54 protein-coding genes (1 of these 54 running past the window's edge) are annotated in these 57,671 nt (G+C 47.9%); 16 read left to right on the top strand and 38 right to left on the bottom strand.

The genetic code is table 11. The annotated features are described in order from the left end of the window. Positions 1–11: 11 nt before the first annotated feature. The 4 genes from D9T21_RS06745 to D9T21_RS06760 form a co-directional block, all read right to left on the bottom strand. Positions 12–485, bottom strand: coding sequence for a hypothetical protein (locus tag D9T21_RS06745; RefSeq protein ID WP_123324283.1), 474 nt, complete (start codon positions 483–485; stop codon positions 12–14). A 124-nt stretch (positions 486–609) separates the two neighbouring features. Next, the gene (locus D9T21_RS06750; RefSeq protein WP_123324284.1) at positions 610–1,272 is read right to left on the bottom strand and encodes a phytanoyl-CoA dioxygenase family protein; all 663 of its coding nucleotides are present in this window, start codon (positions 1,270–1,272) and stop codon (positions 610–612) included. A gap of 536 nt (positions 1,273–1,808) precedes the next feature. Next, positions 1,809–2,210 carry a hypothetical protein gene (locus tag D9T21_RS06755; protein WP_123324285.1) on the bottom strand — a complete coding sequence of 134 codons (402 nt, stop codon included), beginning with the start codon at positions 2,208–2,210 and terminating at the stop codon, positions 1,809–1,811. Positions 2,211–2,467: 257 nt separating this feature from the next. Further along, positions 2,468–3,652, bottom strand: a complete 1,185-nt coding sequence (locus tag D9T21_RS06760; RefSeq protein ID WP_123324286.1) for a tyrosine-type recombinase/integrase — start codon at positions 3,650–3,652, stop codon at positions 2,468–2,470. A gap of 210 nt (positions 3,653–3,862) precedes the next feature. Here D9T21_RS06760 and smrA point away from each other — a divergent pair, with 210 nt between their 5' ends. After that, the gene (smrA, locus tag D9T21_RS06765; protein ID WP_123324287.1) at positions 3,863–4,459 is read left to right on the top strand and encodes a DNA endonuclease SmrA; all 597 of its coding nucleotides are present in this window, start codon (positions 3,863–3,865) and stop codon (positions 4,457–4,459) included. Between the two features lie 46 nt (positions 4,460–4,505). Here the strand turns inward: smrA and D9T21_RS22690 are convergent, their stop codons facing one another. Together D9T21_RS22690 and purL are read right to left on the bottom strand one after the other, a co-directional pair. Continuing rightward, entirely contained in the window at positions 4,506–4,643 is a 138-nt protein-coding gene (locus tag D9T21_RS22690; RefSeq protein WP_164464596.1) for a hypothetical protein, read from the bottom strand. Positions 4,644–4,822: 179 nt separating this feature from the next. After that, positions 4,823–8,710: a phosphoribosylformylglycinamidine synthase gene (purL, locus tag D9T21_RS06770; protein ID WP_123324288.1), complete on the bottom strand. Its 3,888-nt coding sequence runs from the start codon at positions 8,708–8,710 to the stop codon at positions 4,823–4,825. A gap of 199 nt (positions 8,711–8,909) precedes the next feature. On the opposite strand from purL, the gene D9T21_RS06775 reads away from it, so the two are divergent. Continuing rightward, on the top strand, positions 8,910–10,184 hold the full coding sequence (locus D9T21_RS06775) for a membrane-bound lytic murein transglycosylase MltF (RefSeq protein WP_164464597.1): 1,275 nt from the start codon (positions 8,910–8,912) through the stop codon (positions 10,182–10,184). 215 nt (positions 10,185–10,399) lie between these two features. Here the strand turns inward: D9T21_RS06775 and tadA are convergent, their stop codons facing one another. Next, positions 10,400–10,891, bottom strand: coding sequence for a tRNA adenosine(34) deaminase TadA (gene tadA, locus D9T21_RS06780; RefSeq protein ID WP_123324290.1), 492 nt, complete (start codon positions 10,889–10,891; stop codon positions 10,400–10,402). 230 nt (positions 10,892–11,121) lie between these two features. Here tadA and D9T21_RS06785 point away from each other — a divergent pair, with 230 nt between their 5' ends. Further along, entirely contained in the window at positions 11,122–11,355 is a 234-nt protein-coding gene (locus D9T21_RS06785) for a hypothetical protein (protein WP_123324291.1), read from the top strand. 223 nt (positions 11,356–11,578) lie between these two features. Beyond that, positions 11,579–12,079 carry a type II secretion system protein gene (locus D9T21_RS06790; protein WP_123324292.1) on the top strand — a complete coding sequence of 167 codons (501 nt, stop codon included), beginning with the start codon at positions 11,579–11,581 and terminating at the stop codon, positions 12,077–12,079. A gap of 14 nt (positions 12,080–12,093) precedes the next feature. On the opposite strand, the gene D9T21_RS06795 is transcribed toward D9T21_RS06790, so the two are convergent. Beyond that, positions 12,094–14,034, bottom strand: a complete 1,941-nt coding sequence (locus D9T21_RS06795; protein ID WP_123324455.1) for a cation:proton antiporter domain-containing protein — start codon at positions 14,032–14,034, stop codon at positions 12,094–12,096. Between the two features lie 193 nt (positions 14,035–14,227). On the opposite strand from D9T21_RS06795, the gene D9T21_RS06800 reads away from it, so the two are divergent. Further along, complete coding sequence (locus D9T21_RS06800) at positions 14,228–15,127, top strand: GGDEF domain-containing protein (protein ID WP_164464598.1); 900 nt, start codon at positions 14,228–14,230, stop codon at positions 15,125–15,127. Positions 15,128–15,171: 44 nt separating this feature from the next. On the opposite strand, the gene tilS is transcribed toward D9T21_RS06800, so the two are convergent. The 17 genes from tilS to rpsB form a co-directional block, all read right to left on the bottom strand. Beyond that, positions 15,172–16,518, bottom strand: coding sequence for a tRNA lysidine(34) synthetase TilS (tilS, locus tag D9T21_RS06805; protein ID WP_123324294.1), 1,347 nt, complete (start codon positions 16,516–16,518; stop codon positions 15,172–15,174). 84 nt (positions 16,519–16,602) lie between these two features. Beyond that, entirely contained in the window at positions 16,603–17,559 is a 957-nt protein-coding gene (accA, locus tag D9T21_RS06810; protein WP_123324295.1) for an acetyl-CoA carboxylase carboxyl transferase subunit alpha, read from the bottom strand. Between the two features lie 44 nt (positions 17,560–17,603). Next, positions 17,604–21,068 carry a DNA polymerase III subunit alpha gene (gene dnaE / locus D9T21_RS06815; RefSeq protein WP_123324296.1) on the bottom strand — a complete coding sequence of 1,155 codons (3,465 nt, stop codon included), beginning with the start codon at positions 21,066–21,068 and terminating at the stop codon, positions 17,604–17,606. A gap of 6 nt (positions 21,069–21,074) precedes the next feature. Continuing rightward, complete coding sequence (rnhB, locus tag D9T21_RS06820; protein ID WP_123324297.1) at positions 21,075–21,671, bottom strand: ribonuclease HII; 597 nt, start codon at positions 21,669–21,671, stop codon at positions 21,075–21,077. Continuing rightward, on the bottom strand, positions 21,664–22,818 hold the full coding sequence (gene lpxB, locus D9T21_RS06825) for a lipid-A-disaccharide synthase (RefSeq protein ID WP_123324298.1): 1,155 nt from the start codon (positions 22,816–22,818) through the stop codon (positions 21,664–21,666). Before lpxB ends, rnhB begins: the two co-directional genes overlap by 8 nt. A 3-nt stretch (positions 22,819–22,821) precedes the next feature. Next, the gene (gene lpxA / locus D9T21_RS06830) at positions 22,822–23,592 is read right to left on the bottom strand and encodes an acyl-ACP--UDP-N-acetylglucosamine O-acyltransferase (RefSeq protein ID WP_123324299.1); all 771 of its coding nucleotides are present in this window, start codon (positions 23,590–23,592) and stop codon (positions 22,822–22,824) included. Position 23,593: 1 nt separating this feature from the next. Further along, complete coding sequence (gene fabZ, locus D9T21_RS06835) at positions 23,594–24,043, bottom strand: 3-hydroxyacyl-ACP dehydratase FabZ (protein WP_123324300.1); 450 nt, start codon at positions 24,041–24,043, stop codon at positions 23,594–23,596. A gap of 228 nt (positions 24,044–24,271) precedes the next feature. Next, the gene (locus tag D9T21_RS06840; RefSeq protein ID WP_123324301.1) at positions 24,272–24,787 is read right to left on the bottom strand and encodes an OmpH family outer membrane protein; all 516 of its coding nucleotides are present in this window, start codon (positions 24,785–24,787) and stop codon (positions 24,272–24,274) included. Between the two features lie 39 nt (positions 24,788–24,826). Then, positions 24,827–27,301 (bottom strand): outer membrane protein assembly factor BamA, encoded by a 2,475-nt coding sequence (bamA, locus tag D9T21_RS06845; protein WP_123324302.1) that lies wholly within the window; start codon positions 27,299–27,301, stop codon positions 24,827–24,829. A 52-nt stretch (positions 27,302–27,353) separates the two neighbouring features. After that, positions 27,354–28,706 (bottom strand): sigma E protease regulator RseP, encoded by a 1,353-nt coding sequence (gene rseP, locus D9T21_RS06850; RefSeq protein ID WP_123324303.1) that lies wholly within the window; start codon positions 28,704–28,706, stop codon positions 27,354–27,356. A gap of 3 nt (positions 28,707–28,709) precedes the next feature. Further along, positions 28,710–29,888 carry a 1-deoxy-D-xylulose-5-phosphate reductoisomerase gene (gene ispC / locus D9T21_RS06855; RefSeq protein ID WP_123324304.1) on the bottom strand — a complete coding sequence of 393 codons (1,179 nt, stop codon included), beginning with the start codon at positions 29,886–29,888 and terminating at the stop codon, positions 28,710–28,712. Next, entirely contained in the window at positions 29,888–30,751 is an 864-nt protein-coding gene (locus D9T21_RS06860; RefSeq protein ID WP_123324305.1) for a phosphatidate cytidylyltransferase, read from the bottom strand. The genes ispC and D9T21_RS06860 overlap by 1 nt, the downstream gene beginning before the upstream one ends. Before the next feature lie 43 nt (positions 30,752–30,794). Continuing rightward, the gene (uppS, locus tag D9T21_RS06865; protein ID WP_123324306.1) at positions 30,795–31,580 is read right to left on the bottom strand and encodes a polyprenyl diphosphate synthase; all 786 of its coding nucleotides are present in this window, start codon (positions 31,578–31,580) and stop codon (positions 30,795–30,797) included. 8 nt (positions 31,581–31,588) lie between these two features. After that, on the bottom strand, positions 31,589–32,146 hold the full coding sequence (gene frr, locus D9T21_RS06870; protein ID WP_123324307.1) for a ribosome recycling factor: 558 nt from the start codon (positions 32,144–32,146) through the stop codon (positions 31,589–31,591). 20 nt (positions 32,147–32,166) lie between these two features. After that, positions 32,167–32,910 (bottom strand): UMP kinase, encoded by a 744-nt coding sequence (gene pyrH / locus D9T21_RS06875; RefSeq protein WP_105935046.1) that lies wholly within the window; start codon positions 32,908–32,910, stop codon positions 32,167–32,169. A gap of 184 nt (positions 32,911–33,094) precedes the next feature. Then, positions 33,095–33,967 carry a translation elongation factor Ts gene (tsf, locus tag D9T21_RS06880; protein WP_123324308.1) on the bottom strand — a complete coding sequence of 291 codons (873 nt, stop codon included), beginning with the start codon at positions 33,965–33,967 and terminating at the stop codon, positions 33,095–33,097. A 135-nt stretch (positions 33,968–34,102) separates the two neighbouring features. Next, entirely contained in the window at positions 34,103–34,831 is a 729-nt protein-coding gene (gene rpsB / locus D9T21_RS06885) for a 30S ribosomal protein S2 (protein ID WP_105935044.1), read from the bottom strand. Between the two features lie 403 nt (positions 34,832–35,234). Here rpsB and map point away from each other — a divergent pair, with 403 nt between their 5' ends. The 3 genes from map (at position 35,235) to dapD (ending at position 39,608) form a co-directional block, all read left to right on the top strand. After that, positions 35,235–36,029 carry a type I methionyl aminopeptidase gene (gene map, locus D9T21_RS06890; protein ID WP_123324309.1) on the top strand — a complete coding sequence of 265 codons (795 nt, stop codon included), beginning with the start codon at positions 35,235–35,237 and terminating at the stop codon, positions 36,027–36,029. Positions 36,030–36,141: 112 nt separating this feature from the next. Further along, on the top strand, positions 36,142–38,787 hold the full coding sequence (glnD, locus tag D9T21_RS06895) for a [protein-PII] uridylyltransferase (protein WP_123324310.1): 2,646 nt from the start codon (positions 36,142–36,144) through the stop codon (positions 38,785–38,787). Beyond that, the gene (gene dapD / locus D9T21_RS06900; RefSeq protein WP_123324311.1) at positions 38,784–39,608 is read left to right on the top strand and encodes a 2,3,4,5-tetrahydropyridine-2,6-dicarboxylate N-succinyltransferase; all 825 of its coding nucleotides are present in this window, start codon (positions 38,784–38,786) and stop codon (positions 39,606–39,608) included. Before glnD ends, dapD begins: the two co-directional genes overlap by 4 nt. Positions 39,609–39,661: 53 nt before the next feature. Here the strand turns inward: dapD and D9T21_RS06905 are convergent, their stop codons facing one another. Continuing rightward, on the bottom strand, positions 39,662–40,702 hold the full coding sequence (locus D9T21_RS06905) for an acyltransferase family protein (protein WP_123324312.1): 1,041 nt from the start codon (positions 40,700–40,702) through the stop codon (positions 39,662–39,664). 365 nt (positions 40,703–41,067) lie between these two features. Here D9T21_RS06905 and D9T21_RS06910 point away from each other — a divergent pair, with 365 nt between their 5' ends. Then, a complete protein-coding gene (locus D9T21_RS06910) occupies positions 41,068–41,991 on the top strand; it encodes a tetratricopeptide repeat protein (protein WP_123324313.1) in 924 nt (307 codons plus the stop codon). Positions 41,992–42,044: 53 nt separating this feature from the next. Here the strand turns inward: D9T21_RS06910 and D9T21_RS06915 are convergent, their stop codons facing one another. The 4 genes from D9T21_RS06915 to D9T21_RS06930 form a co-directional block, all read right to left on the bottom strand. Next, positions 42,045–42,653 (bottom strand): mechanosensitive ion channel domain-containing protein, encoded by a 609-nt coding sequence (locus D9T21_RS06915; protein ID WP_123324314.1) that lies wholly within the window; start codon positions 42,651–42,653, stop codon positions 42,045–42,047. 85 nt (positions 42,654–42,738) lie between these two features. Further along, positions 42,739–43,188, bottom strand: a complete 450-nt coding sequence (locus tag D9T21_RS06920; RefSeq protein WP_123324315.1) for a flavodoxin domain-containing protein — start codon at positions 43,186–43,188, stop codon at positions 42,739–42,741. A 15-nt stretch (positions 43,189–43,203) separates the two neighbouring features. Continuing rightward, positions 43,204–43,944 (bottom strand): pseudouridine synthase, encoded by a 741-nt coding sequence (locus tag D9T21_RS06925; protein ID WP_123324316.1) that lies wholly within the window; start codon positions 43,942–43,944, stop codon positions 43,204–43,206. Further along, complete coding sequence (locus D9T21_RS06930) at positions 43,937–44,266, bottom strand: YqcC family protein (RefSeq protein WP_123324317.1); 330 nt, start codon at positions 44,264–44,266, stop codon at positions 43,937–43,939. The genes D9T21_RS06925 and D9T21_RS06930 overlap by 8 nt, the downstream gene beginning before the upstream one ends. Positions 44,267–44,326: 60 nt before the next feature. Here D9T21_RS06930 and D9T21_RS06935 point away from each other — a divergent pair, with 60 nt between their 5' ends. The 4 genes from D9T21_RS06935 (at position 44,327) to D9T21_RS06950 (ending at position 48,765) form a co-directional block, all read left to right on the top strand. Next, positions 44,327–45,373, top strand: coding sequence for a DUF3549 family protein (locus D9T21_RS06935; RefSeq protein ID WP_164464599.1), 1,047 nt, complete (start codon positions 44,327–44,329; stop codon positions 45,371–45,373). Positions 45,374–45,379: 6 nt separating this feature from the next. Further along, positions 45,380–45,691, top strand: a complete 312-nt coding sequence (locus D9T21_RS06940; protein WP_123324319.1) for a DUF3301 domain-containing protein — start codon at positions 45,380–45,382, stop codon at positions 45,689–45,691. 855 nt (positions 45,692–46,546) lie between these two features. After that, positions 46,547–46,840: a sulfatase-like hydrolase/transferase gene (locus D9T21_RS23100; protein ID WP_123324320.1), complete on the top strand. Its 294-nt coding sequence runs from the start codon at positions 46,547–46,549 to the stop codon at positions 46,838–46,840. An 11-nt stretch (positions 46,841–46,851) separates the two neighbouring features. Beyond that, positions 46,852–48,765: a sulfatase-like hydrolase/transferase gene (locus D9T21_RS06950; protein WP_277423852.1), complete on the top strand. Its 1,914-nt coding sequence runs from the start codon at positions 46,852–46,854 to the stop codon at positions 48,763–48,765. 307 nt (positions 48,766–49,072) lie between these two features. Here the strand turns inward: D9T21_RS06950 and D9T21_RS22695 are convergent, their stop codons facing one another. The 3 genes from D9T21_RS22695 to D9T21_RS06960 form a co-directional block, all read right to left on the bottom strand. Next, entirely contained in the window at positions 49,073–49,216 is a 144-nt protein-coding gene (locus D9T21_RS22695; RefSeq protein ID WP_164464600.1) for a hypothetical protein, read from the bottom strand. Positions 49,217–49,440: 224 nt separating this feature from the next. Beyond that, entirely contained in the window at positions 49,441–50,142 is a 702-nt protein-coding gene (locus tag D9T21_RS06955; protein ID WP_123324322.1) for an SDR family oxidoreductase, read from the bottom strand. 25 nt (positions 50,143–50,167) lie between these two features. Continuing rightward, positions 50,168–50,719 carry a type 1 glutamine amidotransferase domain-containing protein gene (locus tag D9T21_RS06960; RefSeq protein WP_123324323.1) on the bottom strand — a complete coding sequence of 184 codons (552 nt, stop codon included), beginning with the start codon at positions 50,717–50,719 and terminating at the stop codon, positions 50,168–50,170. A 311-nt stretch (positions 50,720–51,030) separates the two neighbouring features. Between D9T21_RS06960 and D9T21_RS06965 the strand changes: the two genes are divergently transcribed. Continuing rightward, positions 51,031–51,570: a cytochrome b gene (locus tag D9T21_RS06965; protein ID WP_164464601.1), complete on the top strand. Its 540-nt coding sequence runs from the start codon at positions 51,031–51,033 to the stop codon at positions 51,568–51,570. A 61-nt stretch (positions 51,571–51,631) separates the two neighbouring features. On the opposite strand, the gene D9T21_RS06970 is transcribed toward D9T21_RS06965, so the two are convergent. Together D9T21_RS06970 and D9T21_RS06975 are read right to left on the bottom strand one after the other, a co-directional pair. Then, positions 51,632–52,375 (bottom strand): SDR family NAD(P)-dependent oxidoreductase, encoded by a 744-nt coding sequence (locus tag D9T21_RS06970; protein WP_123324325.1) that lies wholly within the window; start codon positions 52,373–52,375, stop codon positions 51,632–51,634. Positions 52,376–52,511: 136 nt separating this feature from the next. Continuing rightward, the gene (locus D9T21_RS06975) at positions 52,512–53,348 is read right to left on the bottom strand and encodes a PhzF family phenazine biosynthesis protein (RefSeq protein WP_123324326.1); all 837 of its coding nucleotides are present in this window, start codon (positions 53,346–53,348) and stop codon (positions 52,512–52,514) included. Positions 53,349–53,503: 155 nt separating this feature from the next. Between D9T21_RS06975 and D9T21_RS06980 the strand changes: the two genes are divergently transcribed. Further along, a complete protein-coding gene (locus D9T21_RS06980; RefSeq protein ID WP_123324327.1) occupies positions 53,504–53,968 on the top strand; it encodes an Lrp/AsnC family transcriptional regulator in 465 nt (154 codons plus the stop codon). Here the strand turns inward: D9T21_RS06980 and D9T21_RS06985 are convergent. The 3 genes from D9T21_RS06985 to D9T21_RS06995 all read right to left on the bottom strand — a co-directional run bounded on the left by D9T21_RS06985 (position 53,965) and on the right by D9T21_RS06995 (position 55,907). Continuing rightward, complete coding sequence (locus D9T21_RS06985; protein ID WP_123324328.1) at positions 53,965–54,369, bottom strand: ribbon-helix-helix domain-containing protein; 405 nt, start codon at positions 54,367–54,369, stop codon at positions 53,965–53,967. The genes D9T21_RS06980 and D9T21_RS06985 overlap by 4 nt on opposite strands. A gap of 21 nt (positions 54,370–54,390) precedes the next feature. After that, positions 54,391–54,948 (bottom strand): DJ-1/PfpI family protein, encoded by a 558-nt coding sequence (locus D9T21_RS06990; RefSeq protein WP_123324329.1) that lies wholly within the window; start codon positions 54,946–54,948, stop codon positions 54,391–54,393. A 149-nt stretch (positions 54,949–55,097) separates the two neighbouring features. Beyond that, entirely contained in the window at positions 55,098–55,907 is an 810-nt protein-coding gene (locus D9T21_RS06995; RefSeq protein WP_123324330.1) for an oxalate:formate antiporter, read from the bottom strand. Positions 55,908–56,167: 260 nt separating this feature from the next. Here D9T21_RS06995 and D9T21_RS07000 point away from each other — a divergent pair, with 260 nt between their 5' ends. Further along, positions 56,168–57,671, top strand: the 5' portion of a protein-coding gene (locus tag D9T21_RS07000; protein ID WP_123324331.1) for a hypothetical protein. The gene runs 401 nt beyond the window's last position; 1,504 of the gene's 1,905 nt are visible here — the first part of the coding sequence; it begins with the start codon at positions 56,168–56,170; the stop codon falls past the right edge of the window.

Below are 57,671 nucleotides of genomic sequence, written 5' to 3' on the forward strand. Positions count from 1 at the left end.
TAACGAGCGACTTAGATAAAATGGGGTGATCCGGGTCTATATTGATCGCTTACATTGTAGTTTAAATAACCAACACGATATGAAGTTACCATCGCAGTTTCTATTGCATGTGGCAAAAAGATTTTTAGAGTAGCACCGTTTTTTATTAACACCGAGTCCTGCTGGTTCTCTGGAACTCTATCCAGTTCAAGCGTATCGGGCATGGGGTTATTTGATTGAATTAAAACCAATCCATAATCATTTAAATTTGGGCTGACTTTAATAAATTCTGATGTGCTCATTTGTAGGTCGTAGATGACGTTCCTAACCTTTCCAAAAAACGAAGAATCTTTATTAATAGGAACGGATGTGTCCCACCATAGAACTGCTGGATTAGGCATATGACCTAAAAGCCAAACATATGGAACGCTTTTATCCAGAAACTGAATCAAATCTGTAACAACAGCGCCGTGGATATAGATTGATTCGTGATGTTGATTAGGCATCTAATGCTCCAAGGCTGCTAACGCTTAGCTTTGGGGCACAAATACGTGGGCGATAATCGCGAAGCGCCCACGTATTTGTGTCCCAGTGACCGAAGGGAACGCCAACAGCGTTTTGTTATGCGCACTATGCCCATTTAGCGCTTTCTGGTAGTTCATGGCTACTGTACTCCATGTGAATTATGCGGCGAGCGGTTGGCATTGTTGCCTTGCTTGAGGCATGTATGAGAAGAGGATGCATTAAGAGTGCATCGCCCGCATTAGCCTTGCAATAGCAACTTTGTTCCGGCCCACTATGAGCAAGGATTTCTGCTTGCGGTAAAACACCCAGTAGGTGGCTTCCAGGAATGACTTTCAAACACCCATTAGTTTGATCTGTACTATCCAGATGAAGCCTCACAGTTAACATTTTAGTGAATACTTCCATCGGTGGTTGAGCGTGGTTTACTCCGTCCTTAATAGTCCAGTTTTGCCAACTTGTGCATGTGATCTTTTTTGATACAGCTGTAGTTTTGTCTTGATGCCATGCAACTAACCAATTTTGATCAGGTGTTTTATTAAAGTAGATTGCTCTAGCCAATATTGGTTTACCGCCAATATGTGAAGCGACAAGTTTTAAAACTCTTTCTGAGTTGGCAAAAGAGTTGATGAATCTTGATTTTCTTTCAATGTTTCTGACACCACCAGAGCGGCTTGGTTGGGATAATTTGGATACAGCTTCCCTGAGGCTTAATACTTCCTCTGTGGTCGCAAAGTTATTTACTGATTCAAATCCATTTTCAGTGAACAAATGTCTGATACCTCATGGCGCATAACAACTTATTATAAAGAATTCACAGTAACACGCAGCCTTACTCATCCCTGAATTCCCCATATAGTTTATTGATAACAATACCTTACACCTGATTATGAGCTAGTTTCCAATGATTTATTTGAGTGTTACTAAGAATTCTCAGTAATAACGGTACTAATATTTAATAAAGTAATTTAAAAACAATGATATAACTAATAATTACTCTAGATGTATGTTTTTTACTGAGAATTCTCAGTAATTCCGGAACTGAATTAGCGTAGTTTCAAGTAATGTGATGGGGTTTGAGTACGAATTGAGAATGTCGGCTAAGAGCAATTAGAACTCAGCAATTTCGCCATCGCTTATGTCTGCTATTCGCTCTTTTCGGACATTAGTTTTTTATGGACTGTCTGGTTTGGTTGAACTCAAAATCCTAAACTGTCAGATCGTGTATGAGTCAGTACAACTTATACTGTACAACTTATACCCTCCTACCCAGAAGTAGTCTATTAAAAAGGGCTGCAAAGCAGCCCTCAGAGTAATTCAATCTGCTCAGTCCAGTCATCAATAGATTCAACTGAAAAGTAGCGGCGTTTGGATAGCCCGAACACATTCTCAAACTCATCATCATTCACTTCTTCAGAATTGATAAATTCAGTTATCTGAAGCTCAAAGAGTAAAAAAATAAAACAACGTTCATGAGGGAGAAAATACTTCTTCTGTAACTCCTCAGGAAGCTGCTGTACAAGCCCATCAGACAGTACAAAGCCATTAGTCTTAAATTTCTCATCTTTATGCTCATAGATGTAGTCAAGTGTTGCTGGGTTAAAGTACCAGGTAATCCTGAACTTATCCGGCCACTCTGTTCTTGTTGAACGTTTGAATTGATGAACAAACGTAATTTGCAGATCACTTGTATTAGTCTTCTTTGCCATTACTTAGTCCTCAGTTAGTAAACCTCAGAATTAAGTAGCATCGTGGCCGGAGAAATGTCCTGGTTTTTTCCAGGCTAGTCTTAGCCCTAACGTGGCGATACGAGACAGAATTAATGCTTGGGAGAATAAATGATTACTAAGTCAGATGGAACTCTGAAACAAGAGCTGTCTTTGATAGGCCAGCATGTGCTGGCCTATTTTATTGAAGGTCGCACTATCTGAATAACTCCAAACGGCTTTTGTTTTGCTTCGTAAACCTATGAGGAAATTATCCCGAATCCTTTATTTATAGCATCTCTAGCTTTACCAACTGAAATCTGAGCGTATATCTGAGTGTTTTTAACATCAGCATGACCAAGCGTCTGACTAATTGTCGCTATATCCACTCCAGCAAGAGCCTGGAAAGTTGCAAACGTGCGTCTTAGGTCGTGTTGTCGTAATCGGCAATCTCGATCAGTTGAATGTAACCCAGCCTTTATGATGATGTCCTTCCAATAATGATCACCTCCAGTCGCATAACCAGTCGCACTGAAACGTAATGATGGAAAAACAAATTGAACATTTGGATCGCGGGAATTATAGCGGTTCTGCAATATATGAAGAGCATGATTTGTTAAAGGTAGAAAGTAGGTCTTCTTCGACTTTGTTTTTATTGCAGGTACGATCCAGAGTTTCTCTTCAAATTTAACCTCTCCCCACTTCATAGATTTAACATTAGAAATCCTCGCTCCAGTAAATAAAGCGATAAGAAACATATCGGTATAGACTGGATGCTTATTTTCGTAAAGCGTTGTTATCAGAATATTGGCTTCTTTAGGGGATAGATAACGTGTGCGAGCTACAGTTGCCATTTTCTTTAACTTTGCCGCAGGATTGAACTCAAGAGGAAAGTCATCCTCATACTCCAAACAATAATTAAACATTGCTTTAAGAACAACTACACACTTATTGTGAATAGCGTAGCCCTTTCTATTCCCTAGCTCTTTGAATGACTTTGCCAGGAGTTTAGTCCCAAGCTCACGAACATCCAGTTTGCCGAATATAGGCTTGAGGTGGTTGTTATAATTCAAAGACAGAGAGTGCTGTTGATTGCCTTTTGTTGGCTTGAAAGACAGATGGTTTTGAAAATACACATCAAATGCCCGTTGAATAGTGTATTGCATACTTCGCACACTTGTTTGTTTTGCTTCTCTGCGATAATAATTCATCAATTCAATAACCCTATGACGGGCATCATCAAGAGTAAGAACGGAAACACAACCTATACGGATGTTGTAAGATTGTCCGCATGCTTTGAATCTGGCATAGTAGCTTGACTTGCCAGACGGGGTTATCGATAATTTAAGGTTTTGCTGTTTGGTATCGGAGTACACCACTGTCTTATCAGCGGGTTTTAATTTATCCACTCGGATTTGAGTGAAGGGAAAGTTGTTTTTTTGCATTTTTTACACCTATTTTTACAGTTAGTAAAGGTGTAAAAAAAGGTGCGAATACCGCGAAAAACGTGGTTAAAACACGTCCCCCAAGCCTTTAAGACCGCTCGATTCCGTACGCGGTGGGGACGCCAGCCAACTTCTACAGCTTCGATAAGTTCTGAACTTTAACGCCAGTCGCGCGTACTACTAATCAGAGACTTAGTGATCGGGGGATTTATGCGGGACGACGATCAGGATTTTGAACAACTGGATAGCTTTCAGGATTTCCTGCAGGAACTCGGCGATGTTAAACCGATAAACTCTGACGATAAGGTTCACCTTCAGCAAACCCAGCAAGCTATTGAAAAACAAATGCGCCGGGAAGCCCTGCTGGCCCAGAAACCCAAAGAAAGCCCATTAACCTTTGAAGGGGTAAAACCGGTCAAGCCGGATGACTTTCTGGAATTTAAACAAGCCGGCATACAGGATGGCGTGTACAAGAATCTGCGCCAGGGCAAATATCCAATTGAGCAAAAAATTTCGCTGGCGGGACTCTCATTGCGGGATTCCAGCATAACCCTGTATCAGAAAATTAATGCCGCCCATGAACGTGGCGTGAGGACTCTGCTGATTCATCATGGCAAGGGCGAGCAAAGTCAGCCCTTTCCTGCGTTAAAAAAATCTTACGTAAATCACTGGCTACCACAGTTTAATAACGTGATTGCCTTTCACACCGCCCAACCTATGCATGGCGGACTGGGCGCGACTTACGTATTACTGAAGAAACACCCTAATCAAAAGATGATAAATCGCGAAAAACAGGCAAAACGATAACCTGCCATAAATGACATAATTATCGTTAACTAATTAATTTTATTAATTATTTTGAAGTGATTTGTTGAACTTCGGTAGATAATTCAGCTGACTGGGCGGAGGTTCCAAACGCTGCTGTAACGATCATAAGCAGCACTGCAACAGCCACGCCGGTTAAGCCGAAACCTTTTGAAGAACGATTCATATTCGTCTCTTATTATTTCTAGACCACTGTAAAACTGAGCACAGCGATGTTAACTCATCCCCTACAAGTCCTTGTAACCACACAGCATTCCATACTGCTTGCACTACTTTAATGCAGTAGAAGGGCGCTGGCAAGGTGTCAGGACAATTATTTGACACCTTGCCGTCATTTTTTTGAAATTAATCAACAAAACGCCTTGCGTTGCGGAAAATGCGCATCCACGGAGAATCTTCCTGCCACTCGTCAGCACGCCATGAGTTAGCCACTGCTCTGAACACGCGCTCAGGGTGCGGCATCATAATAGTACAGCGGCCGTCGTCGGTCGTAAGGCCAGTGATCCCCATGGGTGAACCATTCGGGTTAGCCGGGTACTGAGACGCCACCTCACCGTAGTTATTTACATAACGCAGTGCCACTTTATCCTGCACAGACTGTAAGTCCGCTTGTGCGGCGAATTCAGCTCGCCCTTCACCGTGAGAAACAGCAATCGGCATTCTGGAGCCTGCCATATCGGCAAACAGTACCGATTTAGACTCTTGCACCTCAACCATGGCCACGCGTGCTTCAAAGCGCTCTGACTTATTGGTTACAAAGTGTGGCCAGTGAGCCGTTCCCGGGATCAGCGATTTAAGGTTAGACAGCATCTGACAACCATTACAAACACCGAGGCTGAAGGTGTCGTCGCGGTGGAAGAAACCTTCAAACTGTTCACGGGCACGCTGATTGAACAGGATAGACTTCGCCCACCCTTCACCAGCGCCAAGCACGTCACCATAAGAGAAGCCACCACAGGCCGCCAGGCCTTTGAAGTCTTCCAGTGCCACGGCACCTGACAGAACATCGCTCATATGCACATCGATAGCAGTAAATCCGGCCCGGCTAAAGGCTGCCGCCATCTCCAGATGAGAGTTAACGCCCTGCTCACGCAGAATAGCAATGCGTGGCTTAATGCCTTTGGCAATATAAGGTGCAGCCACATCATCGTTGATGTCGTAACTCAGCTTGGCGTGCAGGCCAGGATCTTTAACGTCTTGTTTCGCCTTATGTTCCTCGTCTGCGCATTCCGGGTTATCCCGTAAGCGCTGCATAGCATGTGTGGTTTCGGCCCACATGGCTCTGTAGGTAGTCCGCGCTTCGCTAAGCACAACTTCGCCGCCACGGGTAAACTCGATGGTGTCAGTAGTATTTAATGTACCTACGTTATGCACCATCTCGCCCAGACCATTTGCGGCGAATACGGCAAGCACACTTTCCACATCGTCAGCAGAGACCTGCAATACCGCACCCAGCTCTTCGCTGTATAGCGCTGCCAGGTCGTCATCGCCCAGCGAATCAAGCGCGACACTCACACCTGTTTTGCCGGCAAAAGCCATTTCCGCTACACTGACAAATAAACCACCGTCTGAGCGATCGTGATAGGCCAGCAGTTTGTTGTCGGCCAGTAAGGCCTGCACGGCGTTAAAGAAATTAAGCAGTAATTCCGGCGCATCCAGATCAACCGGCGTTTTACCTAACTGGTTATAGACCTGAGCCAGACAGCTGGCGCCTAAACGGTTTTTACCTGCACCTAAGTCCACCAGCAATAAGGCTGTCTCGCCTTTGTCGGTGCGCAGTTGAGGAGTTACCGTTTTACGAATATCCGTCGCCGCACCAAAGGCGGTGATCACCAGTGACAGCGGCGCAGTCACCGACTTATCTTCACCGTTGTCCTGCCAGGCGGTTTTCATCGACATAGAGTCTTTGCCCACCGGAATGGTCAGGCCCAGTGCCGGACATAATTCTTCACCTACCGCTTTTACCGCTTCGTACAAGCCCGCGTCTTCACCCGGGTGTCCGGCTGCAGCCATCCAGTTAGCCGACAATTTAATGCGTTTCATGTCGCCTATGTGGGCGGCAGCGATATTGGTAATTGATTCTCCTACTGCCAGTCGTGCAGAAGCAGCGTAATCGAGCAAGGCAACCGGCGTACGTTCACCCATCGCCATTGCTTCACCATGATAGGTATCAAATGCCGAGGCGGTGACGGCAACGTCGGCAACCGGTACCTGCCACGGGCCAACCATCTGATCACGGCTTACCAAACCGGTTACACTGCGATCGCCAATGGTAATAAGGAAAGTCTTTTCGGCAATGGCCGGTAAGCGCAGCAGCCGCTCAGCGGCATCGGCAACGCTGATCTCGCTGCAATCCAGTTCAGCAGAACTGTGCGTGGCGCTAGCCACATCGCGATGCATTTTAGGCGGCTTGCCTAATAAAACTTCCAGCGGTAAATCGATAGGCTGATTATCAAAATGCTCGTCGTTCAATAACAGATGTTGCTCTTCTGTAGCTTCACCAATTACCGCGAAAGGCGCGCGTTCCCGCTTACAAATAGCTTCGAACACTGCCAGTTTATCCGGCGCTACCGACATTACGTAACGTTCCTGAGACTCGTTACACCAGATTTCCAGTGGCGACATGCCCGGCTCGTCTGATAACACTTTACGCAGTTCAAAGCGACCGCCACGACCACCGTCGTTGACCAGTTCCGGCATGGCGTTGGATAAACCACCCGCGCCCACGTCGTGGATAAACTGGATAGGGTTGTCTTCACCTAACTGCCAGCAGGCATCGATAACTTCCTGACAGCGGCGTTCCATTTCCGGGTTATCCCGTTGTACCGAGGCAAAGTCGAGATCTTCACTGGACTGGCCGGATGCCATAGATGAAGCAGCACCGCCGCCCAGGCCAATGTTCATTGCCGGGCCGCCAAGCACGATCAGTTTAGCGCCAACCGTAATTTCACCCTTTTCAACGTGATCCTGACGAATGTTACCTAAACCACCGGCCAGCATAATCGGTTTGTGATAGCCACGTACTTCGGTGCCGTTAAAACTGTTTACTTCCTGCTCGTAGGTACGGAAATACCCTAACAGGTTAGGACGGCCAAACTCGTTGTTGAACGCGGCACCACCAAGTGGTCCATCGATCATAATGTCCAGCGCGCTGACAATACGGGTAGGTTTGCCATAATCGACTTCCCACGGACGCACTGCATCAGGCAGTTTCAGGTTCGACACGGTAAAACCAACCAGACCGGCTTTCGGTTTAGAACCACGACCGGTAGCACCTTCGTCACGAATTTCACCACCAGAACCCGTTGCAGCACCAGGGAATGGTGAAATTGCAGTGGGATGGTTGTGGGTTTCTACCTTCATCAGGATAGCGATATCTTCGTGATGATAAGTGTACTCATGGGACTGTGGTTCAGGGAAGAATCGGCCAGCCTGCCAGCCTTCCATTACCGCGGCGTTATCTTTATAGGCAGAGAATACATATTCAGGACACAGCTCGAAGGTATTCTTGATCATTTTAAACAATGATTTAGGCTGCACCTCGCCATCGATGGTCCAGTCGGCATTGAAGATTTTATGGCGACAGTGCTCAGAGTTAGCCTGAGCAAACATGTAAAGCTCGATGTCGTTAGGATTACGACCCAACTTCACAAAGTTATCGAACAGGTAGTCGATTTCATCATCGGCCAGGGCTAAGCCCAGCGTTTGGTTGGCTGAAACCAGCGCATCTTTACCCGCACCTAAAATATCCACCGAGCTGAATTCCCGGGGCTGATGCTTATCAAACAGCACCGACGCTTCCTCTGGCGCAGCAAACACGCTTTCGGTCATACGGTCATGAAGCGCTGCGGCTACCAGCTTACGTTGTTCATCTGTCAACGGCTGTGCCGCTGTCACATAGAAAGCACAACCACGTTCAACACGGGCAATTGCCGTTAATCCGCAGTTATGGGCAATGTCGGTGGCTTTACTTGACCACGGCGAAATAGTGCCGGGACGAGGAGTCACGAAAAAACATTCGCCGGTGGCAGCTTCCTGTGCCTGCTTCGGTCCATAGGTTAACAATTTATCCAACACCGATAATTGTTCTTCGGTTAACGCCTGTTGCGCATCAACTAAATGAACATATTCGCTGTAAAGGTGAGTAACGTCGACATCGGATTGCTGCAGTCGTTGGATTAATTTAGCTGTGCGGAAGTCAGATAACGCCGGGGCGCCACGTAGGACCAACATAGTTTGCTACCTAATTTGTGAGAACCGCCGGGTAGAAAACGCCAATCTGCCGTCGGTCCTGGTTGTGAACTTGTTTGGCGCGGATTATAGTGGAAAAGCGGCGGCTTGATAACCAGCAAGGGTTATTCAACCGTAATTTTTTTACCTAAATAACCCGATCCTGTGGTTTTAGCACTAACAGCAGTAATAAAGAATAATAATGAATCCCCTACTTCACCACTTATCAGGCAAAATTCTTCTTGTCGCAATCACCTTAAGCTGGTTGTTACCTGCCAGTGTCATGGCCCAGTCCACGCTCAATAGCGTTCTTGAGGAGCAGACTTTGAAGGTCGGCCTGATTAATGACAGGCACCATTACCATCTGACCGGAAGCGGCCCGACTGGCTTTGATTACGGTTATGCCCGAGGCCTGGCTGACTATCTGGGCGTCACCCTGCAAGTCGTGCCGTTTTACAGTGAGACAAAGCTTTATCAGGCACTTACCCATAACACTATCCATATCGCAGCGCCTCGTTTTCGCCCTGCTGCGATAAAGCCTGAGCTGGCCTATGGCCCAGTTTTGTTCACAACAACGCTGGTCGGGATAGGGCCAGAAAATGACGCAGCCCCTTGTTCAACGACAGAAGCAGGGCAACGCCTGGTATTACCTCACTTACACGGGGCGGTAACGGCCATTACCGGAAGCGACTGGCAGAAGTCTGACGGTACCGATAGCCTGACGTTAATAAATGAGATGATCGACAAGGCCGAATTCTGCACCATTCTTCCCGTCACCTGGCTAGCTGCACTTAGAGGGTATTTCCCCTCTTTAAACGAACAGTTATTGCCCGGCGCAACACTAACCAAACAATGGTTGGTGCGTGCTGGGGATACAGCGTTGCTCAGTACGCTCTATGAATTTACTCATTTAAGTCGCACCAATGGCTCGCTTGCCTTGCTTAAAGACGAGATACATGAACCCGAAAAAGTGCTGGTGAAACCCGATCCCAGAGAACTGGTTGAGCAAATCAATAGCCGCTACCCGGCCATACAGCAGGCTGCTGAGGTAGTTCAAAGTACGCTGGACGGCACTTACATCGCAGCTATCGATTATCTCCTCAACGACTGGCGGGCAGCGCCGCATGAACAAGCAAAAGAAAGCGACAAGCCAGCCATAAGACTGGCACAGATAGGCCGCAAGCTGGACAACTTGCAAGCGCAATTACCCGCCAGGATCCAGGGCTCTGATCGCACGTGGTTTATTCTGGCCGCCTATTATCTGGGCACAGAACATATCGAGGATGCCAGGCAACTCACCGTTGAGGCGGGTGCAAACCCGGATTTATGGGTCGATGTTAAGCAACAGTTACCGCGGCTTCAGACTGATTATTCAGCCACGCGTGCAGGATTCGCTCATGGCGCACAGGCCGTTACTTTTGTGGATCAGGTACGCTACGTAGCAGAAACGTTAACGCTGTTAATGAAAGGCACTTGATCTTTTGTCATATCACCTTCATATATGTCTATTAGAGTGAATAAGGTATTCACCGGGTTGGAAGAAGACAAATAACGCAACCCACTAATATTCATGGAGATTAATATGAAAAATACGAATAGAAGACGACATCAGATGCGTAAGACAAGCCAGAAAATTTTTCAGAGACGCCGTCAGTTTTTGAATTTTGACTTGGTACAAATGGCAAAAGCAAATTAACCCGCCGCTTTTGCCGCTTTCTTTTCTGCCCTTCGCCGTTTAAAAAACTCAGAAATAATTCCCCCGCAATCATCCGCTAAAACACCACCGCTTATTTCAAGCTGATGGTTCAGTTGCGGGTGCTGACACAGTTGCATCACACTACCAGCCGCCCCGGTCTTGGCATCAAAAGCACCGAAAACTAACCGATTAATGCGACTGTGTACCAGCAAGCCTGCGCACATAGGGCAAGGCTCAAGGGTAACGTATAACGTGGCATTAATTACCCGGTAATTCTCAATGGTCCTGGCCGCCATGCGAATAGCTTTCATCTCTGCGTGAGCGGAAGGATCGTGATCCACAATTGGCGTATTGTACCCCTCACCAATTATCTGATTGTCGGCAACAACCACTGCCCCTACCGGAATTTCGTTCATCGCTTCGGCCTTTGCTGCCAACGATAATGCATAACGAATCCAATGCTCGTCTTGACTAACTTGCTCACTCATTAGTGAAAAAACCCAATTCAATGGTCAAAATAGCGATAGCTATAATAGTCCCTCACCACAAAAACAACATAACCACTTGTTTTTAAGGACATTTAAGTTTCTGGCGAAGTACTTGCTATACTATTTCCAAACGATGCTAGTCGTCGCATCACCAACGCCGATATACTGGCCCGGTAAATGCGACGTTAAGCGTCTGATTATACGAAACTGATTAACGAAGGGAAAATATTATGAGCTTTTGGACTGCAGTAGTTGTGATCGTTGCCATTTTAGCCGGCACCATTATTTCCACATCCAAACATAAGGCAAAAAATAATAACGCTGATAATGACAAAACCAACGAGCTGGAAAAAGAAGTTGAAGCGCTCAAAGCCCGTATTGTCACCTTGGAAAAAATCGTAACGGACCCTGGCTATGACCTGAAGAAACAATTTAAAGATCTGGAAGACGATCGGGTTGCGTGATTCCCCCTCAAAATAAAAACACCAGCAGTAAAATGCTGGTGTTAGTTTATTAGCGCCCCAAAACCACTCACCCCATATCTATTGTGCCCGACTATTAGAGAAACGCCGTAACTCAACGCTAACCTCCCGAATAATAAGCTAATATTCTTGCCAACCAAGCAACTATAGAATATCTTTGCAGACGGATTTTATCGCGTTGCAAGCTGTTACAAGGAGTTGTTGTATGCGTCAGTCATCGGGTTTTACGTTAATCGAACTGATTATTGTTGTCGTGCTAATTGGCGTATTATCGGTAGTTGCCCTGCCAAAGTTTATTGATTTTTCCGGTGATGCCAGCCAGGCGACATTTCGTTCAACTGCCAGCGCGTTTAAGTCCGGGGTCGACTTTATTCACCTCAAATGGCAAGTGGCGGGAAACAACGAGGCTCAGCAGGATTTTATTGCCATCGCCGATCCGGCGGTAGGTGGTGATCTCAGCGTAAACGCCAATGGCTTTCCGGCAGATACCCGGGGCACCAGCTTAACGCTTAATAGCGACAACGATTGTCTGGATGTATGGCGAGCGGTGCTCAATACCCGTGATGCCAGCGTTGCAACCAACGACAGCGCGCTATACGAGGCGCAGTACAATAACAACTTCACCTGCACCTACTCATTGGTAAGCAATCCCTCATTAACGGTTGATTATGATTCCACTACCGGTGATGTAACCATTAATTTCTGAGCTGTTAACGCATTTCAGTAACCATCCAGAAGGTAGCGCTCGGCCCGTTCGATACGTCTTGGCTTGCCAGCAATTACCAGAATATCCCCCGGCATTAACTGCTCCTGAAAATCCTCGGCAATAAATTCCTGGCCGGCGCGCCGCACCGATTTAATTTTAACTTTATCAATCATCGCGGTCAGTTCATGCAGTTGTTTATCTACCGCAAAGGCATCGGTGCCCAGCGCAATGGCATGAATAAACTCCAGTTTATCGGCGGTGTTATAGCTGATTTCGGTTGTCTCGCCCGGGTAGAAACCGTGCAGGTGATCGTATCTCCCCTTGCGCTCTTCTCGTACCCGCTTAAGAATTTTTGACATCGGTACCCCAGCATAATGCATCACCTGCGAGATAAGCATCAGGCTGCCCTCCTGAAGCTCCGGCACTACCTGACTTGCCCCGGCGCTATAGAGCGCTTCGAGTTCCACATCCCGCGGCGTTCGCACCATCACATCAACGTCATCTTTTATCTGACGTGCGGCATTGATCACCAGCTTGGCTTTCTCTGCCTCAGAAAAGGTTACCAAAACCAGTTTGGCCTGTTCTAACCTGGCGCTGTGCAGCAGGTCTTTTTGCGTGGCATCGCCGTAAATAACATGCTCACCAGCACTGCGGCTCTCAAAGACCCGGATCGGATCAACATCAATAACCAGGTAAGGTACATCTTCCATGCTGAGCATTCTGGCCACCGATTGCCCTACCCGACCAAAACCACAGATGATCACATGATCGCGCATACCGCTAACATCAATCTCCGGCACTTCCGGCTCAATATTATCGTGCGTTACAGGGCTTAAACGATGTGCTAATTCAAGGCTGTGCTCAACTAACCAGGGCGTCACTGCCATACTAATGACCCCCATAGAAATCAGAATCGACGACTGAGTGGGGCTGATAACCGAATGACTGTTAGCGAGAGCGGCGATAACAAAACTGAACTCCCCCACCTGACAAAGCTTTAACCCGGCCGACCAGCCATCGATAGAAGAAATAGAAAACACGCTGGCAGACAGACGAACAAGTACGACCTTGGTAACCATCAGCAGGATAACGCCAAGTACAATCCAGTGGCCGTAACTCATCAACACTGAAAGCTCTAACTGCATTCCTACGGTAACGAAAAACAGTCCCATCAGGATGTCGCGGAAAGGTCGGATATCGGCTTCCAACTGGTACTTGTACTGACTTTCGCCAAGCATCATACCAGCCAGGAAAGCGCCCAACGCCATAGACAAACCAAAGGCATAGGTAAGCCCGCCTGCCAGTAACGCTACCAGAATAGTACTCAGCACAAATAACTCATCGGTGCGGGTGCGTGCCACTTCTCTGAACACCCAGGGCAATACCCATTTACCCACGGACATTAGCATACCTACCACCAGCACGCCTTTTACCAACGCCAGGGCCAACGCCATGGCCAGACTGGTTTCACTGTCACCAGATAGCAGCGGAATAACTATCAGGAACGGTACTACGGCGAGGTCCTGAAACAACAGAATACTGACTGCCAGTTGGGTGCGGACATTGTTTAATATGCCCATTTCAGTCACCTGCTTGATAACAATAGCGGTGGAACTGAGAGCCAGCATGCCGCCAATCACAATGGCCGCCGACAAGCTGGTGTCCACCAGCATCCAAACCGCTGCTGAGCCAAGCACCGTAGTCAGCACCATCTGCATTAGCCCGGCGCCAAATACCAGCGAACGCATTGCCATCAGTTTAGGCAGTGAAAATTCGAGACCAAGGGAAAACAACAGAAAGACGATGCCAACTTCGGCCGCGAGGTGCATGTCTTCAGGGTGAGAATAAAGGGCAAAACCACTGGGGCCGGCAATAATACCGGCAAATAAATAGGCGAGAATAGGTGGCAAATGGATCCGTTTGAATAAAGCCACACTCACCACTGCTATAAGCATTAACAGTACAATTTGAACGAAACCGTGTTCTACCACCTAAATTCCCCGCAATGCATTTTGGGCATGTGTTTTGCTTAGTTAATGGTAACGATACCATTAAGTCTAATCAAAGCACACATTTTCACAAGAAACGACATATTTTTGTCATCCTTAAAGTGAAGTGGGTGCCAGACGTTGAGTCAAGGGGCAGCACTTGGATATTTCAATGATTCAATTTGAACACGCTACAGCAGAAAGCGGCTTTCTTGGCGGTGCTGAGCCTGAAGTTTTGACCAGTGAACAGGTCAATACGGTGCTTAACCAACTTACCTCGACGATTGAAATATATACACTGGTTTCACTCTATTTTACACAGGTAAACAGATACTTGCCTCTGGTAGGTATCGATATGTCAGAGTTTGACAAAACATTGAATGCGGGTCTGCTCAGCAGTGAGTTTTCGGTTAGTCTGCCAGTTAGTGCAGTTCGCCTGGACCAGGGCAAGCACGCCGCTTTTGTGCGTTATATTTTTGACGAAAACTTGTCACCATCCCAGCGCCGTGTGCTGGCCACGTTACATCAGTTGTTTACCCGGCCGCTCACTCACGCCATGGAGTTCCAGCGGTTACGCCTGATGGCCACTAAGGATCCACTGACTAATCTGGGCAACCGTAATGGTTTTAATGAAGCGGCACAACGGCTAATTAACCGCCACACGCGCAACGGTCAGTCTTTTGGCCTGCTGGTGGTGGATTTGGATAACTTTAAGCAGGTCAACGATAAGCACGGTCATCAACAGGGCGACGAAGTGCTTATCACCACGGCGTCTGTGCTTACCGACACTATTCGTGGCCATGAAGAAGCCTATCGCTTTGGCGGCGATGAGTTTTGCTGTTTGCTGGATGTCAGCTGCCCGCGGGAATTATCGGCCATTGCTGGTAGGATCCACGACGCCATGCACGCCCACCCGCTACTCAAAGCGTATCATGTCACTTGTAGCATAGGCGGCTCATTATTGCGCGAGAACGACAGTATGGGAGATTTATTCGATCGTGCTGATAAAGCCCTTTACGAAGCAAAAGAAGACGGTAAGGACACTTACCAGGCCGCCTGATACGGCAACAAGTTGCCGATGGTAGCCCTCTTGTTTGCCACCCTTTACAGCGCGAAAAGCTGAACTAAAAAGCGATTCGCCCCCGTTGCAGAAAGCGCTATTATCCGCCCCTGTCCAACCAGCGCCAACGGCTGCTCTACATCGCTCAACAGTAACCAGTCACTGCGCTCCCAGGGCGGTATCTGCCATTGCTTAAACCATTGTTTCAAGGGTTTATGATGTGTCTCACCTGCCGGTTTAACCGGTAGAGACAATACCGGCTGGCTGAGTGAAAAACGACCTTCGGCAGCGACCACGCTTACAGAGCACAAAGAGCCCTCTTGCGGTTTGCCAACCATCAGTTGTTGCCGCTGTGGCTCGATGGCGACGAACTTCTGAGTATTAAAACCAACCGTTTTGAAAGACCAGGGCTGTTGCCCTGCGTCCAGGCAGTACAGACTATCCTGATAACGACGAAGCTGAATATTACCCAGCACAATATGAGGTTGCGCATCGGGCCTGGCTGCCAGCATTTGCTGAATCTGAGTCAGTTGTCGGGTACCAGGCATGGCCACCTTGTTAAGCTCAAGCCAACGGCGCAACAAGGCTCGCTGCCAGGCGGGCGAAGCGGCGTTTAAACCACTTACAGAGATGCACCCGGGTTTATCGCACAAACCTGCAAGCCGCTCATCACACACTTCATCCAGCAGACCCTGCTGCTCGGCACATAAACTGGCACTGCGCGATGCCGTCTGGCCAAACGAGGGCCAGCGTTTCAGTAATGAGGGCAGCACACTGTGGCGCAAAAAATTGCGGTCGAAGCTTTCATCACTATTGGACTCATCTTCTATCCAGCGCAGGCCATGTTGCTCTGCACACGCCACTATTTGCTCACGGCTGAGGGGCAATAATGGCCGGCTGACAGGTACTGAGTGCATTACGCTGAATGACGGAATACCTGACAATCCTTTCGGCCCTGCCCCACGCTTTAACTGGAGTAACAGGGTTTCAAGCTGATCATTCTGATGATGGGCAGTAACAATAACGCCTCTGGTCGCTTTTGCATGGTTGCACAAGCCTTCGTAGCGACGGTCTCGGGCGCAGGCCTCCAGACTTTCCCTGGCGCGAGGTTTTACCTCAACGGCAATCGCCGTAAAGCTTACGTTGAGGTCTTTACAAAGCGCCGCACAAAACTGCTGCCAGTCGTCGGCATTGGCACTCAGGCCATGATTGACATAAACCGCTTCAATGGATGGCAAAGCAAGCTCGTCGCTATGGGATAACTGCGTAAGTCCATGCAACAAAACCACGGAGTCGAGGCCACCACTCAACCCGACAATCAGTTTGTCTGGCTGCTCGCGGGCTATCAGCGTGCTGAAATGTGTGCTTAATGCAGAAAAAACCGGATCCATAAACGGGACTTTACCAGATGAAAAACGACAAATAAAAAAGGGCCGTAACCGGCCCTTTTGTTAACTTAATGGATTTGTTATGCCCTAGCAATAACCAAATGACATCAGGCGCTCATAGCGCTCGTCCATCAGCTTATCCAGCGGCAGCGACTGCAACTGGCTCAGTTGCTGTTTCAGAGTGGCTTTCAGGTTAGCCGCCATGCTGTCGTGATCACGATGAGCGCCACCAAGCGGCTCATCAACGATGGCGTTGATCAGGCCCAGCTCTTTAATCTGCTGAGCACTTACGCCCATGGCTTCTGCCGCCTGAGGCGCTTTTTCTGCACTCTTCCACAAGATTGACGCACAACCTTCCGGTGAGATCACCGAGTAAGTGCTGTATTGCAGCATGTTCACCCGATCGCCCACACCAATAGCCAGAGCACCACCAGAACCACCTTCACCGATAACGGTACAAATGATTGGCACCTTAAGCTCGGCCATTTCTTTCAGGTTGCGGGCGATTGCTTCACTCTGACCACGCTCTTCGGCACCTACGCCAGGATACGCCCCGGGAGTGTCGATAAGGGTAATGATAGGCAGATTAAAGCGCTCTGCCATCTTCATCAGGCGCAACGCCTTTCGATAACCCTCTGGCTTAGGCATGCCGAAGTTACGTTTAATCTTCTCCGGTACGTCACGACCTTTCTGGTGACCAATGATCATCACCGGCTGGTCATCTAACTTTGCCAGACCACCAACAATGGCTTTATCGTCGGCATAAGCACGATCGCCAGCCAGCTCATCGAACTCCTGGAAGGTACGCCCCAAATAATCCAGTGTGTACGGACGCATTGGATGACGTGCCAATTGTGATATCTGCCAGGCGCCGAGATTAGAGAAAATTTTGCCGGTTAACTCGGCACTTTTCGTGCGCAGACGGGTGATCTCTTCTTCGATCCCCACATCAAACTCACCGCCCTGATTTACCAACCGCAGCTCTTCTATTTTTGCTTCTAGTTCGGCTATTGGTTGTTCAAAATCCAAAAACTGTATACTCATTACGTGTCCTACTTTTACTCCCCGATTGGCCTGACCTTCACCGATTAGTGAAAGGTTAGCCGAACCGACTGCTCACCCAGGCACTGTTTTAACTCGTGCAATAACTGATCTTCGGGTGTAATAAACCAGTGTGCGTCACATTTTAAAGAAACTGCCACATCCGGATGTAAAATATCTAACTGAACCGGGCAACTACCGCCCGCATAATTACGTAAAATCGACTGCAACGATGATAACTTATCTGGTTTACACCATTGTGTGTCGACTTGCAATGCCAGGGAGCGCGCATTTTTCTCACGCGCCTGAACGATATCCATAGCATCCCGGGCGGTGATTGTATTGCCCCCCGAGAAATCATCAAAGCTGACCTGTCCTTTGATGACTAAAATACGATCAGGTTCGAGCACTGATTCAAAAGTTTCATACATTTCAGGGAAGAACCTGACGTCCATTCTAGCACTTTTATCGTCAAGTGTAACAATTGCCCAGCGTCGGCCTTTCTTATTGGTCATTACCCGTACACCCAGCACCAGACCAACCGCCGTAGCCATTTGATCCTTGCCGGTTGGACGCAGATCTACCAGACGTCCGTCCACATAGTTACGGACTTCTTCGGCATATTGATTAATCGGGTGACCGGTTAAATACAGTCCGAGGGTTTCTTTTTCACCGTCCAGCCAGACTTTTTCCGGCCACTGGGGGACTTCAGCAAAAGCCTGACGCACCTGTTCGGGCTCGGTAGTCAGCAAACCAAACATATCAGACTGACCAAAAGACTCGGCTTTAGCATGCTGATCGGCTGCCGCAATAGCTTCCGGCAGCGAGGCCATAATAGCGGCCCGGTGCGGACCTAAATTGTCCATGGCACCCGCCAGCACCAGTTTTTCCAGTACCCGTTTATTAACCCGCTTTAAATCAACCTTGGCACAAAAATCAAACAGGTCGGAAAATGCGCCCTGATTTTCGCGGGCTTCAATAATCGCTTCGATTGGGCCTTCACCCACCCCTTTGATCGCACCAATGCCGTAAACAATGCGACCTTCGGCATCTACGGTAAATTTGTAACGGCCTTTGTTTAAATCCGGCGGCAGAATTTCCAGACCCATACGGCCGACTTCGTCCACCAGTGTCACAATTTTGTCGGTGTTATCCATATCGGCCGACATTACCGCCGCCATAAATTCGGCCGGATAATGCACTTTCAGCCATAACGTCTGGTAAGACACCAGTGCGTAGGCGGCCGAGTGAGATTTGTTAAAACCGTAACCAGCGAATTTTTCCACCAGGTCGAAAATTTTCATCGCCAGGTCCGGGTCGATATTGTTGTTCTTCGACCCTTCTGCAAACACGGCCCGCTGTTTTTCCATCTCTTCAGGTTTTTTCTTACCCATTGCCCGACGCAGCAAGTCAGCGCCACCCAGCGAGTAGCCGGCCATTTCCTGGGCAATCTGCATTACCTGCTCCTGATAGAGGATAATGCCGTAGGTGGGCTCCAGAATTTCTTGTAAACACTCGTGCTGATAATCGGCATCAGGGTAGGAAATTTCCTCCCGACCGTGCTTACGGTCGATAAAGTTATCTACCATGCCCGATTGCAGCGGCCCCGGACGAAACAGGGCTACCAGTGCGATAATGTCTTCAAAACAGTCCGGCTTAAGACGTTTAATAAGTTCTTTCATACCGCGGGATTCAAGCTGGAACACCGCAGTGGTTTCGGCTGCTTGTAGCGAGCGGAAACTCTTTTTGTCTTCTAAAGGAATAGCAGCAATATCAACGTCTTTGCCCTGCCCTTCCTTGATCATATCCAGCGCCCACTGGATGATGGTCAGGGTTCGTAGGCCAAGAAAGTCGAACTTAACGAGGCCGGCGGTTTCCACATCATTTTTATCGAACTGGGTAACCGGATTCTTACCTTCATCATCACAATAAAGCGGCGCAAAATCGGTAATTTTTGTGGGCGCTATCACCACGCCTCCGGCGTGCTTACCGGCGTTTCGGGTTACCCCCTCAAGGATACGCGCCATATCAATAAGATCGCGGACTTCTTCATCCTGCTCATAAAGCTCGGGTAAACGCGGTTCGGCTTCAAAGGCTTTCGATAACGTCATGCCCGGATCGGGCGGAATTAATTTTGAAATGCGATCAACAAAACCATAGGGATGGCCAAGTACCCGGCCTACATCCCGGACCACCGCTTTCGCTGCCATGGTACCAAAAGTAATAATCTGCGATACCGCATCACGGCCGTACAGCTCAGCAACGTGGTCGATAACCTCGTCACGCCGGTCCATACAGAAGTCAACGTCGAAGTCGGGCATCGAGACCCGCTCCGGGTTAAGGAACCGTTCGAATAGCAGGTCAAATTCCAGCGGATCCAGATCAGTGATCTTAAGCGCATAAGCCACCAGCGAGCCGGCACCGGAACCACGCCCCGGCCCCACCGGGATATCATTGTCCTTACTCCACTGGATGAACTCCATAACGATAAGGAAGTAGCCCGGGAAGCCCATCTGGTTAATAACGTCGAGTTCAATTTTAAGCCGTTCATCATAAGCCGGGCGCTTTTCCTGACGCTCCGCTTCATCCGGGAACAAAAACTCAAGGCGTTCTTCCAGACCTTCTTCTGAAACCTTTACCAGGAAGTCTTCGGTAGTCATTCCACCAGTTGGAAACTGCGGCAGGAAGTACTCGCCAAGGCGCACGGTAACGTTACACCGCTTGGCTATTTCAACCGTGTTTTCAATGGCTTCCGGAATATCCTCGAACAGTGCCACCATCTCTTCGCTACTGCGCAGATACTGCTGTTCACTGTAGTGTTTGGGACGGCGTTTATCATCCAGGGTGTAGCCATCGTGAATACACACCCGAATTTCGTGGGCGTCAAACTTATCCCGGTCGATAAAACACACTTCGTTGGTGGCAACTACCGGCAGTCCACGCTCTTCAGCTAACGCAAACGCGGCGTGATTATAATCTTCTTCACCGCGCCGCCCGGTACGGACCATTTCAAGATAAAAGCGGTCGGCAAAGTGGTTGGTGTAAAATGCCAGGTTTTCCTCGAGCATTTTAGGGTTGTTCTTCACCAGGAGTTGGCCAATATCCCCTTTCATGCCGCCGGACAATAATATTACGCCCTCAGCGTGCTCCGCCAGCCATTGTTTGTCGATCACCACCTTGTGATGAACATGACCGCGTAAATAGGCTTTAGAGATGAGCAGGGTAATATTTTTATACCCTTCATTGTTCATCGCCAGCAAGGTAAGACGAAACGGCTCGTCGGGAAAGTCTTCGCTTTGCACCCAGAAATCGGTGCCAATGATGGGTTTTATCCCGCGGGAGTGCGCCTCTGAATAATATTTTACCAGGCCACACATATTCATCTGATCGGTGATAGCCACCGCCGGCATGCCCAGCTCTTCCACTTTGGCCAGAATAGGTTTGACCTTATTCAGACCATCCATCATGGAAAAGTCACTGTGTACCCGTAAATGAACAAAGTTCGCTGACATTTTTTATTAACCTTTAGTTGTCACCGAGGATTCTGCAGCAGTAAGTAATGCCTGCACCGGTTTAAAACTTTTGCGATAACACGATAATACACCGTTGTCGGCCAGCGCTGCAAAGTGCGCTTTGGTGGGATAGCCTTTGTGCGCGGCAAATCCATAGGCAGGATATTGCTTATCCAGCTCCAGCATATCGTTATCCCGCTCCACTTTGGCCAGAATCGATGCGGCCGAAATTTCAGGATGCAGGCTATCGCCTTTTACCACCGCTTCCGCAGCATAAGACCAGGGCGGTAACCGGTTACCGTCCACCAATACGAAGTCTGGCGTTAGTAACAGATTATCTACGGCGCGGGTCATGGCCAGCATGGTGGCGTGCAGAATATTAAGTTTGTCGATTTCGGCCGGCGTTGCCCGGCCAATTGCCCACGCCAGCGCTTTTTGTTTGATTTCAGCCGATAACGTTTTGCGCTTTTTCTCGCTGAGTTTTTTAGAGTCCGTTAGTCCCTCTATGGGATTGTTCGGATCGAGTATCACCGCAGCGGTGACAACATCGCCCACTAGCGGGCCCCGGCCAACTTCATCTACGCCGGCAATATACTTACTCATTAATTACTTCCAGAACGGCTTCTGCCGCACGCTCATCGGCGTTTTGCTTTAACGACTGGTGCAATTCAACAAACCTATCTGTTAACGCTGTGGTATCGGCATCAAACAAGTTGAGCAGTTCACTGCACAGCCGCTCGGGATTGACATCCTCCTGCAACAGCTCGGGCACCAGTGCTTCGTTAGCCAGAATATTCGGTAATGAAAAATACGCCGGTTTGTATAACCGCATCATCATTTTGTGGGTTAACCAGGATAGCAGGTAGGCCGATACCATGGGCCGCTTGCACAGCATGGCTTCCAGTGTAGCCGTGCCGGAAGCAAGCAGGATCACATCGCTGGCAATCATGGCTTCACGGGATTGCCCCGCCAGCACCATTACCCGACTATCTTTAAGCCAGTCCGGTTTATTGGTTTGCAGGTATTGTTCAATTTGTTGCAAGCGTCTGTCATTGGCGGCCGGGATAACAATCTGACAGTCCGGCTTATGCTGCCACAATTGTTCTACCGTAGCGGTAAATACCGGCAGCAATTTTGCCACCTCGCCGCTCCGGCTACCGGGTAGTAATGCCAGGCACTGACTATCGTTGCTCAGGCCTAGCGCTACTCTGGCTTCGGCCTGGTCCGGATGCAGCGGAATAATGTCGGCCATGGTGTGACCAACAAAGCTATAAGGCACCTGGTATTTATCGTAGACATCCTGCTCGAAAGGAAAAATCCCCAGTACCCGGTTAGTGGCCCTGGCAATTTTAACTATACGCTTTTCCCGCCACGCCCAGACGGTTGGGCTAACGTAGTGTACGGTTTTAATGCCATGTTGTTTTAAGGCAGTTTCTACACGCAGGTTAAAATCGGGCGCATCAACACCAATATAAACGTCCGGAGGGTGCTTTATAAAATGAGCGATGAGTTCATTTTTGACTTTCAGAATGGGCCGGATGCTGGATAACACTTCTACCAGTCCCATCACCGAAAGAATTTCGATATCAAACAGACTGGTGCAACCCGCAGCCTGCATATTCGGCCCGGCAATACCTTCAAAGACGGCATCGGGGTAACGACGTTTTAAGGCAGTAATAAGACCTGCTGCCAGAACGTCGCCGGAGGGTTCGCCGGCGACAACGGCAATACGTAGCGGTTTTACCGGCATCGCTTAACGGATGATGCCGCGTTCAGACGCTGCCAGGAAGGTGATCACCATGCCAATTTCAGGATGCTCATCTGCCATTTCGGTTAGTTTTTTAATAGCTTCATCAAGCGTATTGTTTTCACGATAAATCGCTTTATATCCGCGCTTGATAGCCATAACGGTTTCTTTACTATAACCACGGCGACGCAAACCTTCAGAATTGATCCCCTGAGGAATGTGCTTGGTTCCACTGACCATGACAAACGGGGGCACATCACGCAAAATAATCGCGCCACCGCCCATAAACGAGTGAGCACCAATTTTACAAAACTGATGAACAGCCGTCGCACCACCAAAAATGGCGTAATCACCCACTTCAACGTGCCCTGCCAGCATCACGTTATTCGCAATGATGATATTACTGCCAAGGACACAATCATGCGCAATGTGCGCGTTAACCATGAACAGGTTGTCGGAGCCAATGCGCGTCACACTTTCGTCTTGTACGGTACCACGATGAACTGTAACGCCTTCACGAAAAACGTTATTGTTACCAATAAGCAATTCGGTACGCTCACCAGCGTATTTCTTGTCCTGGCAGTCTTCGCCGATTGAGCAAAACTGATAAAAATGGTTACCCTGACCTATGCGGGTAGGCCCTTTGATAACCACATGTGATTCAATGCGGCAGTTATCACCTATCACCACCTCATCACCAATAATGGCAAACGGGCCTACTGTGACGTTATTACCAAGGGTCGCACCGGGGGAAATCACCGCAGTTTCATGAATCACGTTATTTCTTCTCTCTCATTGCACACATAAACTCAGCGTAGCAGGCTTCTTCGCCGTCGACACTTGCGACGCCTTTGAACTTCCAGATCCCACGACGCTCTTTTACCAGACACACATCAAACTCAAGTTTGTCACCTGGGGTGACCGGCCGCTTAAAACGCGCATTATCAATGCCGGCATATAAGTATAGCTTATCGTTTTTCCCAATGGTCTTGAACCCTAAAATGCCTGCAGCCTGGGCCATCGCTTCAAGGATAAGAACCCCTGGGAAAATAGGATAATCGGGGAAATGGCCGGTAAAACATGGCTCGTTCAGTGTAATGTTTTTATAGGCTTTAATACTGACACCCAGTTCAAAATCCGTCACTCTGTCAATCAACAGAAACGGATACCGGTGAGGCAGCAAATCCATGATTTCACGGATTTCAATGGTATTAAGTGGGTTGGCCAAAAATTATCTCCTTCGACACGGTATAAGCAGACAGCTCCCTATATGGTGCCTTGCCGCTATGACTTTTAATGGGCCGCAACCTTACGCGTTAATCACTTAAAAACAAATCAGACCAACACACTGCGCTGGCCTGATTGATTACGATTAGATACTAGTTGTTGCTGTAAGTACCTGCTGACGACTTACAGAACAGTATTAAACTCCTGCTCTGTAGTTACCAGCCGCTGACTAGTTTAATTTACTCAGTTGATCCAGTACTTTTTGTGACAGGTCGTTGCTTTCGTCTGCATAAACCACAGCCGGTGCATCCAGAACCAGATCGTAGTCGTTTTCCGCAGCAACTGAATCAATCGCTTGCTTGATAAGCGCTAAAATTTTGTTGCGCTCTTCATTCTGACGACGCTGGATGTTTTGCTGAAGTGGCTGAACTTTCTGAGAAAGTTGCTCACGCACGGTCAGAATTTTTTCTTCCAGCTCTTTCTTTTCGGTAGCACTCATGGTTGCCGCGTCACGCTGTAATTTCTCAGCATATAACTGGCCATCACGCTGTAACATGTTAACTTCGTCAACCTGTTCTTTAAATTCCATGGAAATGGCATTCTGGATTTCCGCCGCTTGCGGCAGCGCCTGAAAAATACCCTGCACGTTTACCACGGCGATCTTTTGCTCTGCCATTACTGCAGAACTAAACATCGCACTACCTAACATTGCCGATGCAATTGCGTATTTTGCCAACTGTTTCAAAAGGTGCTCCTTTTATTTTCTGGTCTGTGCCAGCTACTATTAAAATGTTTGACCAATATTAAATGTAAAGAATTTCGCATCATCACCTTCGCGCTCTTTAAGTGCTCGCGAAAAGCTAAAGACCATTGGGCCCATTGGTGATATCCATTGTACAGAAATACCGGCTGAACTGCGAAATAATGTCGGATCAGAATAATCCAGTAGTTCATCACCACCGATTCTATTTAACTGAAGATATTCATCATAATCAAACTCTGTGTCCCACACATTACCTACGTCCATAAATATACTGGTACGAACCGAGTTAGACGAATCTTCTTCGACAAATGGGGTCGGCGTAATTAATTCCAAGCTACCCAGCGCCATGGCGTTCCCGCCCAGGCTACGACGTGAGAGCACGTACGAATCGAAAACCGGACTTCCAGGGAGCTGAGTTCCATCAGGTAACGTAATCGCATTTGAACCGGGACTACGCTGTATACCTCTGGGGCCTACAGTGTTGTTCTCAAAACCACGTAGCGTATCCGCACCACCGGCTGTGAAGTTTTCTGTAAAGGGTAGAATCTGATCTTCGCCGTTGATATCACCATAGCCATTACCATAACCCAGTCTGACCTTGGTTAGCACCGACCAACGCTGATCGCGACTGAGCGGGAAGTAAAAGCGGCCGTCGTAAATGGTTTTAAAGAAATTCACGTCTGAGTTTGGCGTGGTAATACTGAATGATGCACGCTGCGACGAACCCGCCGTTGGGAACAAACCACGGTTTAATGTACTGCGACTCCAGGCAACCGAGCTTTGCAGGCTGGTATAGGAAATCGGCGCGTCCGGATTCTGATCGTCAGTAAACTGACTGTAGAAACGGTTAGTTTGCTCGTAATACCCCCGGTTAGACAGCTCTACATCAGAGTACGTCAAACCAAAGTTAATCCGGTTAAATTCGTCAATCGGGTAACCAATATTGGCACCGACTGACCAGCGCTTGGAATTGTACTGAATAACGTTAAAGCTGGAGCCATCGAACTCACTGAACGCTACGGTTCCACCTAAGCTGATGCCGTCTATGGTAAAGAACGGGTCAGTATAAGACAGCTGTGCCGACTTCTGATACGAAACAGTACTCACATTAACGCCGATGCGCTTACCGGTACCCAGGAAGTTATCCTGCTGAATACCCGCCTGCAAACCTAACTTAGTCTGATCACCATAGCTGATACCCGCATTAAATGAACCAGAAGGTTGTTCTTTCACTTTAAACTGCACGTCAACCTGGTCGTCTTTACCCGGAATACGTACGGTATCAAACTCTACTTCTTCCATGTAGGTCAGACGTGACATGGCGTTTTTCGAGCTTTCCAGCAAATCATTGGAGAGCCAGGTACCTTCCATTTGCACTACGTTTTGACGTAACACTTCATCGGCCGTAATGGTGTTGCCGTTAAAGTTAATCCGGCGTACATAGATGCGTTTTCCCGGATCTACCCGCAGAGTCAGCTTAACGGTTTTATCTTCATCGTTAATTTCCGGCACGGTGGTTACCGTAGGATAGGCATAACCAAAACGGCCCAGATATTTGCTGATAAATTCTTCGGTGTAGGTCACTTCCGCCTGATTGTATAACTCGCCCGGCGTAAGTGGTAATACTCGTTCAATGTAGTTCTCATGACCCAGCATTTCACCCACCAGCTCAACTTCTGAGATGGTGTATTGCTCACCTTCGGTGACGTTCAGTGAAATATAGATACCGTCTTTCTCAGGGGTCATGGCCACCTGAGTAGAATCTACATTGAAGCGCAGATACCCGCGGTCCATGTAGAAATTGGTCAGGGTTTCCATATCCCCCTGCAGCGTTTGCTGCTGATAACGGGTTTCTGACAGGAAATCATACCAGGCAGTATTAAACTGCAACTCAAAATCTTCCAGCAGTTCCTGGTCTGAGAACAGTTCGTTACCAACGATATTGATTTGTTTGATATCGGCCGCATCGCCCTCTTCAAACAATAGCTTCAAATCCACCCGGTTACGCGGTAAAGGCGTGATGATCGCGGTGACGTCGGCGTTATATTTACCAATGCTGTAAAAGAAGTCTTTCAGGCCATTTTCAATGGAGGTCAGAACGGTTTTATCCAGTGGCTCACCCACCCGAATATTACTGCCGTCCAGACTTTCCTGAAGCTGCTCATCTTTAATGTCATCGTTGCCGTCAAAAATAATGTTACTGATGGTCGGACGTTCGGCAACTTTTATCACCAGTGTATTGCCATCACGCAATACCTGAATGTTTTCAAAGTGTGTTGACGAATACAGAGACCGAATCAACTGTGTAATTCGAAATGAATTGACTTCGTCACCTTTTTGCACCGGAATGTAGGTTAGCGCGGCGCCCAAAGCAACCCGCTGCAGGCCTTCAACCCGGATATCTTCTACGACAAACTCACTGTTGCCTGAAGCAGCGTTGGCTAAGCTAGCACTGGAGCATAACAATCCGGCTACTACTAACTGATTAAACTTCATCTATTCTTTTTCTTCCTGCTGCGTTCGCTTATTCTTGCTGACGTCTGCATTCTTACGACAAACGTGTAATATCATTAATTATGGCAATGCTCATTATGGTAAATAACAGCATGGCACCAATTCTAAATCCCCACTCCTGAACTTCCTCAGGTACCGGGCGGCCGGTAATCCACTCAATGGTAAAGTACATCAGGTGACCGCCGTCTAGCATTGGCAGGGGCAGTAAATTGACTATCCCCAGGTTCACACTGATCAGGGCCAGAAAACTTAAAAAGTAAACCAGGCCATATCCTGCACTGTTACCCGCGCCCTGCGCGATAGCAATCGGGCCGCTCAGGTTTTTAACTGATACATCACCAGTAATCAGTTTCCCTATCATTTCGACGCTTAAGGTCATTAAACGCCAGGTCTTATCGACCGCTTTGCCTACCGCTTCCAGCAGTCCGTACTGGTGGGTAAACACATAACCTTCAGGCCATGGTTCGGCAAAAGGACTGACTCCCAGGTAACCGTCCTGCCCCTCTGGCGTATCACGGCGCCCAATTGTGGCAGAAAGGTCATAGGTTTGACCAGCCCTGTTTACCCGAATCTCTAACTGTTCACCCGGGCGGTTCTTAATTTGGGCAACCAAATCTTCCCAGGCCGTCACCGGTTGTCCATCCAGCGCCACAATCTCGTCGTTTTGCTGAAGGCCGGCTGCACTTGCCGCAGTCTGTTCGGCCACGTATGCAACGGTTAATGTTGCCCCGGGCCTGAATGGCGAAATTCCCAGACTGCGTAAAGGAGACTCCGAATCCGGATCAAAGTTCCATCCGGCAATATCTAAAACTCGCTGGCGGGCACTGTCACTTTCTGAAGCTACAGTTACCGGCATGCTCTCCTGGCCAATGTATGACATCAGTTCCAGATTCACAGCTTCCCAGTCCGGCGTTTCCCGTGAGCCTACGGCGATAATTTCCATATTGCCGGTCAGGCCCGCTTTCGCTGCGATGCTATCAGGACTCACCTCACCAATAACCGGTTTGATGGTGCTGATACCAATCAAAAACATTACGTACAAAGCAATGGCAGCAAAGATAAAATTAACGCCCGGACCGGCCGCAATAATGGCCATTCGTTTGCCCACAGACTTATTGTTAAACGCCTGCGAAGCCATTTCAGGTGGCACTTCATCCACCCGTTCATCGAGCATACGCACGTAACCACCTAACGGAATAGCCGCCAGGGCAAACTCGGTACCGTGCTTATCTACTTTGCTCCAGATTGGCTTACCAAAGCCAATGGAAAACCGTTTTACGTACACGCCACACAGGCGCGCAATGTAGTAGTGCCCCCATTCGTGAACCGCTACCAGAATACCCAGGGCAATAATAAATGCACCGGCATTACGCAAAAATTCAAACACGCTTTAACTTTCCTCTACCATTGCTATTGCAGCCAGTCTTGCCTGTTTGTCTAACTCAAGCACCTGTTGGATGGACGAAACTGCGGTTGGTTCAAAACGATTTAGAATTTCCTCGTTTATTTGTGCTATTTGGTTAAAGCTTATGCGATTGTCCAAAAATGCCTGCACCGCGATTTCATTGGCGGCATTCAGGCGCGTAGTGGCGGCCTGGCCACTGCGACAGGCTTCAATAGCTAGATACAAATTAGGGAAGCGATGGGTATCCGGGGTCGAAAAACTCAAATCACTGAGTGTGGCAAAATCGAGCGGTGCCACGCCGGCATCAATACGGTTGGGATACCCTAACCCATAGGCAATAGGCGTACGCATATCAGGATTGCCCATTTGCGCAATCACCGAACCATCAACATACTGCACCATGGAATGGATGGTGCTTTGTGGATGCAACACCACCTGAATATCGTCTGGCTGTAAACCGAATAACCAACAGGCTTCAATAAACTCCAGCCCTTTGTTCATCATGGTGGCTGAGTCTACCGAGATTTTGCGCCCCATATCCCAGTTGGGATGGGCACAGGCCTGTTCAGGTGTAATCTCAGCAAAGGTCGACAGTTCCCGCTCCCGGAACGGGCCACCAGAGCCAGTCAGTAGTATTTTACTGATACCGGATGCACTTAATTCGCCGTAATTAAAATCTGCCGGTAAGCACTGAAAAATGGCGTTATGTTCGCTGTCGATGGGTAAGATCTCGGCCTTAGACTGTCTGGCGGCATCTAAAAATAAAGCGCCGGACATCACCAGCGATTCTTTATTGGCCAGCAAGACTCGCTTACCGGCTTTTACCGCCGCCAGCGTAGGCTCAAGACCCGCGGCACCGACAATGGCCGCCATAACCGAATCGACTTCCGGCGCTGACGCAACATCTTCCAGTGCCCGTTTGCCACTTAGCACTTCCGAGGACAGTTCATACTCACGAGCCAGGCTAATGGCCTGCTCGTAATCCGCATCACTGGCAACAACCAGAAAGCGCGCGTGACAGGCTTTTGCCTGCTGCACCAGTCTTTCCACCTGACGGTGGCCGGTGATCGCAAAAACCCGGTATAGATCCGGGTGGCGGGCAATAACATCAAGTGTACTTTGACCGATGGAGCCGGTCGCACCAAGAATCGTAACCGTTTGCATTATGCCATCCAGGTGACGTAGCAGTAGGCAAATACAGGAAAAGCGGCAGTCAGGCTATCGATGCGGTCCATCAGACCACCATGACCAGGTAAAATCCGGCCGCTGTCTTTAATGCCGGCGCACCGTTTAAACATACTTTCGTTGAGGTCGCCCAGCGCTGACACGCCAACCGTTAAGCCGCCAATAAGTAAATGCAGCCAGATACGCGAGGATTCCACCTGATAATGCAGCGCGGCAAAGGCAATAATCGCAAAAGATGCCATGATGCCACCGAAGAGCCCCTCAAAGGTTTTGCCCGGTGACACGTTAGGACGTAGCTTATGACGGCCGAATTTCACGCCCACAAAGAAAGCGCCGATATCGGCAGCCCAGACAATTCCCAGCACATAAAAAATCAGCGATGCACCGTAAAAAGTGTCTACATCGTAAAGGCTGGAGCGCAGGGCTACTACGGCTACCCAGGTTGGAATAAGGGTTAACACGCCAAATAAACAGCGAATCATCCAGCTTTGACGCCAGAACGCCGAATAACGGGGGTACGCAAGGATCATAAAGAATGACGCCAGCCACCAAACCGCTGCTACCGACAGGATCCAGTGGTAGAACTCATTAAGTGCTCCCTGTGACCAAATCAGATCGACATCCACAATACCAATCAGGGTCAGGCAGCCAGCGAGCAAGATAAGCCCGAAAGCTATCTTATAGGGGCGACCAGTAATCCCCGACATATTCGCCCACTCGTAACCGCCCAGGGCGACCACACCGGCAATCACATACTGAAATATATGAATGGGTAAAAACAAGATGGCCATAATAGCCAGTGGCGCCAGGATCAGCGCCGTAATAATTCGTTGCTTTAACATGCGATGGGTCTTTTATAGGCTAGTTGCCGGCAGCAGGCAGTCATTAGGAGTTTGCAACCTCTGTGGTCTCCACCTGCTCACCGATAAGGCCAAAGCGGCGCTGACGCTCACTGTAGTCTTTCACGGCCAGATAGAAGGCTTCTTCGTCGAAATCAGGCCACAGCACATCAGTGAAATACAATTCAGCATAGGCGCACTGCCAGAGCAGGAAGTTACTGATGCGATGTTCGCCGCCAGTTCGAATCAACAAGTCGAGCTCAGGTAAGCCCTGGGTAGACATATGCTGGTCGAACACGGCTTCATCGATCTGATTGGCGTTAAGGCTGCCGTCGCTTACTTTATCTGCAAGCTGTCTGGCGGCGTTAACGATATCCCAACGGCCGCCATAGTTGGCCGCAATGTTAAGCACCAACTCTTTGTTGTCTGCGGTCATTGCTTCGGCTTTGTTGATTTTATCAACCAGTTTGCGATCAAAACGTGAGGTATCACCCAATACTTTTAATCGCACACCGTTTTTATTCAACCGTTTAGCTTCGCTGTTTAATACCAGATTAAACAGATCCATTAAAACACTGACTTCTTCTTCCGGACGTTTCCAGTTCTCACTGCTAAAAGCAAACAAGGTGAGTGACTGAATGGCGTTCTTGCGTGCAAAACGCACCGCAGCACGCACTGATTCCACACCAGCGCGATGCCCGAAAGTACGAATCTTCCCTTTCTTTTTGGCCCAGCGTCCGTTGCCATCCATAATAATGGCCACGTGCCTGGGCATATTCAGCAACGCCAGTCTTTCGTCCAGCGTTGCTTCGTCAGTCTGCGATCGCGACATGATCTTATTTATACTTCCATTAACTCAGTTTCTTTATCAGACAGCATGTTATCAACTTTTTTGATAAATTCATTGGTTAGTGTCTGGATATTTTCTTCACCTGCGCGACTTTCGTCTTCGCTGATTTCTTTTTCTTTGAGTAATTCTTTGATATCGCTGTTGGCATCGCGGCGAATATTACGAATCGCCACCCGGCCTTGTTCGGCTTCGTTACGTACCACGCGAATAAGATCTTTACGACGCTCTTCAGTCAGCGGCGGCAGAGGAATACGAATCGTCGTACCGGCACTCATTGGATTTAAGCCCAGGTCAGCCTGCATGATGGCTTTTTCTACGGCCTGAATTGAGCTCTTATCGAATACCGTTAACGCCAGGGTACGGCTGTCTTCGGTGATGATATTGGCCAGTTGACGCAACGGAGTATCTGCGCCGTAATAAGGCACCTGAATGCCATCGAGTAAACTTGGGTGAGCACGACCTGTACGGATTTTGCTCAGTTGGCCTTTTAGCGCTGTGATACTTTTTTCCATGCGCTCTTGCGCATCTAATTCAATTTCATCAATCACGGTAATATCTTCCTGTATTATTATTCAGTAACACTTTCGACATGGTCGATCAAAGTGCCTTCAGGTTCGCCCATCACTACCCGTTTGAGGCAGCCAGGCTTATTCATATTGTAAACCCGTATAGGTAAGCTATGGTCACGTGCCAGCGTAAAGGCTGACAGGTCCATCACTTTTAATTCTTTTTCCAGTACGTCCTGATATGAAAGCTGCGAGTACAGTTTCGCTTCGGGGTTTTTCACCGGATCGTCACTGAAGACGCCATCAACTTTGGTTCCTTTCAGAACAGCGTCGGCTTCAATTTCGATACCGCGTAAACATGCAGCAGAGTCGGTGGTAAAAAATGGATTGCCGGTGCCGGCAGAGAAAATAACCACGCGACCTGATTTCAGCAGGCTAATGGCTTCTGCCCAGTTGTAGGCATCACAGACACCGTTGAGGGGAATAGCTGACATCAAGCGGGCATTTACAAAAGCACGGTGCAGTGCATCACGCATTGCCAGGCCATTCATTACCGTGGCCAGCATGCCCATGTGGTCGCCCACTACCCGATTCATACCCGCTTTGGCGAGTCCTTCACCACGAAACAGGTTACCACCGCCGATAACCAGTCCAACCTGAACACCCAATTCTACCAGTTCTTTGATTTCCTGGGCCATGCGGTCCAGCACTTTGGGATCAATACCAAAGCCTTCATTCCCCATTAGCGCTTCGCCGCTGAGTTTAAGCAGGATGCGTCGGTAGGCGGATTTTGGTGCGATGCTCATTGTTGTTTTTTCCTCTTGATTCGGCTTGGGTCATATTTTGTACACAAACTATGAGCCAAACCGACTTAATCGGTCGTCATCTTCAGGTATAGCCGGTGCTTTGCTTTCAGTTATAAAAAAGCACCTCCGAAGAGGTGCTCGTAGTGTATCCGACATTGGCCGAATGCAAAAGTCAAACCGCTAATTATTTCTTAGCAGCTTCCATTTGCGCCGCTACTTCTGCAGCGAAATCTTCGGTTTTCTTCTCGATACCTTCACCTACTTCAAAGCGAACAAAGTTAACAACGTCAGCGTTGTTAGACTTCAGTAATTCGCCTACTGATACAGAAGGATCTTTAACGAAAGGCTGACCAGTCAGGCTGATTTCGCCGGTGAATTTCTTCATGCGGCCAACAACCATTTTCTCAGCGATTTCAGCTGGCTTGCCAGACTGCATCGCGATTTCGATTTGGATAGCTTTTTCTTTTTCAACTACTTCAGCTGGTACTTGCTCTGGCTTAACGAACTGCGGGCTTGAAGCCGCAACGTGCATAGCAACGTCTTTTGCCAGCTCTTCTTCACCACCAGTTAACAGAGCAACTACGCCGATACGGCCACCGTGCACGTATGCACCTAAGTTGTCACCTTCAACGGTCAGTACACGACGTGGAGAGATGTTTTCACCGATTTTAGCTACCAGTGCGTCACGCACTTCGCTAACTACGCCGCCTTCAACTTCAGCCGCGTTCAGTGCTTCGATGTCGTTCAGGTTGTTTTCAAAAGCAACATCCAGCAGTTTGTTACCAAACGCCAGGAAGCCTTCGTCACGAGCTACGAAGTCAGTTTCACAGTTCAGTTCAAGCATGGTCGCTTTGCCTGCTTCAACTTTAGTCAGGATTACACCTTCAGCGGCGATACGGCCAGCTTTTTTAGCGGCTTTAGCCTGACCAGACTTACGCATGTTTTCGATGGCCAGTTCGATGTCACCATCAGTTTCAACTAACGCTTTTTTGCAATCCAGCATGCCGGCGCCAGTACGCTCACGCAATTCTTTTACGAGTGCTGCAGTCACTGCCATTTTCAATTCCTCAGCAATATTTAAATTCAGAGTAAAAGGGGCGAACGCCCCTCTTAATTAATTCTTAATCTTCGATCAGAGTCGATCGGTACAACTAATCTGAGGCTCAGTTGAGCCTCAGATTAAGCAAGCGGATTACTCAGCTGCTTCAACAAACTCGTCTTCAGCTTGTACTTCCAGGTTGCTGTTGCGACCTGCGCTAACTGCATCAGCAGCAGCGTTTAAGTACAGTTGAACGGCACGAATTGCATCGTCGTTACCAGGGATGATGTAATCAACACCATCTGGGTTTGAGTTAGTATCAACAACAGATACAACCGGGATACCCAGGTTACGGGCTTCAGTTACCGCGATGTGCTCGTGATCGGCATCGATTACGAACAGTACGTCAGGCAGACCGCCCATGTCTTTGATACCACCCAGGCTGCTTTCCAGCTTGTCCATTTCACGCTGAAGCATCAGCGCTTCTTTTTTGGTCAGCTTTTCGAAAGTACCGTCCTGGCTTTGCTGCTCAAGGTCTTTCAGACGCTTGATTGACTGACGAACAGTTTTCCAGTTAGTCAGCATACCGCCCAACCAACGCTTGTTCACATAGAATTGGTCACATTTCTGTGCTGCTTCTTTAACTGCATCACCGGCTGCACGCTTAGTACCAACGAACAGAACTTTACCTTTCTTGGCAGAAACGCCAGACAGGAAGTTAAGTGCTTCGTTGAATAAAGGAACAGTTTTTTCCAGGTTGATGATATGAACTTTGTTACGAGCACCAAAGATGTAAGGTTTCATCTTAGGGTTCCAGTAACGGGTTTGGTGACCGAAATGCACGCCGGCTTTCAGCATGTCACGCATAGAAACGTTTGCCATGTTTAATTCCTCAATTGGGGTTAGGCCTCCATACACCCTTTGTATCGATCCACTATTGCAATAAAGCAACGCAGACACCCCGATACGCAGTCACAGTGTATGTGTGTTTTAATATAAGTAATGTACTTCTTTGAAGTAACTGAAGTGATTTGCGGTGAACCAAAATCCACAGAAATGTTCGGGTTAATTCAAAAAGCGCGCGCTTTATACCATGTAGCGCCTGTCATCTCAAGTTAAAGTTAGGTTTCAGGCCGGTAAACTGGCGCTTTTTGCCAGTACTAAACCCACAGGCGCTATACACGCGCAGCGGTATTCGCTAACATACAGCCTTTTGAAAATGACGGAACTGCGGAAACACCCGTTTCTGTTATTTATTCTACTGTCTAATTAAAAGAGGACTCAGGTGGCTGCAATAATTAAAACCGCTGAAGAAATCGAAAAAATGCGCGTTGCCGGTAAACTGGCTGCAGACGTATTAATGATGCTAGGTGAACACGTTAAAAAAGGCGTGACTACCGATGAGCTTAACACCATTTGCCATGACTATATCGTTAATGAGCAACAAGCGATTCCAGCACCTCTTAATTACGGTCACCCGCCCTTCCCAAAATCCATTTGTACGTCGGTAAACCATGTGATTTGTCACGGTATCCCAGCTGATAAAAAGCTCAAGGATGGCGACATTGTTAATGTTGACGTTACCGTAATAAAAGACGGCTACCATGGCGATACGTCAAAAATGTTTATGGTGGGTAAGCCCAGCATTATGGCCGACCGTTTGGTAAGAGTGACTCAGGAATGCCTTTATAAGGCTATCAAGGAAGTTAAACCCGGCATGCGCCTGGGCGATATCGGCCATATATGCCAGACTCACGCAGAAGCGCACAATTATTCGATTGTCCGCGAGTATTGCGGACACGGCATTGGCGCGGGCTTCCACGAAGAACCACAAATCGTTCACTACGGCCGCCTAGGTACCGGTGACGAACTGGTTCCCGGCATGTGCTTTACTATCGAACCCATGGTGAATGCCGGAAAACGTTATTCAAAAATATTACCGGACCAGTGGACCGTGGTAACCAAAGACCGCAGCCTCAGTGCACAGTGGGAACATACCCTGCTGGTTACTGAGGATGGTGTTGAAGTACTGACGCTTAGGGATGACGAAGATCTCGAACGAATTTATCACCACAGTTAGTTAATAATGCCGCCTCAGGGCGGCATTCGCTTGCTTAAGCGGCAAAAAGTGCCGGGTTAATCCTGTTGGATTAATTCACAGAGAGTGTTCGGATGTATTCATTGGGTGAGTTGTGAAATTAAAATCGTTATGTGAAGAAATCGCTACCATCGACTCTGTCGACGACATCAAAGCATTTAAACAACTGGTGTCACAAAGCTACGAATGGTTAGAGTCAGCCTTTACACTGCTACCCATCGACGAACTGGTGACCGGCCGCGCAATATTTATTGATACGCTGTTGCAACGCTTATGGACACTTTACGGCCTGGCAAATGAAAGAGGCCTGGCGCTTTGTGCAGTTGGGGGGTATGGTCGCGGCCATTTGCAGCCCTACTCCGACATTGACCTGCTGATTGTCAGTAAAAAACCTCTTAAGCGTGACGTACAGGAAAAAGTCGGCCAGTTTATTACCATGCTGTGGGACATTAAACTTGATGTCGGTCAGTCGGTACGCACCATCAAAGAAACGGTAAAGCTTGCCAGGGATGATATTTCCATTGCCACCAACCTGGTAGAAAGCCGCATGCTCAGTGGCTGCGACCAAACCTTTGTGGACATGTGGCACGCCGTCAACGAAAAAGACACCTGCTGGACCAGCAAGGCCTTCTTTGCCGCCAAGTACGAAGAGCAAAAAGCCCGTCATGCTAAGTTTAATGGCACGTCTTACAACCTTGAACCGAATATCAAGGAAAACCCGGGCTGTTTACGCGACATTCAGTCAATTGGCTGGGTCGCTAAAAAACACTTTAAAGAATACGATGGTAAAGGGCTGGTTGGTCATGGCTATTTCACCAAGGATGAACTTGATGAGCTAGTCGAATGCCGTATGTCGTTATGGCGTATCCGCTTTGCTCTGCACCTGGTCGCCGGACGCAGTGAAAACCGCTTATTGTTTGACTATCAGCCAGACGTTGCCGCTATGATGGGCTACGGTGATGACAGTAAAACCGCGGTTGAAAAAATGATGCGGGCCTTTTTCCGCACCGTACGCCGTGTCAGCGAACTCAACCAGATGCTGCTGCAGCGCTTCCGCTACGACATGCTGAACCAGACTATCCAGAGTCGCAAAACCATCAACGACGATTTTTGTTTGCTCGACGGCAATATTTCTCCTACGCATAACAACGTTTTCGAATCGCCCGAAGATATCCTCAGATTTCTTAAAACCATTGCGGATAACCCTGATGTTCAGGGCCTGGATACCAACTGTATCCGCCAGTTGCGCAATGCCCGTCGTCGTTTCCAGTCGGCCTATTATGTAGAGCGAGTGGAATGTCGTCAGTTAATTATAGAGCTATTTAAACACCCGCATTTCTTTGACTTCGCCTGGGACATTATGCATCAGTACGGTATTTTGCAATCGTACCTGCCCGAGTGGGATCACATTGTGGGCATGATGCAGTTTGACTTATTCCACGCCTACACGGTGGATGAACATACGCATCGCCTGGTGAAGCACGTTAACCATTATTTTCAGCCGCATAATACGGAGTTTCCCCGCTGTGGCCGCATAGTGCGGAATTTCGACAAGCCAGAGCTTATTTACATTGCGGCAATCTTTCATGATATTGCCAAAGGCCGTAATGGTGATCATTCTACGCTGGGTGCGAAGGATGTAGCGATTTTCTGCGAAGCTCACGGTATTGAAAAGTCCGACGCCGACCTGATTGCCTGGTTAGTGGAAAATCACCTGCTGATGTCGGTAGTAGCGCAACGCCGGGACATCTATGATCCGGATGTAGTAAACGATTTTGCTACAGCTGTGCGTAGTCACACGCACCTGAACCTGCTTTATGTACTGACTCTCGCGGATATTCGGGCCACCAACGACAACCTGTGGAACGACTGGAAAGCCTCGCTTTTAAGAGAGCTGTACAGCATGACCCAAAAAGCCCTGGATAATGGCCTGCAATGCGGCGTAACCATGCGCGAACGGGTGGATTCACACAAAGCCAAAGCACTCAAACTGCTGACTACTGCTAAAGCTGATGCACAGCGACTGGAGACCTTATGGTCGCGCTTCGAAGACGACTATTTTGCTCGCTTTAAGCCAGAGCAAATCAGCTGGCACAGCCAGGCAATTCTGGCCTTTGAGCTCGACCATGAAGCCGGCGAAATGCTGATCAAAACCAATAATGACCTGGCCAAAGGCGGCACAGAGTTATTGTTATACGGCGAAGACCGACCGGCTCTGTTTGCCCAGATCGCATCGGTACTCGATAGCCGTAATTGCTCCATCCATGATGCGCATATCGCCGTGACCCGCGACGGTCATGTGTTTGATAGCATCCTGATTCTGGAAAATGACGGTTCGCGCATTGAGGGCGAATCGCGACTGCGTTCAATTGAGCAGGCCATTGCCGAGCAATTATCTAAACCCGGACGCAGTCATAACAATACCCGCAAGCTTTCCCGCCAACACAAGCAATTGGATGTGCCGGTTAAAGTGCGTTTTTATTCTTCCCAGGATGATGCCACATTAATTGAGCTGGAAGCATTGGACGCGCCGGGAATTCTTGCTAAAGTCGGTCACGCTTTCGTAGACTGCAATCTCACATTAAAATTAGCCAAAATTGCCACAATCGGTGAACGCGCAGAAGACGTATTTATCGTATCGAATGAGCATGGCAAAGCCCTGACGCCGGAAGAACAGACGACGCTTAAAAAGCGGATATTGTTTAAACTCGATCAACTTGAAGATATCAACATACCATGACTGAATTAAAAGCCATTATTGAAGCGGCCTTCGAAGACCGCGCAAGTATCACACCTTCCGCTGCCCCTGCTGAAGTAAAACAAGCAGTGAGCGATGTCATTGCCTTACTCAACAGCGGTGAAGCACGTGTGGCCGAAAAAATTGCCGGTGAATGGGTTGTTCACCAGTGGCTGAAAAAAGCAGTATTACTGTTTTTCCGCCTGCACAATAATGACGTAATGGAAGGCGCAGAAAGCCGCTTCTACGATAAAGTGCCACTGAAGTATGCCGATTACACCGCCGAGCAGTTTGCTGCTGACGGCGTTCGTATTGTGCCGCCGGCGGCTGTACGTACCGGCTCATTCGTGGGCAAAAACGTTGTGGTAATGCCTTCATACGTTAATATCGGCGCGTTTGTTGACGAAGGCACCATGGTTGATACCTGGGCTACCGTTGGCTCATGTGCACAAATTGGTAAGAACGTTCACTTGTCTGGTGGCGTTGGCATTGGCGGTGTTTTGGAGCCATTGCAGGCTAACCCAACCATTATCGAAGACAACTGCTTTATTGGCGCGCGCTCTGAAATTGTTGAAGGCGTTATCGTGGAGGAAGGCGCAGTTATTTCGATGGGCGTGTACATCGGCCAGTCTACCCGTATTTATGACCGTGAAACCGGCGAAGTACACTACGGCCGCGTACCAGCTGGTGCGGTTGTTGTACCGGGCAACCTGCCTGGCAAAGATGGTAAATACAGCCTGTACGCTGCCATCATCGTGAAAAAGGTTGATGCAAAAACCCGCGCTAAAGTAGGGATCAACGCCCTGTTGCGTGGCGCTGAATAAAGCATTTAGCGGTTACTCTGCAAAGGCGCCTGATGGCGCCTTTTTACTTTTGATTATGCCGACACCGCATTTGACTTACCATACCGACGTATTTTGTTAGCAAGCGGCTTTTCGAAAAAATAAAACGATAAGTGAGAAAGCAACAACGTAATAAACAATGCTAAGCCTAATCTTATGTACATGTTTATATCAGTTATCGATACGAAATATGCCAATACAGGGTAATGCAATAAGTAAAAGCCGTAGGAAACTTTACCAAGATAAACAAAAAACTGGCTGTTTAAAATTGACATACTGGTCGAATTTAAAATTACACACAGAAACACGCTGTATACCAGTAGCCAGGTCAATGGGTCACCCCATGTTTTCCAAAAGAAATCTTCGGTATATATCAAACCAACCATACTTCGAAGTTCAGGCAGATTGAGACACAACAGGATAAGTACGGGTAACCCAAACCAATTGGCCGCTTTATGTGCCGAAACCGAATCTTTTATTTTGTCAAAGGCAAAGGCTGAAACAAGCCCCAGGAAGAAAGCAAATCCGTAAGTAGAGATAATGCCTAACAGCTTTGGTTTCACAAAAAAATAAAAATAAGCACTGGGTAAAACGGTAAGTAGCGCGTAAAGAATTAGGACATAAGTGCTAAAACCGGATTTATACAATCCCCAAAAGCCAATGAAAACGACATAAAACTGGACTTCTACGGGTATGGTCCAAAAAATGTACGGGGCTTTAATAAGCATAAAAGCTTCAACAGTTCGATTGAACTCGGTAAACATAAAAGGGTATATAGAACTGCCACCTTCGAGTTTAGTGATCAGCACAGAAATAATTAATAGGGTGAAATACAGAGGCAAAACACGACCAATCCTCGCGAATGCATACCGTTTGATGTTTACTTTACTGAACTCTTCATGGATATATAACTGAGTCATCAAAAACCCACTAAGAAGAAAGAAAAGCATAACACCGGTTTGCCCAAAACCATTCCCCAGAAACGTTGGTAACAGTGTTTCATTCGCCGCATGGGAAACAAACACAATTAGCGCGGCAAAGCCTCTTAATCCAGTGAGTTTGTGAAAATACTGCATATTACTATTTACATTTTAATATTGAATTTTTGGCTTAACAGGGGGTTTAAATGGTGTTTAGCCAATTTACACGTTGGAACCTACGTTAGTTATAAACCCATCTACTCCAATTTTGAGCAATTAATAGAACGCATTGGCCATATAGCATCACACATAGATGAGTTTACCATTAGTAAGACCTTACCTGCGGCTTCTGATAGTTAACATTTATAGCATCATAGTGGATTGTTGTCTTCAATTAGCAATTTTTCCGCGATACTGCTAAAGTAAATTTGTGAACAGGGTGTTAGCGCATTTTTGAGAAGTTTAGCGGAACAAGGAGTACTGCGTAACACCAGTCTAGAGCTAAAATTAAGGAAGATACTATGCGATTACCTCAAATCGTCAGCGCCTCATCATTAGCGCTGCTACTGGCATTCAGTCAGGACGTTAGCGCCTTTTCCGGTACTACTGAAACCACAAAATACTGTGTTGACGAAGACTGCAAAACACAACTGCGTAATTTGGTACAACTGGCCAGAAATGGCAGTGGTCGGGCAGCAGCTATTGTTGCCATGGCCTATGCCTCCGGCGATGGCTTTGAGAAAAACCTCGAAAAAGCCGAACACTATATAATTCTTGGCGCTCGCTTTCGCGATCCGGTAGCCGCTTATCTGATGGCGGATTGGTTGCGAAATGGATTTGTACTCGATCAGGACATTGCCAAAGCCGATGAAATGCTCGATCTCTCCATTAAGTATGGTTATGCGCCGGCCATGTATGATAAAGCACTGAAAATTCTGAAATCCGGCGATAGCGATAAAACGGATCAGGCGGTGGCTTTACTCGAGAGTGCTGCAGAACAAAGCAATATGCGAGCGATGTTTCTGCTCGCACGTATGAAAGAAACCGGCACCGGGGCTGCCAAAGATGTAGAAGGCGCGGTGGATTTATTTCAGCGTTTAGCCCGGGCCAGGCATCCCGAAGCCATGGAATACCTGAAAGATCTGGCCGAGCGTTCTGCCAATGCTAAGCAGGATTCAGCCATCCTCGCTAACCTGGAATTAGATAAAAACATGGAAGTCATCGAAGTCAGAGGCGAAGCCTTTGAAGTGACACTGGTACTCGATGGCCTGGTGGATACACTGGTAAGCAGCGGAAAGTACGATCAAAACTCAATCGGCAGCCGGATCCGCGGCGTAAGCTGCAATGAATCTATCAAATGCGGCAGTACGAAACCCAGCGATGATCCTGCAGCCAGCACAGTATGGGAATTAATTACCGGACGAAAGCTAGTTGCATACTTTTAAGCTATCCAAAGAAAAGGCGCCACCTGGCGCCTTTTGCATTTTAGTCTGCTACCTTAATCTTTCTGTGCCTCTCGGGCTTGCTCTGGTTGAACAGGCATTTGTTTATCGGTTGATTTGCCAATCCCCTGCCAGTGCTGTTTAGGATTAATAATCACAGGCCGGGTGAGCACCAGGTTATTCGGGTAAGCAATCTCTTCATCATCCTTAGTGATTAACCGTGTGGTAAATAAATTGATGTCGGCGATATAGCCTTCCATGTAATTATCACCATCGATAATACGAATAAAATTGCCCTTGGTATAAGAGTTCTGAAATAGCAGCACAAAGTAAGAAGTGATATTGCTCAGCAGTGACCAACTGGCAAACAGCGCAACCCCGGTCAGCGCAATAATAGACGTGGAAAGTACAATCAGCCCGCTAAAATCTACGCCCCACACCAACAACAACACTGCAATGGTGATAACGCCAGTGATTAACCTGGCGGTGTGATAGGTTTTCTTGCGAGCCTCTTCACTCAGCTTACTACTGGTAGCCAGCTTTTCGATTTGCGGCAACAATAACCGGTTCACCCCCATAAAAATGATCAATACCAGTACGGTTACAATCAGATTGGACATGTAAAATGTTGCCCAGTCGGTAAAACGGCTCATCACATCATTCATAATAAAGCGAATCCTCAGGCGCGCTGGTATTAGCACTGCTAACTGTGCAAACGAAAGGCGCTGGCCAGCGCCTTTCCAGAAAAGTTTAAGCGATCAGTTTATCCTGAATCCCTTTGAACCAGTTAAGTACATCCTGCTCGGGTTCCAGTGTTTCCATGGCATCGACTTCCAGCATGTCAGCTACCGGAAAGCCCTGTAATTCAGTTAACAGTTCCTGGCAAATTCTGCCACCACCACAGTAGGAATCACCGTAACTGCTATCCCCTAACGCAGCTACCGCAAAGGGTTTTTGTTCAAGTAGCGGAAACTGGTTACGTAGCTCATCAATGGGAAACTCCAGATTAGGCGGCAAGTCGCCTGCGCCGGTAGTGGATGTGATCACTAACAAGGCCTGCGGATCGGTGAAGTCACTGACATCCGGATCTTTAAACACTTCCGCATCAATGCCTTGATCTTCACAATAAGACTGCACTTCTTCTGCTACGTTTTCTGCATTACCGTAAACCGAACCGACGATGATATTCAGGGTTGCCATGGACCTACCTTACTTTTATTGACTCCAGGTTAAAAACGGCTGCCAGCTTACCAATAACTGCTCAATTTCGCTATCGACTTGCGTCAGAATAGTCAGCCATTTACCGCTAACCGGGTGGTAAAAGCCCATCGACACGCACACCAGCATCAGCCGGTGGCAACCAAACTGGTCGCGCAGAAAACCATTGTGTTTGCCATCGCCATGGGTGGTATCGCCCACAATAGGATGGCGTAAATGCAACATGTGCCGCCTTAACTGATGCTTACGCCCGGTGTGAGGTGTTAAGCCCAGCCAGGAATAGCGCGCCGTGGCATAGCGGCCGACCGCAAACGGCAATTCATAATGGGCCAGTGGCCAGTAATCTGAATGAGCGGTTTGCGGTGCTACCTGTTTAGTGCGATAGGCATCGGCATACTTATCCCAGCGATATTTGAGCGCATAGTCGATCATCCCGGCCGAGTTAACATAACCCCTGACCAGAGCCCGATAAGACTTCTGCATGCCATTACTCATCATTTGTGCATTCATTGCCGAAGCCGTTCCGCTATCCAGTGCAAATAACAGTAAGCCAGCGGTTGGCCGGTCCAGTCGGTGTAGCGGATACACATGCCGACCAAGCTGGTCGCGCAGCAACTGCACGGCGAAGCGAGTTTCGTGTTTATCAATCGGGCTACGATGCACGAGCAATCCGGCCGGTTTGTAAATGGCTACAATGTGCTCATCCTGATACACCACATTTAATTCATTGTTACCCATGGTGAGACTGACTCCAGCTGTCGAAACGCGCCAGAACCCGTTGTACAGGAAGATGTTTACCTTGCCAGGTAACTTCAGCCATAGGCTGAATTTGCATGGTTGGGGGTAAGGTATTCGTTTTCAGCAAAGCCTGTAAACGCGGAATAAAGATAAACTGTAGCCACTGCTCAAAAGCAAGCGTGTCACAGGCGAAGGGTTGCTGGCTGACCAGCGCTTCCTGTGGAGGCGTGACCGCCGACCACAAACCCGCAGCTTTTAATATTTCTTCCAGCTCAAACAACAAATCTGAGCCCTGCTCAATGGATTTGGGATCATGAATCATTACGCGCTTACTCCAATGCCTGTTACACTATCGGCAAATTTTGTCATAGTAAAAATCAGCATGAATTCAAAAAGTATTCACTCGCTGAGCGAGTTCTTATTACATGCGGGCACGGATTATCGCATTTTTGATTTAGGTCGTGGAGTTTATCCTGTTGCCTCGCAAACATTTTTAGATATCGAGAACGGTAAAGTTTGCCCTCCCCGCCCTCGTCAGCAACACGCCTGGTATGCCGTGGTGTTCTGGCAAACCAATCCCCAGGCCCAGCGTTATATCTGGTTTGTTAAGTTTCCGCTGGATGAGCAGGGTTTATTGATTCAGGCGTCGCGCAACCACTTTTTACAAATCATCGTTGATGCGCTGGGAAACCAGATTGCCGGTGAGCAAGGCAGTGATGAATTACCGGATAACCCTTATACCTTTGTACCCAGTCAGCAGCTTATGGCGCAGTTTTCGGCCATTGCCCGTCAGGCGCTAAACGATAAGAAAAGCGAGTCACTGGAACAAGCCCGGCAATATTTGCAGGCTCCAGCCATTATCGACTGGCAGCAATTACCGGTTCAGGCTATTGCCGATCTCGCAGTAGCAATTGATAATAAACAGGCTGCCCACATTATCGAAAACTTCAGACACTTCAGCGACCCGTTTTTAGAAACATTGTTCAGCAGTCTGGAAAGCGTATCGCTGCCTGACAACCTGCAAACCTTTTTTATTGAGCAGCTTACTGTGGCTGCCGAAGATGAGGCGCAAAAGCACGTCATGCTGGGCCTGCTCAGAGCGTTAAGCACGCCAGAGTATCACCCGCAAATTAACCAGGCATTGAATGATCTGTTAGACAAAACATCCCAGCCTGATATGCATTTGCTGAGCGTAATAGCCGGCCGACATGATGCGCAGTTAGATACCTTAACGGCGCAGCGGTTTCTGGAAGCAGCGGCTAAAGCGGATGCCGAAGGCGCCTATAAACATGAGTTGTTTATTGGCTTGTTTAGCGATTTGGTGCAAATACCTACGCTGCGCAGAACCATGCTAACCCTGGCCCGGGCACATCAGAATAATCCACTAATGCAGGCGCCGCTAAATACCCTTTTCAACAAGGCAGGATAAGACCCGGTGAATTTATTTGATGTATTGCTATTGGTATTACTGTGCGCCGGCGCAGCGTTTTTCTGGCGGATCCGAACCATTTCTGAGTGCGCAAACCAGTACCTGCAACGGTACTGCGAACAGCAGCGTTTGCAGTTAGTCAGTGTAGCCAGAAAAACTACTCGTCCGATGTTATACCGGGGCAAGCTCGATTGGCGCAGCGAGTTTTTATTTGAGTTTTCATCCACCGGCGATGACTGTTACCAGGGCACCTTGCTGCTCAATGGACTGACGGTGATCAAAACGGAAACGCCACCGCATCGCATCAACACGCACTGAATACTGAATATTACCCATAAAAAAACGGTGGCCTTAGCCACCGTTTTCTCTGGAATTTTGAGACTCCCTCTCAGCGTTAGTGCAATTTTAAGCATGGCTTATAATCCCGCACGCAATTCCTTCTTACTCTGCTTCACAGCAGGCCACCTGTCCTTAGGCGTATCCCTTTCCATTCTCCGTAAAAATCTTTACATCCTGTAAAGTATTCTCCGCTCCTGGAGTTGTCCCTAGCCGTCCTGGCTTATTCCATTCCTGCTGGCATCCCAGCCTCTTCCTTAAATCCTGATGGTTTATTCCTTTAAACCGGATTCCGTTTGTCTTCCTGACATCGTCATCCTGACGAATTTCCTATTGCCGTTCCTGGCGTTATCTTCCTGATAGATGCCTTCCTGGCTAGTATCTTCCTGATAAGTCACATCTCCTTGCGACATGTTTAGATTACGCCTCTGAGAAAAACCTGCCACCGGTGGATCACATAAAATCGGTGTAATCCTCACGACTCAATGTGTAGCAATTTTAATAATTTATATTTTTCATAAACTTAGCCAAAGGTCTAAGGCGTGGGCAGGCGAAACAAACCGTCTATTCGTACATTTGTGTAGGAAATGTCTTACAAAGATGCCGACCAGAAGCCATTCGGCCCCATAAAGTCGTGAGAATTTTGCTCTGGGATGAGACTCGAAGCATGATTAAATTCATAAAAATGTCATAGCACATTCATTTTTACAGAGCATTCGGCTTTAGACCACATCGGCTCAGTTTACTCCGCAAAAATGATCATAACTGAGTGCTTTACTAATAAAGTTGCAACTATATACTGCTGATATCAATATAGTTTTAAAATTAGAAACGTAAATGTCAAAATGGAAGTACGGCGTTATCTTTCTCGCCTTTATCGTTACTCATCTAGCTCACGCCGAGCCTAAAAATGTGATTGTGATCCTTGCCGATGATCTGGGGTGGAATGACACAACATTGTTTGGCAACGACCAGTTCTTAGAAACCCCTAATCTGGAAAGGCTAGCCGAACAGGGGATGCTTTATACTCACTCCTATACAAACAACCCACTTTGCTCTCCAAACCGGGCATCAATTTTAACGGACAGACACCCGCCAGACATGGCTCAATCCAGCCATTACATCATTTAGATAATGTAAGGTTGGTTGCAGATCTGCCAAATTCGGCTCCCAGCAATAGAATGTCAATTGCGCCGCATACGGTTACCCGTCTGGATACGTCCATTCCTACTCTCTCGTCTGTGCTAAAACAACATGGGTATCAGACTGCGCACTTCGGGAAATGGCATTTGGGAGCAAGTCCATACAGCCCGCTTGAGCATGGTTTTGACATTGATATTCCACATTTTGATGGTGCAGGCCCGGCAGGCGGCTTTTTAGCGCCATGGGATTTTGCACCAAATCTACAACCTCAGACCCGCGGCGAGCATATCGACGAGCGTTTAGCCACAGAAGCTGGCAACTGGATGGCTGAAGCAAGCCAGGATGGTCCTTTTTTCCTGAATTTCTGGGCCTTCTCCGTTCATTCACCTTTTAACGCCGATCCCGATCTGGTAGCGCATTTTGTCGAAAAACGCTCACCCTACAATATTCAACGCAGTGTCGTTTACGCTGCTATGGTCAAGCATTTTGATAACGCGATAGGAACATTGCTGGATAAGCTGGAAGAATTAAATTTAACTGAAGACACCATCATTATTTTCAGCTCTGATAATGGCGGGAATATGTACAGTGTGCTCGGCAATATTCGCGCCACCAATAATTTTCCATTACGCGGTGGCAAAGCAACTGACTTTGATGGCGGAATTCGTGTTCCGACCATTATCAGCTGGCCAGGAAAAACGACACCTAATTCAATATCGTCAACGCCTATTCAATCGGTAGACTTCATGCCTACATTGCTTGAGGGGCTGGGTATCCCGCTCCCTTCACAGTCAATCATAGACGGTCAGGATATTAGTAATACCTTTACAGGTAACTCGCCTGATCCGCGCCCATTAATTAACTTTTTCCCGGTTAATGCAGTGGTACCTGACTGGCTGCCACCGTCGGTCAATGTCCAATATGACGGTTGGAAGCTAATCCGAAGTTTCGAATATGGCCAATCCGAAAGGCACTTATATTATTTATATGATCTGGAAAATGATGTTGGGGAAACCACCAACCTGGCGGCTGAATATCCCTCTAAAGTTCATGAGTTAGATCTGTTAATACAACAACATTTAGATGAAGCCAATGCAGTAGTTCCAATAGCAAACCCTAATTACCGGGCTGGTGCCTTTGATTATTCCTCTATCGGCAATCCCGCAGAACATTGGCGTCTACCTGTTGTTGATGCGAACAACGCCCCGCCTCAAATTACAGCCTATGCATCTGAGCAACGAATTTCAGAAGGTCAGCAAACCTCAATCCGCTTTTATGTAGAGGATGATAGCAACAATGCTTCAGTTAATTACAGGCAGGTAACCGGACCGGAAGTTGAGCTTCAACAAACAGAACCCGGCACTCTTCTCATTACCGGTCCAACAGTCTATACCGAGACAATTATCACATTAGGCTTTGTTGCTAATGACTCAGTAAATACTTCAGTGAAGCATGTGGCTGTTTTTATCGAACCTGTCGAATCAGCGCCAACAGTTGATGTGACTTCAGACACGTCTTCGGTCGAAAAAGGGAAGTCAATTGGGTTAAACATTACAACAGCAGATAAAAACCGGGAGCCATTAACGTTAGCCGTCAGTTCGAGTACTTTACCTGAATCTGAATTAACGGCACCGCCGCTTCAAGGTTCTTATGACGTTATGATCCCGGAAGATTTTACGGGAGACTCTGTAACGTTAACGTTTACTGTTTCAGATGGCACGTCGCAACAATCAACTGATTTTACTTTTAGCGTAAGTGCACCTGCCGCGATTGTTGATAACACTACTAATAACTCATCGGGAGGCGGTACTGTAAGATTCTGGCAGTTAATCGTATTACTGATGATAGTTTGGGGTCGCCGAATAGGTATAAGCCAAAAGGCGGCTCCTGGCCGGCTCTTAAGCGAGAAATAATGAAATTGTGAAGTTCGCAGAATAACTGATTTGCAAAAAAAAACGGTGGCCTGAGCCACCGTTTTCTTCTGGAATTTAGAACTCCTTCTCTGCGCTAGTGCAATTTCGGGGATTACCTGAAACTCCGCACGCAAATCCTTCTTATCTGCTTTGCAGCAGCCCACCTTGTCCGTGGTGTTTCCCTTTCCATTTTTCCGTTCAAACTTTACATCCTGTAAAGTAATCTCCGCTCTTGGAGTTGTCCTTAGCCGTCCTGGCTTATTCCATTCCTGCTGGCATCCCAGCCTCTTCCTTAAATCCTGTTGGTTTATTCCGTTAAACCGGATTCCATTGGTCTTCCTGACATCGTCATCCTGACGCGTATTCCTTTTGCCGCTTCCTGCGCGCTATCTTCCTGATAGGTGCCTTCCTGGCTGTTGTCTTTCTGACGGGTCGCATCTCCTTGCGACATGGTTAGATTACGCTGCTGAGAAAAACCTGCCACCGGTGGATTACACAAAACCGCCTGATTCTCATTCATCTCGTCTGTAACAGATTTAATACTCTATATTTTTCATAACCTTAACCAAAAGTGTAAGGCAAGGCTGGGTAAAACAAACCGCTTATTCGTACACTTTTGTAAGAAATGTCTTACACGATAACGGTAGTCTTTGTCACCCGGAACGTATTCGCGTCTTATGGCTTATCCGCGGGCATAACAAATACTTCTCTGACACAGGCTGTTTTGCTGCTCGACAACGCATAAAGCACAGCATCAGCAATGTCTTCTGGCGCAATTTTGTCGTCTTTCGGTTCATCAAAAAATGATGTATTGACCATGCCCGGGCAGATGGTGGTGCACTTGCCGCCCCACTCACGCATTTCCTCCGCCAGGTTCATCCCAAACCCGTAGGCAAACCATTTGGTAGCACCATATACCGAGCCTTTAAGTGTCATGCGACCGGCTGCGGAACTGGTTAACAGAAAGTGCCCTTCACTATCTTTCAGATAAGGCAGACTGGCTTTAGCCGTATAGAGCAAGCCGTTAACGTTAGCCCCCAACATGGTAGACCACTCGTTTACGTCACCCTCTGCCACGCCCGGAGAGTTTACGCCGGTACCGGCATTAGCAAAGACACCGTCGATGCTGCCAAATTTGCTATGGATGTCTGCAAATGCACTGCTTAACGTGTCAAAGTCGCTGACATCCGCTTTTACTGCATAGGCTTTGTCTTCGCCCAGTTCACTAACCAGCTCGTTAAGCTTATCCTGACGTCTGGCCAGCAAGGCAACGTGATAGCCGTTTGCCACCAACGCCCGTGCCGTTGCCTCACCGATGCCGCTTGATGCGCCGGTAATGGCGATAACTTTTGCTTTGGATTCTTGAGTTACTGACATTATGACTCCTGCCTGCTAATTCTAATTACGCTACCAGTTCACTTATCTTGCCGACAAACGCGGGGATGTCGTCAGGGTTTCTGCTGGTTACGAGCTTACCGTCGTGGACCACCTCGTTGTCTTCCCAGGCGGCACCGGCGTTAAGTAAATCGGTTTTAATACTTGGAAACGACGTAACTTTGCTGTCCCGGGCTAATTCTGATTCGATGAGTAACCAGGGACCATGGCAAATTGCACCAATTGCCCTAACGCGGGTTTCAGCGTGTGCGCGTTTTATAAAAGAAACTGCCTGTTCATTGTTACGTAGGATATCCGGGTTAATCTGACCACCCGGCAACACTACCGCGTCGTAGTCGCCTGGCGCAGCGGCGGTAACCTGTTTATCAACAGCCACTTTCTCACCCCATTGGTCCTGGTCCCAACCCGTTATTGAGGTCTGATCGTCAATAGAAAGGACGTCTACCTCAGCGCCCTGCTCTGCAAGCATTTCTTTGGGTTTAATTAATTCACTCTGCTCAAAGCCACTGGTTGCCAGAATCGCGATCTTTTTACCTGTTAAATTAAATTGATTGCTCATATTAAACACTCCTGTGACAAGCTGATTTTAAAGTTTTGGATGGTCGACTTTGCAGCAACATCCATTCCAACCACATAAACAATTGATTTAGCTTATTAATTTTAAACCCATGCGTTTTTACATCAGTCTCTGGTGGAAAGTTTTGCAGTCAGTGTGAAGGACTTACAGGGCACTGCGATTAGAGCGATTCGCCGTTGGTCAGATACAGTTTATGCGGATATCCGGCAGCAAAATAGCACCTTATGCTGTGCACAACATCGCATAATAATCGTATGGCTTTGCGCAATATTGGCTTTAGAAGACAGAAGAAAATGGCATCTCACTATCGTCCGATTGTAATTTGGTTTCACTGGCTGATGGCCGTAATGCTGGTTATTGTCTGTTTATCGATGGAATTTATCAGCCTTTACCCAAAAGGTAGCAGTGGTCGGACACTGATGTTATCCACACATTACCTGTTAGGTCTGGTCATCCTGATAATGGCAGTCATCAGGTTGTGGTTATGGTGGCGCAGTGAGCCGATTGAAAAGCCCGATCACGGACACGTGCAAAAGTATGTGGCGAGGGCGGTTTTCATACTGCTATATGGCCTTATGATCACCTTACCGATAATTGGTTGGGTGGATATTGGTTTGTGGGATGTGTCAGTTTCAGCTTTTGGCTGGCAACTGCCACAAATAGCCTCACCAGACAGCGTTATGGCGGAAGAGTTATCTCAAATTCATATTCTGATGGCAAAAACCGGCTATGGGCTTGTTGGGCTGCATGGCACTGCAGCCCTTTATCATCACATCATATTAAAAGATGTCACGCTGAAAAGGATGTTACCAGGCTTCCGCCAGCGGGCTTAGCTAGCAGCCAGAGCCTGACTAACGCCAGGCTCTGTTCATATCGCTGCCATAAAAACTGCTATTAGGGCAGATATGCCCCGCCACAAACCGGAACATAAGTTCCTGTAACGTGAGATGCTCCCTCACTAGCCAGGAAGCGTATGGTGTTAGCAACGTCTTCCGGCTGCGCAATACGTTGGTTTGGCGTAATACTGCGAATAAATTCTTTAAACTCTTCCGGAGCCTGTTTAGTGGCATCAGTCTCAACCATGCCCGGCGCAACAATATTGGCAGTGATCCCGTAAGGACCAAGCTCCTGAGCAAGGTATTTATTAAAGCTATCCAGCGCGCCCTTCGCTGAACCATGTGCAATAAAGCTTGGTGCAGGCGCTTCTGAAAGCGTACTGGAGATAAACACAAGCCGCCCGAATTGCTTCTCTTTCATGCTCTTAGCAGCTAATTGCGCAGTAACATACGAAGCATGCATTTCATCATTGAGTTTCTGGGCAAATTCATCCCAACTCTGATCAAGAAACGGCTTGGGTGTAAAGTTCATATTGGCGTTGGACACCAGTACATCCACCCCACCGAATTCATCGTTGATTTTATTGAACATGGCCGCCACCTGAGAATCATCCCGCACATCGGCCTGTATCGCTACCGCTTCGCCACCTTGCGCAATAATACTTTGCGCTAATTCTTCGGCAGTGGCTGCGCTATTTACATAGTTGATAAAAACGCGGTATCCCTCTTCCGCCAGCGCTTTAACCGTTGCGGCACCAATACCTCTTGCTCCACCAGTCACCAATGCATTACGTGTTGTCATATAAATCTCCTCAGAATAATAAATGTCAGGGTATGGCGCCCCAACCACCACATAATGTGATGATAAAATCTCAAGTATACTTGAGGTCAAGAGCTATCTGGCTTTATATCCTGCTAATTTATCTTTTTACCAGCCTTTAAATATTACGGGTCGTTCCAGACACAGAAACAGGACTACCTTTTTCCTCAGACAAGCTAACCCTGATCACTGAGGGCGCGCCCATATCTTCGCCCTGACGAATAGTAAACTGGCCGTTGTGGGGCCATTTTGTATCCCGCAGATAACCGGCAAACGCCGCCGCTGCAGCGCCGGTAGCCGGGTCTTCAATAACGCCACCCGAGGCAAAAGCATTTCTGACTACAAACACCTGCGGACTCTCAATATACACCAGCATAATCGTTACTAGTCCCAGCGCCTCCATAACAGCTTTGCCCGCCGTCAGAGAGTACGCCATGCTGGCCAGGGTTTGCCTGCTTTGCAGCGGCAATACAATGTGGTTTGAACCACCATGAATATAAGCCGGAGATAATCGTGCGTCGAGATCCTGTTCAGAAAAGCCGAAAAGGTTAAGCACCTGGGTGAGCTCATCTTTGGTAACCGGCCGACTATGGGTAGGTGGTGACGTTAGCGTAGCCGCCACGCCTTGTTCGGTTTGTACTGTATTAACGGCTATTTCAGCGCTGTTGATTGTGAGTTTATACTCGCCTTCTCCTGCGTGCTCACCTAACACCGCGCCAAGCGCTATGGTGGCATGGCCGCAAAATGGCACCTCGGATTCAGGCGAAAAATAACGTACCCGCCAGGCTGATTCATCTTCTGAAAGTGGATAAGCAAAGGCGGTTTCGGAATACCCCACCTCAGCTGCAATGCTACGCATTTCACTGTCTGTCATTGGGTCTTTAAGTAACACCACCCCGGCGGGGTTACCACCTTTGTTACCATCACTGAATGCGGCAATGCGTTGTACGTTCATAACTGTTCCTTACGCGGTAAATTAACGGGCTGATAGTTTTTATAGAATATCACTGGCTACACTCTATTTTCACTGCCATTTGATAACCCTATACTTGCTTTTTCCTTTCATATACAGGTAAATTAAATGAATAACCTTTAATTTGAAAATCAGTTATGACAAAACAGATTGACCACCTCGATAAAGCCATTTTAACTGTGCTGGATAACAATGCCCGATTGAGTCTGGCAGAAATAGGTAAAGCGGTAGGCTTATCTGGACCCGCCGTTGGCGAGCGAATGAAAGCGTTGCGACATAAAGGCGTTATCGACGGTTTTGGCGTGCGACTGGATATGCGAGCGCTGGGTTATAGCATTCAGGCGCTGGTAAGAATAAAGCCGAAGTCGGGGCAGATAAGAAAAGTGGAAAAACTGATTAGCGACGAGCCCCGCTTTATGGCCTGCGATCGGGTAACCGGTGAGGACTGCTTAATCGCACGCCTCGCCCTGCGGGATATCGCAGAACTCGATGACATTATGTTTCCGTTGCACGAATGTGCCGATACCAACACATCCATCGTTAAATCGTCATTGTTCGAGCCGCGGCTGCCGCAAATCAATATCAGTAAAGCGGCCCGCTAATGTTTATTGCCTTGTCGGGCTGATTGCTGCTCAGGCAGTTGGTTCAGTCGCGTCGCCATTGAATCGGCTTCCTGTTTAATCACACGATCTGAATCGATATCACTAAGAGGCTCAAGCGCATCTCGCTTAAGATAGCCGTCAGTAATCATTGATAAATAACGGCCGCAGCAAACCCGCAAAAACGAGGTAAAGTTGCCAACGTCATGGTCGGCATCGAGTGACTCCAGATACAGTTTTGAAATCAACTGGCTCACACTCAGTTCGTCCCGGCTGGCGATTTCCTGCAGCACATTCCAGAAAAAAGTCTCCATGCGGATGGAGGTCACTACGCCGTCTATTCGCATTGAACGGGTGGTGCTCGTCCACAAAGATGGATCGGCATTAATAAATAATCCACACACAGACTTCTCCCTCTACTTTACTTAAAGCAACGCCATAAACTGACTCAACAGAGCCGGATGAGCCGGCCAGGCCGGGCCCGTTACCAACTTACCATCGGTGATGGCTTCATCCATATTCACGGCAACATAAGTGGCCCCTGCCAGTTTTATTTCCGGCTCGCATGCCGGGTAGGCAGACACTTGCTTGCCTTCCAGCACACCGGCCGCAGCCAGTAACTGCGGGCCATGACAAATCGAGCTAACCGGTTTGTCCGCCGTAAAAAACGCTGTTACCAACGCAATGACATCCGCATTTAACCGCAGGTATTCTGGCGCCCGACCGCCGGGAATATACAACCCATCATAATCTTCGGCCTTAACGTCTGCAAAAGTCGCATTTAGCGTAAAATTATGGCCCGGTTTTTCGGTGTAGGTCTGATCGCCTTCAAAATCGTGAATTGCCGTTTTAATGGTATCCCCTGCCGATTTATCCGGACACACCGCATCAACCTGATGGCCACAGGCCAGCAGGGTTTGAAATGGCACCATGTTTTCATAGTCTTCGACAAAATCACCCGTGATCATAAGGATCTTGCTCATAGTGTTACCTCGATAATAAGTTAACGAATGCTGGTTGTTATACAAACACAGTTACATCACAGGCAGGTAACAACATACTACTACATGAATCATATGCGTATGGAAAAGCGGAAACGTCAGGGAGGTGTGAACACCTCCCTGGCGGTCAGTCAGGCCTTAAGCTCATCATTAAAATAACTGATGGCCAACTGCTGGGCTCTGCCATTAACTTTTGCGGTTGTTTTATCCCGTAAGCGGATATACAGGGCCATGCAGGCTTCAAAGGCTGGGATTAGGGTATCTCTTTCAGCCGTAGCAATCGTTTGTTTAAGCTCAGCGGCAAATGCTGGCAGACGCTTTTCGATAGTTCGCACGCCCGATGGAGTCATTCCGGCCTGTTGTAACGCCAGCGGCGATAACACCACAGTACGTAAAAAAGACAAAAACTCCAGTGCCTCAAAGTATTCTCCCCGGGCAATTTTACCCGCACCGTAGTGCACCCAAATCCAGAAGCGGTCCTCTATCCACTGACAATCCGGTTGCGGATACCCGTACTCAGTGCTGGCGTAAATATCGGAAAGCAAAGATGAGCGCTCCCAGACAACCTGAGTATTGTCGACCCGCTGCGCTGCATCCGTTAGCGATACAAATTTAAAATCAACGTGTACGAGCGACGGGTTACTGTGAGGTAACTCATACAGAGCAATAATCAGTCTAGGCTCCCCAACATGCTCGCCGGTAAAGCCTTCAACATAACCCGGTACAGCGTTTACCAGTTTAAACCGCTCAGCCATCACTTCATCAGTAAACGCCGGTTCAATGGCAATAACCAGATCCAAATCACTGTATTGATCCATCTGATTGCTAGCGAACGAACCACTCGCGCCGATAGCGTTTACGCGCTTATCGCCCGAAAAAATACGAATAATGTCGGTTAACAGCTGCTGATGTGCTGTGGGGAGGGTGCTTGGATATTTCATATTTTACCTATCAGGATTGATGTTAAGAACTGCCGGGGGCAGTTAGTGCGGTAAAATTAGCGCAGCATTACAACTTAAGGGATTTTGCTTCGCGATTCAATCAATCTGATTCACTTTTCAGGGTAAAAATTAAGCTCACCGCGTAACAGTAACGCTATCAGATAGCGGGAACAGGCACTTTAATTGCGGCTTAATATCATGGTAGTGTTGCAATTAATAAGAACAAAAAAATCATGTGATAAGGATTGTCCGTGCGAGGAATGCTAGTTGTAATAGGGGCCGTCCTGCTCGCCAGTGGGCTTTGGTTTTATGTCACATTGGAGCCAGTTGATAATCCCGCTATTCCTACTGACAGTGCTTCTGGCCAGGTTGCCATTAATTCACTGCCAAAGAAAAATGCGCTACCCGCTACTCGGGCTGATAATACGCCTGAAGAAACATTTATCCCCACAGCCAACCGATGTGTGCAATTTCGCTACGACTTAAATCGCACAAAAAGTATATTTTTCGAACAAGCCGACTTAACCCCTTATCTGGATAAAGGCTATTCCGTTGACGATATTACATTAGCAATAATATCTCTGGATAACCCATTAAGGGCTGCAAAGTGGCGGGACACTTACCGCAAACGATTCAGCCCGATTAATCTGGCCAACAAAATCTACGGTGGGCAAATAAAGTCAGACAATAAAGGTTGGATTAGCAGGAGCCCATTCATGAGCGACGCGCGTACGCGCTGGGTGTTGCAAAAAGCACGTACAGGCGAAGTGCCGGCAGGAACACTCCCTGACGCATTACTCCCCGATGATGTCGCGACACTAATACTAAACCAATCCATTGGTAATGACACCATAAAGCAATTTGCGTTAGCCCTGGACGATATCAACGCCTCACTGGGAGATGAGCAAGCTCTGGGAATTCTAAATATTCTGGATGCAGCCATCTGGGCTGGCCGCAATGATCTGGCCCGCTGGCTGATGATACAAGGTGTTTCGTTACAATCAGATCCTTTTATAGGTGGTCCACTGGATTTCGCCCTGGACCGCCTCCATCAATTGGTGGGAATGAAGGGGTCAGGAGGCAAGCCTGAAGATGTCATTCGGCAGTTGGCTTTTATTGATTATCTGATCGGACTCGGGCAGCAAGCTACTGTTGCGCCTACTGAAGACGGATATTTTGTTAACAACACCGGGCGCTCGTCCTACTTTTTTAAACCTGAAGGTGCTTCTTCCATACTGGAACGTTTCGGTTACAACCTGTTCGCCATACCGAAGACAATTCCACCAACCAAAACTGCAAAAACAACGCAATTGATGGAGGAGTTATCAGCTCAGCAGCAGGCCTATGTTAGCGACAACGGTTATGCCACAGCCAATGAAAAACAAGCACAATGTAAAGATTATCGAGCCAATGTAAAACACCATTGGAAACCCAAGTTTATAGACGTAGGTGATTCTGAGGAAACAGATAAAGCGTTGTTTAATCGTGCTCCGGAGTTAGTCAGTTGCAGGCGTTCCTACCGGAACTTTAAGGATAAAAATGTTGGACGTACGTCAGAATTTCGTCCAGTCATGACTTCAGGTATTAACGGTGATTATTCATCAGTCGCATCAGCATTAAATACAGCCCCTGAATGGCTGCCATTGTTCACTCATCGTATGTTGGAACGTTGGCCAAAAAGATATCCTGAATTAGTGAACATGGGTCTGATCTCCGATGACTTAAATTACCTGTTTTTTGATGACGGTATTACCCGGGGCCTGA

The sequence above is a fragment of the Marisediminitalea oceani genome (assembly GCF_003731635.1).
GTDB classification, from domain to species: domain Bacteria; phylum Pseudomonadota; class Gammaproteobacteria; order Enterobacterales; family Alteromonadaceae; genus Alteromonas; species Alteromonas oceani.

Coding starts and splice junctions, on each gene's coding strand:
- D9T21_RS06990 (WP_123324329.1), bottom strand. CDS start 54,948: ATGAGCAAGATCCTTATGATCACGGGTGATTTTGTCGAAGACTATGAA.
- bamA (WP_123324302.1), bottom strand. CDS start 27,301: ATGAAGTTTAATCAGTTAGTAGTAGCCGGATTGTTATGCTCCAGTGCT.
- dapD (WP_123324311.1), top strand. CDS start 38,784: ATGACTGAATTAAAAGCCATTATTGAAGCGGCCTTCGAAGACCGCGCA.
- D9T21_RS06745 (WP_123324283.1), bottom strand. CDS start 485: ATGCCTAATCAACATCACGAATCAATCTATATCCACGGCGCTGTTGTT.
- D9T21_RS06775 (WP_164464597.1), top strand. CDS start 8,910: ATGAATCCCCTACTTCACCACTTATCAGGCAAAATTCTTCTTGTCGCA.
- D9T21_RS06910 (WP_123324313.1), top strand. CDS start 41,068: ATGCGATTACCTCAAATCGTCAGCGCCTCATCATTAGCGCTGCTACTG.
- D9T21_RS06915 (WP_123324314.1), bottom strand. CDS start 42,653: ATGAATGATGTGATGAGCCGTTTTACCGACTGGGCAACATTTTACATG.
- D9T21_RS06790 (WP_123324292.1), top strand. CDS start 11,579: ATGCGTCAGTCATCGGGTTTTACGTTAATCGAACTGATTATTGTTGTC.
- D9T21_RS06925 (WP_123324316.1), bottom strand. CDS start 43,944: ATGGGTAACAATGAATTAAATGTGGTGTATCAGGATGAGCACATTGTA.
- tadA (WP_123324290.1), bottom strand. CDS start 10,891: ATGAGTGAGCAAGTTAGTCAAGACGAGCATTGGATTCGTTATGCATTA.
- D9T21_RS06975 (WP_123324326.1), bottom strand. CDS start 53,348: ATGAACGTACAACGCATTGCCGCATTCAGTGATGGTAACAAAGGTGGT.
- ispC (WP_123324304.1), bottom strand. CDS start 29,888: ATGCAAACGGTTACGATTCTTGGTGCGACCGGCTCCATCGGTCAAAGT.
- D9T21_RS06795 (WP_123324455.1), bottom strand. CDS start 14,034: ATGCTTATAGCAGTGGTGAGTGTGGCTTTATTCAAACGGATCCATTTG.
- D9T21_RS23100 (WP_123324320.1), top strand. CDS start 46,547: ATGTCAAAATGGAAGTACGGCGTTATCTTTCTCGCCTTTATCGTTACT.
- rpsB (WP_105935044.1), bottom strand. CDS start 34,831: ATGGCAAACGTTTCTATGCGTGACATGCTGAAAGCCGGCGTGCATTTC.
- tilS (WP_123324294.1), bottom strand. CDS start 16,518: ATGGATCCGGTTTTTTCTGCATTAAGCACACATTTCAGCACGCTGATA.
- D9T21_RS06970 (WP_123324325.1), bottom strand. CDS start 52,375: ATGACAACACGTAATGCATTGGTGACTGGTGGAGCAAGAGGTATTGGT.
- D9T21_RS06960 (WP_123324323.1), bottom strand. CDS start 50,719: ATGAGCAATCAATTTAATTTAACAGGTAAAAAGATCGCGATTCTGGCA.
- D9T21_RS06995 (WP_123324330.1), bottom strand. CDS start 55,907: ATGAAATATCCAAGCACCCTCCCCACAGCACATCAGCAGCTGTTAACC.
- uppS (WP_123324306.1), bottom strand. CDS start 31,580: ATGTCGCGATCGCAGACTGACGAAGCAACGCTGGACGAAAGACTGGCG.
- D9T21_RS06980 (WP_123324327.1), top strand. CDS start 53,504: ATGACAAAACAGATTGACCACCTCGATAAAGCCATTTTAACTGTGCTG.
- dnaE (WP_123324296.1), bottom strand. CDS start 21,068: ATGTCAGCGAACTTTGTTCATTTACGGGTACACAGTGACTTTTCCATG.
- D9T21_RS06905 (WP_123324312.1), bottom strand. CDS start 40,702: ATGCAGTATTTTCACAAACTCACTGGATTAAGAGGCTTTGCCGCGCTA.
- D9T21_RS06860 (WP_123324305.1), bottom strand. CDS start 30,751: ATGTTAAAGCAACGAATTATTACGGCGCTGATCCTGGCGCCACTGGCT.
- D9T21_RS06785 (WP_123324291.1), top strand. CDS start 11,122: ATGAGCTTTTGGACTGCAGTAGTTGTGATCGTTGCCATTTTAGCCGGC.
- D9T21_RS06965 (WP_164464601.1), top strand. CDS start 51,031: ATGGCATCTCACTATCGTCCGATTGTAATTTGGTTTCACTGGCTGATG.
- smrA (WP_123324287.1), top strand. CDS start 3,863: ATGCGGGACGACGATCAGGATTTTGAACAACTGGATAGCTTTCAGGAT.
- D9T21_RS06955 (WP_123324322.1), bottom strand. CDS start 50,142: ATGTCAGTAACTCAAGAATCCAAAGCAAAAGTTATCGCCATTACCGGC.
- D9T21_RS06930 (WP_123324317.1), bottom strand. CDS start 44,266: ATGATTCATGATCCCAAATCCATTGAGCAGGGCTCAGATTTGTTGTTT.
- D9T21_RS22690 (WP_164464596.1), bottom strand. CDS start 4,643: ATGAATCGTTCTTCAAAAGGTTTCGGCTTAACCGGCGTGGCTGTTGCA.
- tsf (WP_123324308.1), bottom strand. CDS start 33,967: ATGGCAGTGACTGCAGCACTCGTAAAAGAATTGCGTGAGCGTACTGGC.
- accA (WP_123324295.1), bottom strand. CDS start 17,559: ATGAGTATACAGTTTTTGGATTTTGAACAACCAATAGCCGAACTAGAA.
- lpxB (WP_123324298.1), bottom strand. CDS start 22,818: ATGCCGGTAAAACCGCTACGTATTGCCGTTGTCGCCGGCGAACCCTCC.
- D9T21_RS06760 (WP_123324286.1), bottom strand. CDS start 3,652: ATGCAAAAAAACAACTTTCCCTTCACTCAAATCCGAGTGGATAAATTA.
- pyrH (WP_105935046.1), bottom strand. CDS start 32,910: ATGAGCATCGCACCAAAATCCGCCTACCGACGCATCCTGCTTAAACTC.
- D9T21_RS06920 (WP_123324315.1), bottom strand. CDS start 43,188: ATGGCAACCCTGAATATCATCGTCGGTTCGGTTTACGGTAATGCAGAA.
- D9T21_RS06935 (WP_164464599.1), top strand. CDS start 44,327: ATGAATTCAAAAAGTATTCACTCGCTGAGCGAGTTCTTATTACATGCG.
- D9T21_RS22695 (WP_164464600.1), bottom strand. CDS start 49,216: ATGTCGCAAGGAGATGCGACCCGTCAGAAAGACAACAGCCAGGAAGGC.
- rnhB (WP_123324297.1), bottom strand. CDS start 21,671: ATGAGTAAGTATATTGCCGGCGTAGATGAAGTTGGCCGGGGCCCGCTA.
- purL (WP_123324288.1), bottom strand. CDS start 8,710: ATGTTGGTCCTACGTGGCGCCCCGGCGTTATCTGACTTCCGCACAGCT.
- D9T21_RS06755 (WP_123324285.1), bottom strand. CDS start 2,210: ATGGCAAAGAAGACTAATACAAGTGATCTGCAAATTACGTTTGTTCAT.